Source organism: Gordonia sp. IEGM753, assembly GCF_050321825.1.
Classification (GTDB): Bacteria; Pseudomonadota; Gammaproteobacteria; order Pseudomonadales; family Pseudomonadaceae; genus Aquipseudomonas.
In genome coordinates, this window is the sequence record NZ_JBNQGB010000007.1 from 1 (window position 1) to 54,188 (window position 54,188).

Consider the following 54,188-nt stretch of genomic DNA (forward strand, 5'->3'; position numbering starts at 1 on the left):
AGTGTGGGGTTTCCCCATGTGAGAGTAGGTCATCGTCAAGATTAAATTCCGAAACCCCAATTGCGAAAGCAGTTGGGGTTTTGTTTTGCCCGCAGGAAATCTACTGTTGCGGTTTCTATGCAACAGCCCGAGGCATGGCTATCATGCGGGCCTCATTGTGAGGCGAGACTTGCATGCTGACGTTGTTAAAGCTTCTTAAGGATGGTCGATTCCATTCGGGCCAAGCCCTGGGCGTCGCGTTGGGCGTGAGCCGTAGTGCTGTGTGGAAACAGCTTCAGCACTTGGAGGCTGAACTTGGTTTGTCGATTCACAAAGTTCGCGGGCGCGGCTACCAGCTTTCGGCGCCGCTAACGCTCATCGATCCGGTGTTGATAGCTGATCGGACATCCTCATGTCATTCCTCCATTCGTGTTTTCGATTCAATTGATTCAACAAACGCCGAAGCGTTGCGTGCTATAGAGCAGGGGCGTTCAGCACCCTTTTTAGTGCTCGCTGAGCGGCAGACAGCGGGGCGCGGCCGTAGGGGGCGCAAATGGATCAGTCCTTTCGCAGAGAACATCTATTTCAGTCTGGTATTGCGCATCGAGGGCGGTATGCGGCAGCTCGAGGGCATGAGCCTCGTCGTCGGCTTGGCTGTGATGCAGACTTTAAAAGAGCAGGGTGTCTTGGGGGCTGGATTGAAATGGCCGAACGACGTGTTGGTTGGGCAAAAAAAGGTAGCAGGAATACTTCTTGAGCTAGTCGGTGATCCTGCCGATGTCTGTCACGTTGTTCTGGGTGTTGGAATAAACGTGAACATGCAGGCGACGGACGAGGTTGACCAGCAGTGGACATCTATGCGGCTTGAGGTTGGCAAGGATTTCGATCGCAATGAGCTGATCGTAGAATTAAGTTTGAAGCTCCGGGCGTATTTAGGTCGACACCAGATTGGAGGGTTTTCGGCTATTCGGACAGAGTGGGAGCAAAATCATCTGTGGCAAGGGCGCGCAGTTTCATTGATTGCAGGTGCTAATCAAATAGATGGCGAGGTCCTGGGTATTGACAGTCAAGGCGCCTTGCGTTTGGAGGTGGGTGGTGTGGAAAAAATATTCAGCGGTGGTGAGCTCAGCCTGAGGTTGCGTGATGATTCTTGAGCTCGACTGCGGTAACAGTTTCATCAAATGGCGGGTGCTCGCTGCGGATGTCAAGCGTGTAGTGGCAGAAGGGGTGGTTGACTCCGATCTTGCATTGCTGGAGAGCTTAAGGGCGCTTAGCGCGACGACCCTTACATTTTGCCGTTTGGTTAGCGTTCGAACAGTGGAAGAAACCGCTACCTTGATTGCTTTGCTTACAGCAGAGTTCGCTGTTGCTGTGGTGTGCGCCGAGCCGGCTCGTGAAATGTCAGGAGTTCGCAACGGCTATACGGATTTCGCGCGTCTGGGGCTTGATCGCTGGCTAGCGATGCTCGGCGGATTTCACTTGTCATCCGGGCCGTGCCTGGTTCTTGATTTTGGTACTGCTGTTACCGCGGACTTCGTCGCTGCGGACGGTGAGCACTTAGGGGGGTTCATATGTCCAGGAATCCCTCTAATGCGTAATCAACTGCGCACCCATACTCGTCGCATTCGATATGGGGATCTGGCTGCTGAGCAGGCGCTCGGCAGCCTTTCTCCGGGGCGCACAACCGTTGAGGCGGTCGAGCGTGGTTGCTCGCTCATGCTTCGAGGTTTTGTACTGACCCAGCTTGAGTTGGCTCGCAGCTATTGGGGGGAGGATTTCGCAGTATTTCTTACCGGTGGAGATGCGTATTTGGTTGCTGAGGTTGTGCCTGGAGCACAATTAGTACCGGACCTGGTGTTTGTAGGGTTGGCAATGGCATGCCCCTTGTCGTGAGGTATTTATGCGTTGGTTGTTTTTGCTGCTGCTTGTTCTGAATGGTTTTTATTACATCTGGCATCAACAAGAGGCGCCACTTCGCGCGAAAGATGTAACGCCTCTGAGTTTGTATAGGGGTTCGCAACAGGATATTCGCTTATTGAGCGAGGCTGTCGATCCTTCAAGCGATAAAGCGAGGCCGCTCACAGTGGACAATAACTGTCTCTATTTAGGTGGCTTTATGCGTCAGGACAGTTTCCAAGCGGCCCAGCGTCGTTTGACGGGTATGGATATAAAATTTCAGTCTTTGCCCACTGGCAATTGGGTGCGCATCGCCCCAGAAAGCCGTCGCTGGCTAGACGATGTGCAGCTGCAAAACCTTTCGAGAGAATTCAATGAGTTAAAACATAAAATAATGCCGTGCGAAGGGGTTGCGCCGGCAGATTAGTTTGAATAGAATGGCGCCCGCTTCGCAGTGAAGCCTTTCAAAAGGCTGCAGTGTGAAGCGTAGTCAACGCAGCTAACCTCAGGTTTTTAATGAGAAAATGCTTGACAGAAGGCTGGCATGATATAGAATGCCGGCTCGCTTAGGAGGGGTTCCCGAGCGGCCAAAGGGATCAGACTGTAAATCTGACGTCTACGACTTCGAAGGTTCGAATCCTTCCCCCTCCACCATTTTTAGCGAGAGCTGCAAGCTCCGCGGGTATAGTTTAGTGGTAGAACCTCAGCCTTCCAAGCTGATGATGCGGGTTCGATTCCCGCTACCCGCTCCAAGTTTGCAGATCCTGCAAAGTGTTTCGCTCTTGTAGCTCAGTTGGTAGAGCACACCCTTGGTAAGGGTGAGGTCAGCGGTTCAAATCCGCTCAAGAGCTCCATATAACAAGGCAGATATGAAAATATCTGCCTTTGTTTTAATGGCTAGTGTTACTTGTTCAATTCTTCTGTTGGGGGTTGTCTCGATGGCTAAGGAAAAGTTCGAACGTAATAAGCCGCACGTCAACGTTGGTACCATTGGTCATGTTGATCATGGGAAAACTACATTGACCGCTGCTCTTACCCGTGTCTGTTCCGAGGTTTTTGGTTCGGCAAAGGTTGACTTCGACAAAATCGATAGCGCCCCAGAAGAAAAAGCTCGTGGTATCACAATCAATACCGCTCATGTTGAATACGACTCTGCAGTGCGTCATTACGCGCACGTTGACTGTCCTGGTCACGCTGATTACGTAAAAAACATGATCACCGGCGCTGCGCAAATGGATGGTGCGATTCTGGTTTGCTCGGCCGCTGATGGTCCGATGCCGCAAACCCGTGAGCATATCCTGCTGTCTCGCCAGGTTGGCGTTCCATACATTGTGGTCTTCCTGAACAAGGCTGACCTGGTAGATGATGCGGAGCTGCTGGAATTGGTCGAGATGGAAGTGCGCGATCTGCTGAGCACTTACGACTTCCCGGGCGACGACACTCCGATCATTATCGGGTCTGCTCGTATGGCTTTGGATGGTCTTGATGACAACGAGATGGGCACCACTGCCGTCAAGAAGTTGGTTGAGACTCTGGATAGTTATATTCCGCAGCCTGAGCGCGCTATTGATAAGCCGTTCCTGATGCCGATCGAAGATGTGTTCTCGATCTCTGGTCGGGGTACTGTTGTAACTGGTCGTGTTGAGCGTGGCATCGTCCGCATTCAGGAAGAAGTTGAGATTGTTGGTCTTCGTGACACTGTCAAAACTACTTGCACTGGTGTCGAGATGTTCCGCAAGCTGCTTGATGAAGGTCGAGCTGGTGAGAACTGCGGTGTTTTGCTTCGTGGTACAAAGCGTGATGATGTTGAGCGAGGCCAGGTTTTGGTTAAGCCGGGCACTGTCAAGCCGCACACGAAGTTTACCGCTGAGGTTTACGTTCTGAGCAAGGAAGAGGGTGGTCGTCATACGCCATTCTTCAAGGGTTACCGTCCGCAGTTCTACTTCCGTACGACTGACGTTACGGGTAACTGCGAGCTGCCGGAAGGTGTTGAAATGGTGATGCCAGGTGACAACGTCCAGATGACCGTCACTCTGATCAAAACCATCGCGATGGAAGATGGGCTTCGTTTTGCTATCCGTGAAGGCGGTCGTACCGTCGGTGCTGGTGTTGTAGCGAAGGTTATCGAGTAAATTGTTGTAATGTCTTTTTCGGGCCGGCATAATGGTCGGCCTGATTTTGTTTTAGGTCAGTAGCTCAATTGGCAGAGCGACGGTCTCCAAAACCGTAGGTTGGGGGTTCGATTCCCTCCTGACCTGCCAGATTCACTTGGTGTGTCTGGCTTTCTTTTCACAGGATCTTCATAGATGACTCCTAAAGCTGAAGCTCAAGGCTCTCGCTTCGATCTACTCAAGTGGCTGGTTGTAGTCGCTTTGGTGGTTGTTGGCGTTGTTGGCAATCAGTATTACTCTGCTTCGCCGATCCTGTACCGTGTACTTGCTTTGCTTGCCATTGCTGCTGTAGCTGCCTTTGTAGGCCTGCAGACAGTCAAGGGCAAGTCTTTCTTTGTACTGGTTAAGGAAGCTCGCACCGAGATTCGTAAAGTCGTATGGCCAACTCGCCAAGAAACCACGCAGACCACTTTGATTGTTGTGGCTGTTGTTTTGGTTATGGCGTTGCTGTTGTGGGGGCTTGATTCCCTGCTCGGTTGGCTTGTTTCCTTGATTGTCGGCTAAGGGTGTCCCGTGGCTAAGCGTTGGTACGTTGTGCATGCTTACTCCGGTTACGAGAAGCATGTGATGCGCTCGCTGTTAGAGCGTGTAAAGCTGGCTGGCATGGAAGATGGCTTTGGCGAAATTCTGGTTCCCACTGAAGAAGTGGTTGAAATGCGTAATGGCCAGAAACGCAAAAGCGAGCGCAAATTCTTCCCAGGTTATGTGCTGGTCCAGATGGACATGAATGAGGGTACTTGGCACTTGGTCAAGGATACTCCTCGGGTGATGGGCTTTATCGGCGGTACCGCTGACAAGCCTGCGCCAATCACAGATAAAGAGGCAGAAGCGATTCTGCGTCGTGTTGCTGATGGCAGCGACAAGCCTAAGCCGAAGACTCTTTTCGAGCCGGGTGAGTCGGTGCGAGTCAATGACGGGCCGTTTGCTGATTTTACTGGCACGGTTGAAGAAGTTAACTACGAAAAGAGCCGCATCCAGGTGGCAGTGCTCATTTTCGGTCGCTCTACTCCGGTAGAGCTCGAGTTTAGCCAGGTCGAAAAGGTCTAGCCGAACAAGCATCCCAACCCCGCAGCCTAGGCTGTGGGGTTTTGTCGTCACTGGGATAAACGCGCAAGTAACCGGGGAGCCTTTCGAGGCGTTCGAACCCGTAATTGGAGTGCCTCATGGCCAAGAAGATTACCGCTTACATCAAGCTGCAAGTGAAGGCCGCTCAGGCTAACCCAAGCCCACCTGTTGGTCCTGCTCTGGGTCAGCACGGCGTGAACATCATGGAATTCTGCAAGGCTTTCAACGCCCGTACTCAGGGTCTTGAAGCAGGTCTGCCGACTCCAGTGATCATCACTGTCTATAGCGACCGTAGCTTCACTTTCGAAACCAAGTCCACGCCTGCTTCGGTTCTGCTGAAGAAAGCGGCTGGTCTGGCTAGCGGTTCCGCTCGTCCGAACACCGTTAAGGTTGGCACCGTTACCCGTGCTCAGCTGGAAGAAATCGCGAAAACCAAAAACGCGGATCTGACTGCAGCTGATATGGAAGCAGCCGTGCGTACTATCGCCGGTTCTGCTCGTAGCATGGGCCTTAACGTGGAGGGTGTGTAATGGCTAAGTTGACCAAGCGTCAAAAGGCTATCGCCGGCAAAATCGAAGCAGGCAAGTCCTACAACTTTGTAGACGCTGCTGCTCTGCTGGCCGAGCTGTCGACTGTCAAGTTCAGCGAGTCGTTTGACGTTGCTGTAAACCTGGGTGTTGACCCGCGTAAATCTGACCAGGTTGTTCGTAGCGCTACTGTGCTGCCACACGGCACTGGCAAAACCGTTCGCGTAGCTGTGTTCACCCAAGGTCCTGCTGCTGAGGCTGCTTTGGCTGCCGGCGCTGACCGTGTAGGTATGGACGATCTGGCTGCCGAAATGAAAGGCGGCGACCTGAACTATGACGTAGTTATCGCATCCCCGGATGCAATGCGCGTTGTGGGTCAGCTGGGTCAGATCCTTGGTCCACGTGGTCTGATGCCTAACCCTAAAGTCGGCACCGTAACCCCAGACGTAGCTACCGCGGTTAAGAACGCCAAGGCTGGTCAGGTTCGTTATCGCACCGACAAAAACGGCATTATCCACACTTCCGTTGGCAAAGTCGGTTTCGACGCTGTCAAGCTGAAGGAAAACGTTGAAGCCCTGATCGCTGATTTGAAGCGTATCAAGCCAGCTTCTTCGAAAGGTATTTACGTCAAGCGCGTTACCCTGAGCACTACTATGGGCCCAGGTCTGGTCATCGACCAAGGCTCGCTCGACGCGTAAGACACAGGTTGGCGCAATTCGTTGCGTCGATTGAAAGATTGGGGTCCCTGCCTGGCGGGGGCTATCCAAGACCGTAGGCGACGTAAGTCTTAAACCTCAAGCCTACGCAGATGGTGCTCCCGGTTCCTTACCGAATCAGACACCAAAACGACATCCGGCCTCGGTTGGATGAAACGGTAACAAGCAGGAGTTAAACCCGTGGCAATTAATCTCGAAGACAAGAAGGCCATCGTCGCTGAAGTCAACGAGGCTGCCAAAGCTGCTCTGTCCGCTGTCGTGGCTGATGCCCGTGGTGTGACAGTAGGCGCTATGACCGGACTCCGTAAAGAGGCTCGTGAAGCTGGCGTATACGTACGTGTAGTACGTAATACCTTGCTCAAGCGCGCTGTTGCTGACACTGAATACAGTGTTCTCAACGACGTGTTCACCGGCCCGACCCTGATTGCGTTCTCCACTGATCATCCAGGCGCTGCTGCCCGTTTGTTCAAGGAATTCGCAAAGGGTCAGGACAAGTTCGAGATCAAGGCAGCTGCGTTCGAGGGCAAGTTCCTCGCAGCTAACCAAATCGACGTACTGGCAACACTGCCGACCCGTAACGAAGCTATTTCTCAGCTGATGAGCGTGATTCAAGGCGCTACCAGCAAGTTGGCTCGTACTCTGGCCGCAGTTCGCGAGCAAAAAGAAGCTGCCGCAGCCTAAGGCTGAGCATTTTCTCTCGCGTATTTTTGTTTATTTAGATGGCCGCGTAGGCCGTCCCCCAATTCAGGAATTACAGCAATGTCTATCTCCCAAGACGATATCCTCAACGCCGTAGCTGAAATGTCGGTTCTGCAGGTTGTTGAGCTGATCAAAGCTTTCGAAGAAAAATTCGGTGTTTCCGCTGCTGCTGCTTCTGCCGGCCCAGCCGCTGTTGCTGCTGTTGCTGAAGAGCAAACCGAATTCAACGTCATGCTGCTGGAAGCTGGCGAGAAGAAAGTAAACGTGATTAAAGCAGTACGTGAACTGACCGGTCTGGGCTTGAAAGAAGCCAAGGCAGTAGTTGACGGCGCTCCTGCCCAGGTTCTGGAAGCAGTGTCGAAAGACGCAGCTGACAAAGCTAAAGCAGTATTGGAAGAAGCAGGCGCTAAAGTCGAGCTGAAGTAAGCATCGACTTTGCACCTCCAGCCCAAGCGTTAAGCGAAGGCTGATGGCTGGTGGCTCTTGCCACCGGCCTTTTTCCGTTATTGGCAGCCGACTGGGTCGGTGCTGATGACGAGCTGTAACCACCCGATGCGGTGGCGCAAACCATGGGGTTTGCACGATTTTCTGGCTGCTCCCGTCGGGAGGGGCCAAACAAGCAGGTGACCAAGCTGGGGAACGCTGATGGCTTACTCATATACTGAGAAAAAACGTATCCGCAAGGACTTTAGCAAGTTGCCGGACGTCATGGATGTGCCGTACCTCCTGGCCATCCAGCTGGATTCGTATCGTGAATTCTTGCAAGCGGGAGCGACTAAAGATCAGTTCCGCGACGTGGGCCTGCATGCGGCCTTCAAATCCGTTTTCCCGATCATCAGCTACTCCGGCAATGCTGCGCTGGAGTACGTCGGTTATCGCTTGGGCGAGCCGGCATTTGATGTCAAAGAATGCGTATTGCGCGGTGTAACTTACGCCGTACCTTTGCGGGTAAAAGTGCGCCTGATCATTTTCGACAAAGAATCGTCGAACAAAGCGATCAAGGACATCAAAGAGCAAGAAGTCTACATGGGTGAAATCCCCCTGATGACTGAGAACGGTACCTTCGTAATCAACGGTACCGAGCGTGTAATCGTTTCCCAGCTGCACCGTTCCCCGGGCGTGTTCTTCGACCACGACCGTGGCAAGACGCACAGCTCCGGTAAACTGCTGTATTCCGCGCGCATCATCCCTTACCGCGGTTCGTGGTTGGACTTCGAGTTCGACCCGAAAGATTGCGTGTTTGTGCGTATCGACCGTCGTCGCAAGCTGCCTGCATCGGTATTGCTGCGCGCGCTCGGCTATACCACTGAAGAAGTGTTGGACGCGTTCTACACCACCAACGTCTTTCACCTGAGCGGCGAAACCCTCAGTCTGGAACTGATTGCTTCGCGTCTGCGTGGTGAAATCGCTGTTCTTGACATTCAAGACGAGAAGGGCAAGGTCATCGTTGAGGCTGGTCGCCGTATTACTGCGCGCCACATCAACCAGATCGAAAAAGCAGGTCTCAAGACTCTGGAAGTGCCTCTGGACTACGTCTTGGGTCGCACTACCGCCAAGGCCATCGTGCATCCGGCAACCGGCGAGATCCTGGCAGAGTGCAACACCGAGCTGAACACCGAGATCTTGGCGAAAATCGCTAAGGCCCAGGTTGTTCGCATCGAAACTCTGTACACCAACGATATCGACTGCGGTCCGTTCGTCTCCGACACTTTGAAGATCGACTCCACCAGCAACCAATTGGAAGCGCTGGTCGAGATCTATCGCATGATGCGTCCAGGCGAGCCGCCAACCAAGGATGCTGCCGAGACCCTGTTCAACAACCTGTTCTTCAGCCCTGAGCGCTATGACCTGTCTGCGGTCGGCCGGATGAAGTTCAACCGTCGGATCGGTCGTACCGAGATCGAAGGTTCGGGCGTGTTGTGCAAAGAAGACATCGTTGCGGTTCTGAAGACCCTGGTCGACATCCGTAACGGTAAGGGCATCGTCGATGACATCGACCACCTGGGTAACCGTCGTGTTCGCTGCGTAGGCGAAATGGCCGAGAACCAGTTCCGCGTTGGCCTGGTACGTGTTGAGCGTGCGGTCAAAGAGCGTCTGTCGATGGCTGAAAGCGAAGGCCTGATGCCGCAAGACCTGATCAACGCCAAGCCAGTGGCTGCGGCGGTGAAAGAGTTCTTCGGTTCCAGCCAGCTTTCCCAGTTCATGGACCAGAACAACCCGCTGTCCGAGATCACCCACAAGCGTCGTGTTTCCGCACTCGGCCCTGGCGGTTTGACTCGTGAGCGTGCTGGCTTTGAAGTGCGTGACGTACACCCGACTCACTACGGTCGTGTATGCCCGATTGAAACGCCGGAAGGTCCGAACATCGGTCTGATCAACTCCTTGGCGGCCTATGCGCGCACCAACCAGTACGGCTTCCTTGAGAGCCCGTACCGTGTGGTGAAAGACGCTCTGGTCACCGACGAAATCGTTTTCCTGTCCGCCATCGAAGAAGCTGATCACGTGATCGCTCAGGCTTCGGCCACGATGAACGACAAGAAAATGCTGATCGACGAGCTGGTGGCTGTTCGTCACTTGAACGAGTTCACTGTCAAGGCGCCGGAAGACGTCACCCTGATGGACGTATCGCCGAAGCAGGTAGTGTCGGTTGCAGCGTCGCTGATCCCGTTCCTCGAGCACGATGACGCCAACCGTGCTTTGATGGGTTCGAACATGCAGCGTCAAGCTGTACCAACCCTGCGCGCTGACAAGCCGCTGGTGGGTACCGGCATGGAGCGTAACGTAGCTCGTGACTCCGGCGTTTGCGTCGTGGCTCGTCGTGGCGGCGTGATCGATTCCGTTGATGCCAGTCGTATTGTGGTGCGTGTTGCTGATGACGAAGTTGAAACCGGTGAAGCTGGTGTCGACATCTACAACCTGACCAAATACACCCGCTCCAACCAGAACACCTGCATCAACCAGCGTCCGCTGGTTCGTAAAGGTGATCGGGTTCAGCGCAGCGACATCATGGCTGACGGTCCGTCCACCGATATGGGTGAGCTGGCACTGGGTCAGAACATGCGCATCGCGTTCATGGCCTGGAACGGTTACAACTTCGAAGACTCCATCTGCCTGTCGGAACGAGTTGTTCAAGAAGATCGCTTCACCACGATCCACATTCAGGAACTGACCTGTGTGGCGCGTGACACCAAGCTTGGGCCAGAGGAAATCACTGCGGACATCCCGAACGTGGGTGAAGCTGCGCTGAACAAGCTGGACGAAGCCGGTATCGTTTACGTAGGTGCTGAAGTTGGCGCAGGCGACATTCTGGTAGGTAAGGTCACTCCGAAAGGCGAGACCCAGCTGACGCCGGAAGAGAAGCTTCTGCGTGCCATCTTCGGTGAAAAAGCCAGCGACGTTAAAGACACTTCCTTGCGTGTACCTACCGGTACCAAGGGCACTGTCATCGACGTACAGGTCTTCACCCGTGACGGCGTTGAGCGTGATGCTCGTGCACTGTCTATCGAGAAGACTCAGCTCGACGAGATCCGCAAGGATCTGAACGAAGAGTTCCGTATCGTTGAAGGTGCAACTTTCGAACGTCTGCGCTCCGCTTTGGTCGGCCATAAAGCCGAAGGCGGTGCTGGTCTGAAGAAAGGTCAGGACATCACCGACGAAGTTCTCGACACACTTGAGCATGGCCAGTGGTTCAAGCTACGCATGGCTGAAGATGCTCTGAACGAGCAGCTCGAGAAGGCGCAAGCCTACATCGTTGATCGTCGCCGTCTGCTGGACGACAAGTTCGAAGACAAGAAGCGCAAACTGCAGCAGGGCGATGACCTGGCTCCAGGCGTGCTGAAAATCGTCAAGGTTTACCTGGCAATCCGTCGCCGCATCCAGCCGGGCGACAAGATGGCCGGTCGTCACGGTAACAAAGGTGTGGTCTCCGTGATCATGCCGGTTGAAGACATGCCGCACGATGCCAATGGCACCCCGGTCGACGTCGTTCTCAACCCGTTGGGCGTACCATCGCGTATGAACGTTGGTCAGATCCTTGAAACCCACCTCGGCCTCGCGGCCAAAGGTCTGGGCGAGAAGATCAACCGGATGATCGAAGAACAGCGCAAAGTAGCTGAACTTCGTAAATTCCTCGACGAGATCTACAACCAGATCGGCGGTCGTAACGAAGACCTGGATAGCTTCTCCGACCAGGAAATCCTGGATCTGGCGAAGAACCTGCGTGGCGGCGTTCCAATGGCCACTCCAGTGTTCGATGGCGCGAAGGAAAGCGAAATCAAGGCCATGCTAAAACTGGCAGACTTGCCAGAAAGCGGCCAGATGCAGCTGACTGACGGCCGTACCGGCAATAAGTTCGAGCGCCCGGTTACTGTTGGCTACATGTACATGCTGAAGCTGAACCACTTGGTAGACGACAAGATGCACGCTCGTTCTACCGGTTCGTACAGCCTGGTTACCCAGCAGCCGCTGGGTGGTAAGGCACAGTTCGGTGGTCAGCGTTTCGGGGAGATGGAGGTCTGGGCACTGGAAGCATACGGTGCTGCTTACACTCTGCAAGAAATGCTCACAGTGAAGTCGGACGATGTGAACGGCCGTACCAAGATGTACAAGAACATCGTGGATGGCGATCACCGTATGGAGCCGGGCATGCCCGAGTCTTTCAACGTGTTGATCAAGGAAATTCGTTCCCTCGGCATCGATATCGATCTGGAAACCGAATAACACGTGACGCGAATCGAGAGCGGGGCTGTTTAGCCCGCTCTCTGCTCCGCCAGGAGGAAAGGCCTTGAAAGACCTACTGAATTTGCTGAAAAACCAGGGTCAAGTCGAAGAGTTCGACGCCATCCGTATTGGATTGGCATCGCCTGAGATGATCCGTTCGTGGTCGTTCGGTGAAGTTAAAAAGCCGGAAACCATCAACTACCGTACGTTCAAACCTGAGCGTGACGGCCTGTTCTGCGCCAAGATCTTTGGCCCGGTAAAGGATTACGAGTGCCTGTGCGGTAAGTACAAGCGCTTGAAACACCGTGGTGTGATTTGCGAGAAGTGCGGCGTTGAAGTCGCGCTGGCAAAAGTCCGTCGTGAGCGCATGGCGCACATCGAACTGGCTTCGCCGGTTGCCCACATCTGGTTCCTGAAATCGCTGCCGTCGCGTATCGGTTTGCTGATGGACATGACCCTGCGTGATATCGAACGCGTTCTCTACTTCGAGAGCTATGTCGTTATCGATCCAGGCATGACCACCCTTGAAAAAGGTCAACTGCTGAACGACGAGCAGTACTTCGAAGCGCTGGAAGAGTTCGGCGACGATTTCGATGCCCGCATGGGTGCCGAAGCTGTCCGTGAACTGCTGCACGCTATCGACCTGGAACACGAGATTGGTCGTCTGCGTGAAGAGATTCCGCAAACCAACTCCGAAACCAAAATCAAGAAGCTGTCCAAGCGTCTGAAGTTGATGGAAGCCTTCCAGGGTTCCGGCAACCTTCCGGAGTGGATGGTTCTGACCGTTCTGCCGGTTCTGCCGCCAGATCTGCGTCCATTGGTCCCGCTGGATGGCGGTCGCTTCGCGACTTCCGACCTCAACGATCTGTATCGTCGAGTGATCAACCGTAACAACCGCTTGAAGCGCCTGCTCGATCTGTCCGCTCCGGACATTATCGTGCGCAATGAAAAGCGTATGTTGCAGGAAGCCGTCGATGCTCTGCTCGACAACGGTCGTCGTGGTCGCGCAATCACCGGCTCCAACAAGCGTCCTCTGAAATCCTTGGCTGACATGATCAAGGGTAAGCAAGGTCGTTTCCGTCAGAACTTGCTTGGTAAGCGTGTTGACTACTCGGGTCGTTCGGTAATTACCGTAGGCCCGACCTTGCGTCTGCACCAGTGCGGTCTGCCGAAGAAAATGGCTCTCGAGCTGTTCAAGCCGTTCATTTTCGGCAAGCTGGAAATGCGTGGTCTCGCTACCACCATTAAAGCTGCCAAGAAAATGGTCGAGCGCGAACTGCCAGAGGTTTGGGACGTTCTCGCTGAAGTGATCCGTGAACACCCGGTTCTCCTCAACCGTGCACCGACCCTTCACCGTCTGGGTATCCAGGCGTTTGAACCGGTACTGATTGAAGGTAAGGCTATTCAGCTGCACCCTCTGGTCTGTGCTGCGTACAACGCCGACTTCGACGGCGACCAAATGGCCGTGCACGTACCGCTGACACTGGAAGCCCAGTTGGAAGCGCGTGCGTTGATGATGTCGACCAACAACATTCTGTCGCCAGCCAACGGTGAGCCAATCATCGTTCCGTCGCAGGACGTTGTATTGGGTCTTTACTACATGACGCGTGAAGCGATCAACGCCAAAGGCGAAGGTCGCGTGTTCGCGGATCTGCAGGAAGTTGACCGTGTGTTCCGTGCCGGCGAAGCCGCACTGCACGCTAAAGTCAAAGTTCGGATCCACGAAACCGTCAACGATCGTGATGGTGGCAGCGTCAAGAACACCCGTATTGTCGACACCACTGTCGGCCGTGCGCTGTTGTTCCAGGTTGTTCCACCTGGTCTGTCGTACGACGTCGTCAACCAGCCGATGAAGAAAAAAGCGATCTCCAAGCTGATCAACCAGTGCTACCGCGTGGTTGGTTTGAAAGAGACCGTGATCTTCGCTGACCAGTTGATGTACACCGGTTTTGCCTATTCGACCATTTCCGGCGTTTCCATCGGCGTTAACGACTTCGTTATCCCGGATGAAAAAGCCCGCATCATCAGTGCTGCCACTGATGAAGTGAAAGAGATCGAAAGTCAGTACGCCTCCGGCCTGGTAACTCAGGGCGAGAAGTACAACAAAGTAATCGACCTTTGGTCCAAGGCGAACGACGAAGTTTCCAAGGCGATGATGGCCAACCTCTCGAAAGAGAAAGTCATCGACCGCCATGGCGTCGAAGTCGACCAAGAGTCGTTCAACTCGATGTATATGATGGCTGACTCGGGCGCACGGGGTTCTGCTGCGCAGATCCGTCAGCTCGCCGGTATGCGCGGCCTGATGGCCAAGCCGGACGGTTCCATCATCGAAACGCCGATTACTGCGAACTTCCGTGAAGGTTTGAGCGTACTTCAGTACTTCATCTCGACTCACGGTGCTCGTAAAGGCTTGGCGGATACCGCGTTGAAAACTGCGAACTCCGGTTACCTGACTCGTCGTCTGGTAGACGTGGCACAGGATCTGGTTGTGACCGAGATCGATTGCGGCACCGAGCACGGCCTGGTAATGACTCCGCACATTGAAGGCGGTGACGTTGTTGAGCCGTTGGGTGAGCGCGTATTGGGTCGAGTTATCGCCCGTGACGTGTTCAAGCCAGGTACCGAAGAAATCATCGTTCCTGCCGGCACACTGGTAGACGAGAAGTGGGTCGAGTTCATCGAGCTGAACAGCATCGACGAAGTGATCGTGCGTTCGCCGATCAGCTGCGAAACCCGCTACGGCATTTGCGCCAAGTGCTATGGCCGTGACTTGGCTCGTGGTCACCAGGTGAACATCGGTGAAGCGGTCGGCGTTATCGCTGCCCAGTCCATCGGTGAGCCGGGTACCCAGCTGACCATGCGTACATTCCACATCGGTGGTGCGGCAAGCCGGACCTCCGCAGCTGACAGCGTTCAGGTGAAGAATGGCGGTACTGTCCGTCTGCATAACCTGAAGCACGTTGAGCGAGTGGATGGCTGCCTGGTTGCGGTGTCCCGTTCCGGTGAGTTGGCAATCGCTGATGACTTCGGTCGTGAGCGCGAGCGTTACAAGCTGCCGTACGGTGCTGTAATTTCGGTTAAAGAAGGTGACAAGGTCGACGCTGGCGCAATCGTGGCCAAGTGGGATCCGCACACTCACCCAATCGTTACCGAAATGAAAGGTACCGTGACCTACGTGGGCATGGAAGAAGGCATCACGATCAAGCGTCAGACTGACGAATTGACCGGTATGACCAACATTGAAGTACTCGACGCCAAAGACCGTCCAGCTGCCGGTAAAGATATCCGTCCTGCTGTGAAGATGGTTGATGACAACGGCAAGGATCTGTTGCTGCCAGGCACTGACGTTATCGCTCAGTACTTCCTGCCAGCCAACGCCCTCGTCGGTGTTGCGGATGGTGCGAAGATCGCGATCGGTGATGTTATCGCTCGTATCCCGCAAGAGACTTCGAAGACCCGTGACATCACTGGTGGTCTGCCGCGCGTTGCCGACTTGTTCGAAGCGCGTCGTCCGAAAGAAGCCTCGATTCTGGCTGAAGTCAGCGGCACCATCGCGTTCGGTAAAGAGACCAAAGGCAAGCGCCGTCTGGTTATCACCCCGAACGACGGTACCGATCCGTACGAAGAGCTGATTCCGAAGTGGCGTCACCTGAACGTCTTCGAAGGCGAACAGGTAAACCGCGGTGAAGTTATCTCCGACGGTCCGAGCGATCCACACGACATCCTGCGTCTGCTGGGTGTGAGTGCGCTGGCCAAGTACATCGTGAACGAGATCCAAGACGTTTATCGTCTGCAAGGCGTGAAGATCAACGATAAGCACATCGAGACCATCCTGCGTCAGATGCTGCGTAAAGTTGAAATCGCTGAGTCCGGCGACTCGACGTTCATCAAGGGCGACCAGATGGAGTTGACTCACGTTCTGGTAGAGAACGAGCGTTTGGCTGGCGACGAGAAATTCGTTTCCAAGTTCACTCGCGTGCTGCTGGGTATCACCAAGGCGTCGTTGTCCACCGAATCGTTTATCTCGGCGGCTTCCTTCCAGGAAACCACGCGAGTACTGACCGAGGCGGCGGTAACCGGCAAGCGCGATTACCTGCGCGGCCTGAAAGAAAACGTAGTCGTGGGTCGTTTGATCCCGGCGGGTACCGGTCTGGCTTATCACAGCGAGCGTAAGCGTCGCCGTGAAGCTGATAAACCGTTGCGCGTAAGCGCCAGTGAAGTGGAAGCTGCACTGACCGAAGCGTTGAACTCAAGCGGTAACTGAGTTCTTCAGTAAAAAAGAGTGAGGCCCCGGCTGCTCCGCTCATCGAATCGAGACAATTTGTCGAGGTTGGATGGAGGGAGAGGTCGGGGCCTTGCCTTGACTGGGGGCAAGATCCTCTTTAGACTCTTGTACCCCTAAATTTGGCGGGAATTCGTTCCTGCCATTTTGCTTTTCTTGCAAGACAATAGCGTCGCAAGACAACAGTGGAGCTAGTAGATGGCAACTATCAACCAGCTGGTACGTCAGCCGCGTAAGCGTATCGTCGAGAAATCCGACGTGCCTGCGCTGCAGAACTGCCCGCAACGTCGTGGCGTATGCACTCGTGTGTATACCACCACGCCGAAAAAACCTAACTCGGCACTGCGTAAAGTATGCCGTGTGCGTCTGACCAACGGTTTCGAGGTTTCCTCGTACATCGGCGGTGAAGGCCACAACCTGCAAGAGCACAGCGTGGTATTGATCCGTGGCGGTCGTGTAAAAGACTTGCCAGGTGTTCGTTACCACACCGTTCGCGGCTCTTTGGATACTTCCGGTGTTAAAGGTCGTAACCAAGGTCGTTCGAAGTACGGTACCAAGAAGCCTAAGTAGTAGTGGCTTTTTGTAAAAACTGATTTTCTATTTTCCTGAGTCGATAAGAGTAAGGTCGGAGGCGTCCCGCAAGGGCACTGATTCCGAGCGAACCTGAAGACCGTTTGAGGGCTTATCCATGCCAAGAAGACGCGTAGCAGCCAAGCGCGAAGTGCTTGACGATCCAAAATACGGAAGCCAAATTCTGGCCAAGTTCATGAACCACGTTATGGAAAGCGGCAAAAAAGCCGTTGCCGAACGTATCGTTTATGGCGCGCTGGAAAAGGTTAAAGAGCGCAAGAACAGCGATCCCCTGGAAATCTTCGAGAAAGCTCTCGACGCCATCGCTCCGCTGGTCGAAGTGAAGTCGCGCCGTGTAGGCGGTGCTACTTACCAGGTTCCGGTCGAAGTTCGCCCGTCCCGTCGTAACGCCCTGGCAATGCGCTGGTTGGTAGACTTCGCCCGCAAGCGCGGCGAGAAGTCTATGGCTCTGCGTTTGGCTGGCGAACTGTTGGACGCTGCTGAAGGTAAAGGTGCTGCAGTTAAGAAGCGTGAAGACGTGCACCGTATGGCTGAAGCCAACAAGGCTTTCTCGCACTACCGCTTCTAATTTTAGCGTCACTAATTTTGCGAGGGCTTTATGGCTCGTACAACACCGATTAATCGCTACCGTAACATTGGTATCGTTGCTCACGTGGATGCTGGTAAAACCACCACCACCGAGCGCGTCCTTTTTTACACTGGCAAAAGTCACAAAATGGGCGAGGTGCATGACGGCGCCGCGACCACTGACTGGATGGTTCAGGAGCAGGAGCGTGGTATTACCATTACTTCTGCTGCCATTACCGCCTTCTGGCAGGGTTCCGAGAAGCAGCACAAGGATCAGTACCGTTTCAACGTCATCGACACCCCGGGCCACGTTGACTTCACTATTGAAGTTGAGCGTTCCCTTCGTGTTCTCGACGGCGCGGTCGTTGTGTTCTGCGGTACCTCGGGTGTTGAGCCTCAGTCGGAAACCGTATGGCGTCAAGCCAACAAATACGGCGTTCCACGTCTTGTTTACGTAAACAAGATGGACCGTGCTGGTGCTAACTTCCTGCGTGTTATCGGTCAGATCAAGCAGCGTCTGGGGCACACTCCGGTGCCAATCCAGTTGGCTATCGGTTCCGAAGACAACTTCGAGGGCCAGATCGATCTGATGGCTATGGAAGCTGTTTACTGGAATGACGCTGACAAAGGCATGGTTCCAGTTCGTAAGCCTATCCCTGCTGAACTGCAGGAGCTGGCTGACGAATGGCGCGGCAACATGATTGAAGCTGCGGCAGAAGCCAGCGAAGAGCTGATGAACAAGTACCTCGAAGGTGAAGAACTCACCAACGCGGAAATCAAGGCGGCTCTGCGTCAGCGTACTATCGCTGGTGAGATCGTTCTGGCTGTTTGCGGTTCTTCCTTCAAGAACAAGGGTGTTCCCCTGGTTCTCGACGCCGTTATCGACTACCTGCCTGCTCCTTCCGAGATTCCTGCCATCAAGGGTACTGACCCGGATGACGAGACTATCGAGCTGGAGCGTCATGCAGACGACAACGAGCCGTTCTCGGCTCTGGCGTTCAAGATCGCTACCGACCCATTCGTGGGTACCTTGACCTTTGTTCGAGTTTACTCGGGCGTGTTGGCCTCCGGCGACGGCGTGATCAACTCGGTTAAAGGCAAGAAAGAGCGCGTGGGTCGTATGGTGCAAATGCACGCAAACGCCCGTGAAGAAATCAAGGAAGTGCGCGCTGGCGACATCGCGGCCTTGATCGGCATGAAGGACGTCACCACTGGTGAGACTTTGTGCAACGCTGACAAGCCAATCATCCTGGTTCGCATGGACTTCCCGGAGCCGGTTATTTCGGTTGCCGTAGAGCCTAAGACCAAGGATGACCAGGAAAAAATGGGTATCGCTCTGGGTAAGCTTGCTCAGGAAGATCCATCTTTCCGCGTCAAGACTGATGAAGAGACTGGTCAAACGATCATCTCCGGCATGGGCGAGTTGCACCTGGACATCCTGGTTGACCGGATGCGTCGTGAGTTCAACGTCGAAGCCAACATTGGTAAGCCTCAGGTTTCCTATCGTGAGCGCATCACGAAGAACTGTGAAATCGAAGGTAAGTTCGTTCGTCAATCCGGCGGTCGTGGTCAGTTCGGCCATTGCTGGATTCGTTTTGCTCCTGCTGACGAAGGTCAGGAAGGTCTGCAATTCGTGAACGAAGTAGTAGGTGGTGTGGTTCCTAAGGAATACATCCCGGCTATCCAGAAAGGTATCGAAGAGCAGATGAAGAACGGCGTAGTCGCCGGCTATCCGCTGATCGGCCTGAAGGCAACCGTGTTTGATGGTTCTTACCACGACGTCGACTCTAACGAGATGGCGTTTAAGGTGGCTGCATCCATGGCGACCAAGCAGCTGGCCCAGAAGGGCGGTGGTGAGTTGCTTGAGCCGATCATGGCGGTAGAGGTCGTAACACCTGAAGACTATATGGGTGATGTGATGGGCGACCTTAACCGTCGTCGTGGCATGATCCTGGGTATGGAAGACACGGTCTCCGGCAAAGTAATTCGCGCCGAGGTCCCGTTGGGTGAAATGTTCGGTTACGCAACTGACGTTCGTTCCATGTCCCAAGGTCGCGCAAGCTACTCTATGGAATTCAAAAAATATAATACGGCTCCAGCGCATATCGCTGAAACCGTATCCAAAAAACAAGGCTGATTCAGTCCTTTAGGCAAGGAGTTAATTGTCGTGGCTAAAGAAAAATTTGATCGTTCCCTACCGCACGTCAACGTTGGCACCATCGGTCACGTTGACCATGGTAAAACCACTCTGACTGCTGCTCTGACTCGCGTTTGCTCCGAAGTTTTCGGTTCTGCCCGTGTTGACTTCGACAAGATCGACAGCGCGCCAGAAGAAAAAGCTCGTGGTATTACCATCAACACTGCGCACGTTGAATACAACTCGCTGATCCGTCACTACGCTCACGTTGACTGCCCAGGTCACGCTGACTATGTGAAGAACATGATCACTGGTGCTGCTCAGATGGATGGCGCGATCCTGGTTTGCTCGGCCGCTGATGGTCCGATGCCGCAAACTCGTGAGCACATCCTGCTGTCCCGTCAGGTAGGCGTTCCGTACATCGTGGTTTTCCTGAACAAGGCTGACCTGGTAGACGACGCAGAGCTGCTGGAACTGGTTGAGATGGAAGTGCGCGATCTGCTGAGCACTTACGATTTCCCGGGCGACGACACTCCGATCATCATCGGTTCTGCTCGTATGGCTCTGGACGGTCTTGATGACAACGAAATGGGCACCACTGCCGTTCGTAAACTGGTAGAGACTCTGGACAGCTACATTCCAGATCCGGTCCGTGTTATCGACAAGCCGTTCCTGATGCCAATCGAAGACGTATTCTCGATCTCCGGTCGCGGTACTGTTGTAACCGGTCGTATCGAGCGCGGTATCGTCAAGGTTCAAGACCCACTGGAAATCGTTGGTCTGCGTGACACTACCGTCACCACCTGCACCGGTGTTGAAATGTTCCGTAAGCTGCTCGACGAAGGTCGTGCTGGCGAGAACTGCGGTGTGCTGCTGCGCGGCACCAAGCGTGACGACGTTGAGCGTGGCCAGGTTCTGGTCAAGCCAGGTTCGGTTAAGCCACACACTACCTTCGAAGCCGAAGTGTACGTGCTGAGCAAAGAAGAAGGCGGTCGCCACACTCCTTTCTTCAAAGGCTACCGTCCACAGTTCTACTTCCGGACCACTGACGTGACCGGTAACTGCGAACTGCCGGAAGGCGTTGAAATGGTAATGCCGGGCGACAACATCAAAATGGTTGTCACCCTGATCAAAACCATCGCAATGGAAGATGGTCTGCGTTTCGCTATTCGTGAAGGCGGTCGTACCGTCGGCGCTGGCGTCGTAGCCAAAATCATCGCTTAAGCGTTGATTGAATGAAAAAGCCCCCGCTTGCGGGGGCTTTTTTATTGGGTTGACACTCAGTTAGCCCGTCTATAGAATTGCGCCTCCTTTTAACGGGCGTATTGCGCTCGGTGGGAATAGCAGCCGGAGTCTGAAATCCAATGCAAAATCAGCAAATCCGTATCAGGTTGAAGGCTTTTGACCATCGCCTGATCGACCAATCCACCCAGGAAATCGTGGAAACCGCGAAACGTACTGGTGCTCAAGTGCGTGGTCCAATTCCACTGCCTACCCGTAAAGAGCGGTTCACCGTTCTGGTTTCACCGCACGTCAACAAAGACGCGCGTGACCAGTACGAGATCCGCACTCATAAGCGCGTTCTGGACATCGTCCAGCCAACGGATAAAACCGTTGATGCTCTTATGAAGCTTGATCTTGCGGCCGGTGTGGAAGTGCAGATCAGCCTCGGCTAAGACTCGGTCTTAGTCGTGTAACGCTCTGAAATGGGCGGCCATAGCGGGTGAAAGCCCCGTACACTCATGAGGTTTACAACATGACTATTGGTGTAGTCGGTCGTAAATGCGGTATGACCCGTATTTTCACCGAAGAAGGTGTCTCCATTCCGGTCACGGTCATTGAGATCGAGCCGAATCGCGTCACCCAGTTCAAAACTGAAGAGACCGATGGCTATCGTGCAGTGCAAGTCACTGTAGGCGAGCGTCGTGCTTCGCGTGTTACAGCTGCTCAGGCTGGCCACTTCGCTAAAGCGAACGTTGCCGCTGGTCGTACCGTAATGGAATTCCGTCTTGAAGAAGGCGAGTACCAGGCCGGCGATCTGATCAATGCTGAAATCTTCGCTGCTGGTCAACTGGTTGATGTAACCGGTCAGTCCAAAGGTAAAGGCTTCCAGGGTACGATCAAGCGTTGGAACTTCCGCGGGCAAGATAATACCCACGGTAACTCCGTGTCCCACCGCGTTCCAGGCTCTATCGGCCAGTGCCAGACTCCTGGTCGTGTATTCAAGGGCAAAAAAATGTCCGGTCATATGGGCGCTGAGCGCGTGACCGTGCAGTCCCTCGAAGTAGTGCGCGTGGACGCTGAACGCAATCTGTTGTTGGTCAAGGGCGCTGTTCCTGGCGCTACTGGCGGCAACTTGGTTGTACGTCCAGCAGCCAAGGCTCGCGGTTAAGGGGAAGCTGACATGCAATTAAATGTAAATGACGCTCAAGCGATCGAAGTTTCCGAACTGACATTTGGCGGCGAATTCAACGAGACGCTGGTTCACCAAGCAGTCGTGGCCTACATGGCCGGCGGCCGTCAAGGTAGCAAGCAGCAAAAGACCCGTTCCGACGTTCGTGGTGGCGGTAAGCGCCCTTGGCGTCAGAAAGGTACTGGCCGTGCTCGTGCCGGTACTATCCGTAGCCCTATTTGGCGCGGCGGCGGTACCACTTTCGCAGCTCGTCCTCAGGATCACACCCAGAAGCTGAACAAGAAGATGTATCGCGCAGCAATGCGTTCCATCCTTGCTGAGCTGGTGCGTACTGATCGACTGGTAGTGGTTCAGGACTTCGCTGTTGATGCACCGAAGACCAAAGATCTGCTGAACAAACTGACTGGCATGGGCCTGACTGACGTCTTGATCGTGTCTGAAGTAGTTGATCAGAACCTGTACCTGGCTGCTCGCAACCTGCCACACGTTGATGTACGTGACGTGCAAGGTTCCGATCCAGTTAGTCTGATCGCATACGACAAGGTGTTGATCACCGTGTCGGCCGTGAAGAAATTCGAGGAGCTGCTGGGATGAACCAGGAACGCGTATTTAAAGTTCTGCTTGGCCCGCACGTTTCCGAGAAGGCTACGGTTCTGGCTGACAAGAAAGGCCAGTTCGTTTTCAAGGTTGCAACTGACGCAACCAAGCTGGAAATCAAGAAGGCCGTCGAAAGCCTGTTCAGCGTGAAAGTAGAGCGTGTTACTACCCTGAATGTTCTGGGTAAGAGCAAGCGCACTGCTCGCGGTCTGGGCAAGCGTAATGACTGGAAGAAGGCAGTTATCTCCCTTCAGCCAGGCCAAGATCTCGATTTCAGCAGCAGTGCTGAGTAAGGAAGGGGTGCATCATGGCAATCGTTAAATGCAAACCGACTTCCCCTGGCCGCCGTTTTGTGGTCAAGGTGGTCAACCAGGAGCTGCATAAAGGCGCTCCTCACGCACCGCTGCTCGAGAAAAAATCGAAGACTGGTGGTCGTAACAACAATGGTCGTATTACCACTCGTCACATCGGTGGTGGCCATAAGCAGCATTATCGTCTGGTCGATTTCCGTCGCAACGACAAAGATGGCATCGCTGCCACTGTCGAGCGTATTGAATACGATCCAAACCGTACTGCTCACATCGCTCTGCTGCTGTACGCAGATGGCGAGCGTCGCTACATCATCGCCCCTAAAGGCGTGAGTGCTGGTGACCAGCTGATCGCAGGTGCCTTGGCGCCGATCAAGCCGGGCAACGCTCTGCAACTGCGTAACATTCCAGTTGGTAGCACCGTACACGGCATCGAATTGAAGCCAGGTAAAGGCGCGCAAATCGCTCGTTCCGCTGGTGCTTCGGCTCAGTTGATCGCTCGTGAAGGTGTCTACGTGACCCTGCGTCTGCGTTCTGGTGAGATGCGTAAAGTACTGGCTGAATGCCGTGCGACCTTGGGTGAAGTCTCGAACTCCGAGCACAGCCTTCGTTCGCTGGGTAAGGCTGGTGCCAAGCGCTGGCGTGGCGTTCGCCCAACCGTTCGTGGTGTTGCCATGAACCCGGTTGACCACCCACATGGTGGTGGTGAAGGTCGTACCTCTGGTGGTCGTCATCCGGTATCGCCATGGGGCTTCCCGACTAAGGGCGCGAAGACTCGTGGTAATAAGCGTACCGACAAAATGATCGTCCGTCGTCGCAAGTAAATAGAGGGATACGACAGTGCCACGTTCTCTGAAAAAAGGTCCTTTTATTGATCTTCACCTACTGAAGAAGATCGAAGTGGCGGCGGAAAAGAACGATCGCAAACCAGTGAAAACCTGGTCGCGTCGCTCGATGATCCTGCCACAAATGGTCGGTTTGACCATTGCAGTGCATAACGGTCGTCAACATGTTCCAGTTCTCGTGAACGAAGACATGGTCGGCCACAAACTGGGCGAGTTTGCCGGTACCCGCACATATCGTGGGCACGTGGCAGACAAGAAAGCCAAGCGTTAAGGGGTAAGGAACGATGGAAGTAGCCGCTAAGTTGTCGGGCGCTCGAATCTCCGCCCAGAAAGCCCGCTTGGTCGCCGACCAGATCCGCGGGAAGAAGGTGGGCGAAGCGCTCAACCTGTTGGCTTTCAGCAGTAAGAAAGCCGCCGAGATCATGAAGAAAGTGCTGGAGTCGGCCGTAGCCAACGCCGAGCATAACGAAGGCGCAGACGTTGATGACCTTAAAGTCAGCACCGTTTTCGTCAACGAAGGGCGTTCGCTGAAGCGAATCATGCCACGTGCCAAAGGCCGTGCTGATCGCATCGTCAAGCGGTCTTGCCATATCACTGTCAAGGTTGCTGACAAGTAACGGAGTCGAAGAGATGGGTCAGAAAGTACATCCCATTGGCATTCGCCTGGGAATCGTCAAGGAGCACACCTCCGTCTGGTACGCAGACGGTCGGACTTATGCGGACTATTTGTTCGCTGATCTGAAGGTGCGTGAGTATCTCCAAGACAAATTAAAAAGCGCGTCCGTAAGCCGTATCGATATCCATCGTCCGGCCCAAACTGCACGTATCACCATCCACACTGCTCGTCCAGGTATCGTTATCGGGAAGAAAGGTGAAGATGTTGAGAAACTGCGTCAGGACCTGACCAAACAAATGGGTGTGCCTGTGCACATCAATATCGAAGAAATCCGCAAGCCGGAGCTCGACGGTATGTTGGTTGCGCAGAGCGTAGCTCAGCAGCTGGAACGTCGCGTAATGTTCCGTCGCGCTATGAAGCGCGCAGTACAGAACGCCATGCGTATTGGTGCCAAAGGCATCAAAATCCAAGTGAGCGGTCGTCTCGGCGGTGCTGAAATCGCACGTACTGAATGGTATCGCGAAGGTCGTGTGCCACTGCACACCCTGCGTGCCGACATCGACTATGCCAACTACGAAGCTCACACCACTTACGGTGTGATCGGTGTAAAGGTTTGGATCTTCAAAGGCGAAGTAATTGGTGGTCGCCAAGAAGAACTGAAACCACAAGCACCAGCGCCTCGTAAAAAAGCTGCTAAGTAAGGGGTACGCCAAATGTTGCAACCAAAGCGTACGAAGTTCCGCAAGCAGATGACAGGCCACAACCGTGGTCTGGCTCAGCGCGGTAGCAAAGTCAGCTTCGGCGAGTTCGCGCTGAAGTCTGTAGCTCGTGGTCGTCTCACCGCTCGTCAGATCGAGTCAGCGCGTCGTGCACTGACCCGCCACGTTAAACGTGGTGGCAAGATCTGGATCCGTGTATTCCCGGACAAGCCTATTTCCAAAAAGCCCCTCGAAGTTCGGATGGGTAAAGGTAAGGGTAGTGTGGAGTACTGGGTTGCCCAGATTCAGCCAGGCAAAGTCCTGTATGAAATCGAGGGCGTTTCTGAAGAGCTGGCGCGTGAGGCTTTTGCCCTGGCTGCTGCAAAGCTGCCGCTCGCCACCGCTTTTGTTAAACGGACGGTGATGTGATGAAAGCGAATGAACTTCGTGAAAAAGACGCGCCGCAGCTTAACGAGCAACTGCTCGGCCTGCTGCGCGACCAGTTCAATCTGCGCATGCAGAAAGCAACTGGCCAGTTGGGGCAGTCTCACCTGCTCCGGCAAGTTAAGCGTGACATCGCTCGCGTGAAGACTGTGCTCAAACAGCAGGCAGGTAAGTAATCATGGCTGAAGCCGAAAAAACCGTCCGTACGCTGACTGGCCGTGTTGTCAGCGACAAAATGGACAAGACCATCACCGTTCTGATCGAGCGTCGCGTAAAGCACCCGATCTACGGTAAATACGTTAAGCGTTCGACTAAGCTGCACGCGCACGACGAAACCAATCAGTGCCACATCGGCGACAAAGTCACTATTCGTGAAACTCGTCCGCTGGCCAAGACCAAGTCTTGGGCGCTGGTTGATATTCTCGAACGCGCTGTGGAAGTCTAAGGACTAGGGGTCGGAGAAATTATATGATTCAGACTCAATCCATGCTCGATGTGGCCGATAACAGCGGCGCTCGCCGCGTTATGTGCATCAAGGTGCTGGGTGGCTCCCATCGTCGTTACGCTGGTATCGGTGACATCATCAAAGTTACCGTCAAGGAAGCAATTCCGCGCGGTAAAGTGAAAAAAGGCCAAGTGATGACTGCTGTTGTAGTCCGCACTCGTCACGGCGTACGCCGTGCTGATGGCTCCATTATCCGCTTTGATGGCAACGCTGCTGTTCTTCTGAACAACAAGCAAGAGCCGATCGGCACCCGTATCTTTGGGCCAGTGACCCGTGAACTTCGTACTGAGAAGTTCATGAAGATCGTCTCGCTCGCCCCAGAAGTGCTGTAAGGAGATCCGACATGCAAAAGATTCGTCGTGACGACGAGATCATCGTGATCGCCGGCAAAGACAAAGGTAAGCGCGGTAAGGTGCTTAAGGTTCTCGCTAATAACCGTCTGGTTATTGGTGGTCTGAACCTGGTTAAGCGTCATACCAAGCCTAACCCGATGTCGGGCGTACAAGGCGGTATCGTCGAAAAAGAAGCTCCACTGGACGCTTCTAACGTCGCCATTTTCAACGGCGAAACCAACAAGGCTGACCGCGTTGGTTTCAAAGTAGAAGACGGCAAGAAAATTCGTGTCTTCAAGTCGACCCAAAAAGCGGTTGATGCTTGAACACTGCTAGGTAGAAGACCATGGCACGACTAAAAGAGATTTACTGGAAGGAAATCGCACCGAAGCTTAAGGAAGAACTTAAGCTTTCGAACGTGATGGAAGTTCCACGCGTTACAAAGATCACCCTGAACATGGGTCTGGGCGAAGCTGTTGGTGACAAAAAAGTCATTGAGCACGCTGTTGCTGACCTCGAAAAGATCACCGGTCAGAAAGTTGTTGTGACTTATGCTCGGAAATCCATCGCTGGCTTTAAAGTCCGTGAAGGTTGGCCGATCGGCGTCAAAGTGACTCTGCGCCGTGAGCGTATGTATGAATTCCTGGATCGTCTGCTGTCGATCTCCCTGCCTCGGGTTCGCGACTTCCGCGGCCTGAATGCCAAGTCCTTTGATGGTCGTGGTAACTACAGCATGGGCGTTAAAGAGCAGATCATCTTCCCGGAAATCGACTACGACAAGATCGATGCTCTCCGCGGTCTGGACATTACCCTGACCACCACTGCCAAGAACGATGATGAAGGTCGCGCCCTGTTGCGTGCTTTCAAATTCCCGTTCCGCAACTGATTGGAGTAGGAAAATGGCCAAGATGAGCATGAAAAACCGCGAGCTGAAGCGTCAGCTCACGGTTGCCAAGTACGCCAAAAAGCGTGCAGCACTGAAAGCTATCATCGTTGATCTGAACGCAAGTCCAGAAGCACGTTGGGAAGCAACAGTCGCTCTGCAGAAGCAGCCACGTGACGCAAGCGCCTCGCGCATGCGTAACCGCTGCCGCCTGACCGGTCGTCCGCACGGCGTTTACCGCAAGTTCGGCCTTGGCCGTAACAAATTGCGCGAAGCGGCAATGCGTGGTGACGTGCCTGGTCTGGTTAAAGCCAGCTGGTAAGCACTGTCAAAGTCTCGGTGCTCGGGATCGCAAGATCCTGACCGCTGGTGACATTGAACTTGAATCAAGCCCCTATTGGGGCTTGATTCATTTGTGGGGTGTGTCTAGAATACCCGGCTCGCCTGAGCCCGTACTTTTTTCGTACGGATGTTCTCGGCGACAAGTAGTAGCCGCAAGGCTAATTTTTTTGTATTAGGAGCGTCTAGCCCATGAGTATGCAGGACCCGTTAGCGGACATGCTAACTCGAATCCGTAATGCCCAGATGGCTGAAAAGTCCGTCGTAAGCATGCCATCTTCTACTTTGAAGGTAGCTGTTGCCAAAGTCCTGAAGGACGAAGGTTACATTGCGGGTTATCAGATCAGCAGCGAAATCAAACCACTGCTGTCCATCGAGCTGAAGTACTTCGAAGGCCGTCCGGTCATCGAGGAAGTGAAGCGCGTTAGCCGTCCAGGCCTGCGTCAGTACAAGTCCGTCGATGATCTGCCAAAAGTTCGTGGCGGTCTCGGTGTGTCTATCGTCTCCACCAACAAAGGTGTGATGACGGATCGTGCTGCGCGCGCTGCCGGTGTCGGCGGCGAAGTTCTTTGCACTGTGTTCTAAGGGGGGATAAGCATGTCACGCGTCGCTAAGAACCCCGTTAAGCTGCCAGCCGGTGTCGAAGTAAAATTCGCAGGCCAACAGCTTTCGGTGAAGGGTGCCAAGGGCACTCTCGAACTGAACATCCATTCGTCCGTTGAGATTGTTGAAGAAGCTGGTGAGCTGCGTTTCGCTGCTCGCAATGGCGATCAACAAACTCGCGCAATGGCTGGTACCACTCGTGCGTTGGTAAACAACATGGTCCAAGGCGTAAGCCAAGGCTTCGAGCGTAAGCTCCAGCTGGTCGGTGTTGGTTACAAAGCGCAAGCAAAAGGCACAGTGCTGAACCTGGCTCTTGGCTTCTCGCACCCAGTGGATTATGAACTGCCGGAAGGCATCACCGCTGAGACTCCTAGCCAGACCGATATCCTGATCAAGGGCATCGATAAGCAGCTGGTAGGTCAAGTGGCCGCCGAGATCCGCGACTTCCGTCCACCAGAGCCGTACAAAGGCAAAGGTGTGCGCTACGCGGACGAAGTCGTCCGTCGTAAAGAAGCCAAGAAGAAGTAGGGCATAGCAAATGACCGACAAAAAAGTTACTCGACTGCGTCGCGCTCGCAAAGCACGCCTGAAAATGCACGAACTAGAAGTCGTGCGTCTCTGCGTGTTCCGCTCGTCGCAGCACATCTACGCCCAGGTCATTTCGGCCGACGGCAACAAAGTCCTGGCATCCGCCTCGACTTTGGATAAAGAACTGCGTGATGGCGCCACTGGCAACATCGACGCGGCCACTAAGGTTGGCCAGCTGGTCGCTACGCGTGCAAAAGCCGCTGGCGTCTCGCAGGTGGCTTTCGACCGCTCTGGCTTCAAGTACCACGGCCGCGTCAAGGCGCTGGCTGATGCTGCTCGTGAAGCTGGGCTGGAGTTCTAAGTTATGTCAAATAACGACCAAAAGCGCGACGAAGGCTACATTGAGAAGCTGGTTCAAGTTAACCGCGTAGCCAAAACCGTTAAAGGCGGCCGTATCTTCACTTTCACCGCGTTGACCGTGGTAGGTGATGGTAAAGGGCGTGTTGGCTTCGGCCGTGGCAAGTCACGTGAAGTGCCTGCTGCGATCCAGAAGGCAATGGAAGCTGCTCGTCGCAACATGATCCAAGTTGATCTGAACGGCACCACTCTGCAGTACGCAATGAAGTCCGGTCACGGCGCTTCGAAGGTGTACATGCAGCCTGCTTCTGAAGGTACCGGTATCATCGCTGGCGGCGCTATGCGTGCTGTCCTCGAAGTTGCTGGCGTTCAGAACGTTCTGGCCAAGTGCTACGGCTCGACTAACCCGGTAAACGTGGTTCACGCCACTTTTAAAGGTTTGAAGGCTATGCAGTCTCCTGAATCCATTGCCGCCAAGCGTGGCAAAAGCGTCAAGGAGATCTTCTGATCATGGCTACCGTTAAAGTTACGCTGATCAAAAGCATGACCGGCCGCATCCCTAACCACAAATTGTGCGTTAAGGGTCTGGGTCTGCGTCGCATCGGTCACACTGTAGAAGTACTTGATACTCCCGAGAATCGCGGGATGATCAACAAGGCTTACTACATGCTGCGTGTCGAGGGTTAATCGATGAAACTCAATGATCTGAGTCCAGCGCCGGGTTCCCGTCGCGAAAAGCATCGTCCGGGCCGTGGTATCGGTAGTGGTTTGGGCAAGACCGGTGGCCGTGGCCACAAAGGTCAGTCCTCCCGCTCTGGTGGCACTATTGCTCCAGGCTTTGAAGGCGGTCAACAGCCGCTGCATCGTCGCCTGCCAAAATTCGGTTTCGTTTCCCTGAAGGCTATGGATCGCGCAGAAGTGCGTTTGTCCGAGTTGGCTAAAGTGGAAGGCGACATCGTAACTGTGCAGTCTCTGAAAGATGCCAACGTGATCAACGTCAACGTACAGCGTGTGAAAATCATGCTGTCCGGCGAAGTTACTCGCGCTGTTACCATCGGAAAGGGAATCGGCGCCACCAAAGGTGCGCGTGCGGCTATCGAAGCAGCTGGCGGCAAGTTCGAGGAATAAATGGCTAAGCAAGGTGCTCTCTCTGCGCTCGGCAAAGGCGGTATGTCTGAACTCTGGGCTCGTCTGCGTTTTCTGTTCCTGGCGATTATCGTCTACCGAATAGGCGCACACATCCCGGTTCCAGGTATTAACCCGGACCGACTCGCGGACCTGTTTCGACAGAATGAGGGGACCATTCTTAGCTTGTTCAACATGTTTTCCGGCGGCGCGCTGGAACGGATGAGTATCTTTGCTCTGGGGATCATGCCGTACATTTCGGCATCGATCATCATGCAGTTGATGACCGCCGTCAGCCCGCAGCTGGAACAGTTGAAGAAGGAAGGTGAAGCTGGTCGTCGCAAGATTAGCCAGTACACCCGCTACGGCACTGTCGTCCTCGCTCTGGTTCAGGCTATTGGCATGTCCATAGGTCTGGCGGGGCAGGGCGTTGCGTTCACTGGTGACTTTGGCTTCCATTTCGTCGCGGTATCCACTTTTGTGGCTGGTGCGATGTTCATGATGTGGCTGGGTGAGCAGATTACTGAGCGTGGTGTTGGCAACGGTATCTCGATGTTGATTTTTTCGGGTATCGTCGCCGGTCTTCCGAGAGCAATCGGGCAGTCTTTCGAGTCTGCGCGTCAGGGCGATATCAACATCTTCGCTTTGGTTGCCATCGGTTTGCTGGCAGTAGCGATTATCGGTTTCGTGGTGTTCATTGAGCGTGGTCAGCGTCGTATTGCTGTTCACTACGCCAAGCGCCAGCAGGGCCGCAAGGTCTTTGCTGCGCAGACCAGCCACTTGCCGCTGAAGGTGAACATGGCCGGTGTTATTCCGGCTATTTTCGCGAGCAGCATTTTGCTGTTCCCGGCTTCGTTGGGTGCCTGGTTCGGTCAGTCTGAAGGTATGGGCTGGTTGCAGGACATCTCGCAGTCGATCGCTCCTGGTCAGCCGTTGAATATTCTGCTGTTTAGTGCAGGGATTATTTTCTTCTGCTTCTTCTATACGGCGTTGATGTTCAATCCGAAAGACGTAGCGGAAAACCTGAAGAAGTCCGGTGCCTTTATTCCGGGTATCCGTCCAGGAGAGCAGTCTGCACGCTATATTGATGGCGTTTTGACTCGCTTGACCATGTTCGGTGCTCTTTACATGACGGCCGTGTGCTTGCTGCCCCAGTTTCTGGTGGTTGCGGCAAACGTACCGTTCTACCTTGGCGGGACCTCGTTGCTGATCGTGGTCGTGGTTGTGATGGACTTCATGTCCCAAGTACAATCGCACCTCGTTTCGCACCAGTACGAATCCCTGATGAAGAAAGCCAACCTGAAGGGTTACGGCAGCGGCATGTTGCGCTGAGTAGTACCCATAAGGTTCGAGGAGTTGGTGATGAAAGTTCGTGCATCGGTGAAAAAGCTGTGCCGTAACTGCAAGATTATTCGCCGCGAAGGTGTTGTTCGAGTAATTTGCAGCGCGGAACCGCGTCACAAACAGCGCCAAGGCTGAGTGTGATCCGCTTGAAGCCCGGCAGCTAGTGCGCTGCCGGGTTGATTATTTGTTATTACAGCGATATTATCTCGCGCCCTATTTCTTGGCTTCCGGGGCGTAGGTAGCTGTCAATTGGAGTCCCACTGAATGGCCCGTATTGCAGGCGTTAACATTCCAGATAACAAGCACACTGTTATCTCGCTGACCTACATCTATGGTGTTGGTCGCACTACTGCACAGAAAATTTGTGCAGTGACTGGGGTAAACCCAGCCGCAAAGATCAAGGATCTGAGCGACGAGCAGATTGAACAGCTGCGTGGCGAAGTGGCGAAGTTCACCACTGAAGGTGACCTGCGTCGCGAAATCAACATGAAAATCAAGCGTTTGATGGACCTCGGTTGCTATCGCGGTCTGCGTCATCGTCGTGGTCTTCCAGTACGCGGTCAGCGTACCAAGACTAACGCGCGTACCCGTAAAGGTCCGCGTAAGCCGATCCGCAAGTAATCGCCCCAGCGAATCGACAGGAAATTAATCATGGCAAAACCTGCTGCTCGTCCTCGTAAAAAAGTTAAAAAGACAGTGGTTGATGGCATCGCCCACATCCATGCATCTTTTAACAACACAATCGTGACCATCACCGACCGTCAAGGTAACGCGCTTTCTTGGGCTACCTCCGGTGGTTCGGGTTTCCGCGGTTCCCGCAAGTCCACCCCGTTTGCTGCTCAAGTAGCTGCTGAACGTGCTGGTCAAGCTGCGCTGGAATACGGCCTGAAAAACCTCGACGTTAACGTCAAGGGTCCAGGTCCAGGTCGTGAGTCTGCTGTCCGTGCTTTGAACGGCTGTGGCTATAAGATCGCCAGCATCACCGACGTGACGCCAATCCCGCACAACGGGTGCCGTCCGCCGAAGAAGCGCCGCGTGTAATCCAGGAGATTGTAAAGAATGGCTCGTTACATTGGTCCAAAATGCAAACTCGCTCGTCGCGAAGGCACCGATCTCTTCCTGAAGAGCGGCGTGCGCGCGATCGAATCGAAGTGCAACATTGAAGCAGCACCTGGTATCCACGGCCAACGCCGCGGTCGCCAGTCCGACTACGGCACCCAACTGCGTGAAAAGCAGAAAGTGCGTCGTATCTACGGCGTTCTCGAGCGTCAATTCAGCGGCTACTATAAAGAAGCTGCTGGCAAGAAAGGTGCAACTGGCGAAAACCTGTTGCAACTGCTCGAATGCCGTCTGGACAACGTTGTATACCGTATGGGTTTTGGCTCTACTCGTGCCGAATCCCGTCAGCTGGTATCGCACAAATCCGTCAGCGTTAACGGTCAGACCGTAAACGTACCGTCGTACCAGGTTCGTGCTGGTGACGTGGTCGCGATTCGCGAGAAAGCAAAGAACCAACTTCGCATTGTCCAAGCTCTCGATCTGTGTGCCCAACGTGGCCGCGTAGAATGGGTAGAAGTAGACACTGAGAAGAAGTCGGGCGTTTTCAAGAACGTTCCAGCTCGCAGTGATCTGTCCGCCGACATCAACGAAAGCCTGATTGTCGAGCTCTACTCCAAGTAAGGGCTAGAAAATAGGTGCATCCATGCAGATTTCGGTAAATGAGTTCCTGACACCCCGCCATATTGATGTGCAGGTTGTCAGTCCAACCCGCGCCAAGATCACTCTCGAGCCTCTCGAGCGTGGTTTTGGCCACACCCTGGGCAACGCGCTGCGACGCATCTTGTTGTCCTCAATGCCCGGCTGTGCAGTAGTCGAGGCCGAGATTGACGGTGTGCTCCACGAGTACAGCGCCATCGAAGGTGTACAGGAAGACGTAATTGAAATCCTGTTGAACCTTAAAGGTCTGGCTATCAAGCTGCACGGTCGTGACGAAGTTACGCTGACCTTGTCGAAGAAGGGTTCGGGGGTGGTTACCGCTGCCGATATTCAGCTGGATCATGATGTCGAGATCGTTAACCCCGATCACGTAATCGCTAACCTGGCGTCTAACGGCGCCCTGAACATGAAGCTCACTGTAGCTCGTGGTCGTGGTTATGAACCGGCCGACTCGCGTCAGAGCGATGAAGACGAAAGCCGCAGCATTGGTCGCTTGCAGCTTGACTCTTCGTTCAGCCCGGTTCGCCGTATCGCATACGTGGTGGAAAACGCCCGTGTCGAACAGCGTACTAACCTGGACAAGCTGGTTATTGATCTGGAAACCAACGGTACTCTGGATCCTGAAGAGGCTATCCGCCGCGCTGCAACCATTCTGCAACAGCAGTTGGCTGCGTTCGTCGACCTCAAGGGTGACAGTGAGCCAGTGGTTGTTGAGCAGGAAGACGAGATCGATCCGATCCTGCTTCGCCCGGTTGACGATCTGGAACTGACTGTACGTTCGGCTAACTGCCTTAAGGCGGAAAACATCTACTACATCGGCGACCTGATTCAGCGTACCGAAGTAGAGCTGTTGAAGACTCCGAACCTTGGCAAGAAATCCTTGACTGAAATCAAGGACGTTCTGGCCTCCCGCGGTCTGTCCCTCGGCATGCGCCTCGACAACTGGCCGCCTGCAAGTCTTAAGAAGGACGACAAGGCGACTGCCTGATCGTCGTAATCACCGAACGTTGTGTTTGGTAAGGAATGAACCATGCGTCATCGTAAAAGTGGTCGTCACCTGAGCCGCACTAGCTCGCACCGCAAGGCCATGTTTCAAAACATGGCAGTGTCGCTGTTCGAGCACGAGCTGATCAAAACTACACTGCCGAAAGCTAAAGAACTGCGTCGCGTTGCTGAGCCGCTGATCACTTTGGCCAAGACAGACAGCCTGGCTAACCGCCGTTTGGCTTTCGACCGTACTCGTTCGAAAGCTATCGTTGGTAAGCTCTTCAACGACCTGGGCAAGCGTTACGCTACCCGTGAGGGTGGCTACCTGCGCATCCTCAAGTGCGGCTTCCGCACTGGCGACAACGCGCCTATGGCGTACGTCGAGTTGGTTGATCGTCCAGTTGGCGGTGAAGCTGTATCCGCTGAGTAAGACGTCAGTCTGAAACGAAAAACCGGGCCTTGAGCCCGGTTTTTTGTGTGCGCTCGAAAAGTTTTCTTTAGCGAACAACATTCTCTTTATTAGTTATTTTCTATCGACACTTACAAGTTAATGAATTTGAAGGTGTAACGTTTCTGATCAATACTCCTTTTCAGCCGATTAGCCGGCAGTTGAAGACTGACAAAGGATAGATCGCATGAGCCAATACAAGACGCTTACCACCGCTAGCGGCGCTCCAGTCGCCGATAACCAGAATTCTCGCTCTGCTGGCCCTCGGGGCCCACTGCTTCTTGACGACTTCCACCTGATCGAGAAGCTTGCACACTTCAATCGTGAAAACATCCCAGAGCGTCGCGTTCACGCTAAAGGCTCGGGCGCTTACGGTAAGTTCACTGTCACTCGTGATATCCGCGAGTACACCAGTGCAAAGCTTTTTGAGTCCGTCGGTAAGCAAACGCCAACTTTCTTGCGCTTTTCCACCGTGGGTGGCGAGCGCGGCTCTGCTGATACCGAACGGGATCCGCGCGGCTTTGCTCTTAAGTTTTACACCGAGGAAGGTAACTGGGACATCGTCGGTAACAACACACCGGTGTTCTTCATCCGTGACCCCCTGAAGTTTCCGGATTTTATCCACACCCAAAAACGCTTGCCGCAAAGCAATCTCAAAAGCGCGCAGATGATGTGGGATTTTTGGTCACACTCACCGGAGGCGCTGCACCAGGTCACCATACTGTTTTCGGACCGCGGGATCCCGGATGGGTACCGTCACATGCACGGGTTTGGTAGTCATACCTACAGCCTGATCAACGCTTCGGATGAGCGTCACTGGGTCAAATGGCACTACAAGACCCAGCAAGGGATCAAGAACCTCGCGCCCGCAGAGGCTGCTCGTCTCGCAGGCACCGATCCTGATTACGCTCAGCGTGATTTGTTCGGTGCGATTGAGCGCGGTGACTTCCCTAAATGGCGTGTGTGTATTCAGATCATGACCGAGGCGCAAGCCGCGGCGCACTACGAGAATCCGTTCGATGTGACCAAGACGTGGTCGCAGAAAGAGTTTCCGCTGATTGAAGTGGGTGAGCTGGAACTCAATCGCAACCCGCAGAACTACTTTGCCGAGGTTGAGCAAGCGGCGTTTGGTCCAAGCAACATGGTCCCCGGAGTTGGTTTGTCCCCGGACCGTATGCTGCAAGGTCGTGTGTTTGCTTACGCTGATGCTCATCGCTACCGTGTTGGCACCAACCATCAGCAATTGCCGGTGAACGCACCGCGCAACGTCGTAAACAGTTACCAGCGCGATGGTTCCATGGCGTTCGGCAGCAATGGCGGTGCAGCGCCTAATTACGAGCCAAACAGCTACGTAGAGTCGCCAAAGCAAGCGCCTCGCTATGCAGAACCTGCTTTAGCACTCAGTGGCGCAGCTGATCGCTACGATCATCGCGAAGACACCGACTACTACAGTCACGCCGGCGCGTTGTACCGTTTGATGAGTGCTGAGCAGAAATCCCTGCTGGTCAGCAATATCGCCGGCGCCATGGCCGGGGTTTCCAGTGACGTCGTTGATCGTCAATTGCAGCATTTTTTCAAAGCCGATCCGGCGTATGGAGAAGCAATCGCAAAGGCACTCAACGTACAGATTAACGAAGTCTAAACGAGAAGCAGAACCGCCCTCATTTGGGCGGTTTTTGCGCTATTTAAACTACTTTTCTCAGAATATCTTCGCTTTTATCGCGTAAACGGAGTGACCGGACAGTCCGGTTGGTTCAAACTACAGACTTTGAAGTAGGGAGATGTAGGGCGATGCAAGGCCACCCAGACGTAATCGATTACCTCAACACGTTGCTGACCGGCGAACTGGCTGCGCGTGATCAATATTTCGTTCATTCGCGGATGTATGAGGACTGGGGTTTCACCGAGCTCTACGAACGTATCAATCACGAGATGGAAGAAGAAGCGCAGCACGCGGACGCTCTTATGCGTCGGATCCTGATGCTTGAAGGCACGCCTCGCATGCGTCCTGATGACCTGGATGTTGGCACCACCGTGCCGGACATGCTGGCTGCCGATCTGCGCCTCGAATACAAAGTTCGCGCTGCACTCTGCAAAGGCATTGAGCTCTGCGAGCAGCACAAGGATTACGTCAGTCGCGAGATCTTGCGTATTCAGCTTAATGACACCGAAGAAGATCACACCTATTGGCTCGAGAAGCAGTTAGGTCTGATCAAACTTGTCGGTTTGGAAAATTACCTGCAGTCGCAGTTTTAATTTTTCCAAAGGCTATAAAAAAAGCCCCTGTCACTGTGTACGTGACAGGGGCTTTTTCGTGGCCTTGAATCAGGCTTTGTCGCGAGCCAGCAGCGGCTTGAGATAGAAGCCTGTGTGCGATTGCTTCATCTCGGCCACGTCCTCAGGAGTGCCGACGGCAATGATCTGTCCGCCTTTGGAGCCGCCTTCAGGTCCAAGGTCTACCAGCCAGTCCGCTGTTTTGATGACGTCGAGGTTATGCTCGATAACTACGACAGTATTGCCGTGGTCGCGCAGGCGATGCAGAACATCGAGCAATTGCTGAATATCAGCGAAGTGCAAACCGGTGGTCGGCTCATCGAGGATATACAGCGTCTTGCCGGTATCGCGTTTGGACAGCTCGCGGGAAAGTTTGACTCGCTGCGCTTCACCGCCGGACAGCGTGGTAGCTGACTGCCCAAGCTTGATGTAGGACAAGCCAACGTCCATCAGCGTCTGCAGTTTGCGCGCCAAAGCCGGAACTGCATCGAAGAACACCCGAGCTTCCTCGATAGTCATTTCGAGGGTCTCGTGGATGCTCTTGCCCTTGTACTTGATCTCCAGAGTTTCGCGGTTGTAGCGCTTGCTCTTGCAGACGTCGCACGGAACGTAGATGTCCGGCAGGAAGTGCATTTCTACTTTGATCAAGCCGTCGCCTTGGCACGCTTCGCAACGTCCACCCTTCACGTTGAAGGAGAAGCGCCCGGGTCCATAACCACGGGACCGAGACTCGGGTACGCCGGCGAATAGCTCGCGAATCGGCGTGAACAGTCCGGTATAAGTTGCCGGGTTCGAGCGCGGTGTACGACCGATCGGGCTTTGGTCGATATCAACCACTTTATCCAGGTGTTCAAGGCCCTTGATGCTGTCGTGAGCGGCAGCCTCCAGAGTTGTTGCGCCGTTGAGTGCGGTAGCGCTTAACGGGAACAGTGTGTTGTTGATCAGGGTCGATTTGCCGGAGCCTGAAACACCGGTCACGCAAGTCAACAGGCCGATAGGAATGTCCAGGTCGACATTGCGCAAGTTGTTGCCGCGAGCGCCCTTGAGCGACAACGACAACTTCTTGTTACGAGGGGTGCGCTTGGCCGGAACCGCGATTTTTACGCGGCCCGACAAGTATTTACCTGTCAGGGAGTCAGGGTGAGCCATCACTTCCGCTGGTGTACCTTCGGCGACAATATGGCCGCCGTGAACGCCAGCGCCAGGGCCAATATCGACCACGTAATCTGCGAGTCGAATGGCATCTTCGTCGTGCTCGACCACGATGACCGTGTTACCGATATCGCGCAGATGCTTGAGGGTGCCAAGCAGTCGGTCGTTATCACGCTGGTGCAGACCAATCGACGGTTCGTCGAGGATGTAAAGAACGCCCACCAGACCGGCGCCGATCTGGCTGGCCAGGCGAATACGCTGGGCCTCACCGCCGGATAAGGTGTCGGCACTGCGGTCCAGCGACAGATAATCCAGGCCTACGTTGACCAGGAACTGCAGTCGCTCGCGGATTTCCTTGAGAATCTTGTCGGCAATTTCACCGCGACGTCCCGTCAGCTTCAGGCCGCCGAAATATTCACAGGCATCGCCGATCGGCAGATTGGTGACGGCCGGTAGGGTCTTCTCGCCAACCCAAACGTGCCGCGCTTCACGACGCAGGCGCGTGCCGCGGCAGTCCGGGCAAGGCTGAGTGCTAAGGAACTTGGCCAGTTCTTCACGTACAGAGGCCGACTCGGTCTCGCGATAGCGACGCTCCAGGTTCGGTACGATGCCTTCGAATGGGTGCGAGCGTTTGACGATATCGCCACGATCATTCAGGTATTTGAAGTCGACGTTCTGCGAGCCGCTGCCGTGCAGGATTTGCTTCTGCTGATCGGCGGGCAGGTCATTAAATGGCACTTCAAGGCTGAATTTGTAGTGCGAAGCCAGCGACCCGAGCATCTGGAAGTAATAAACATTGCGCCGGTCCCAGCCACGAATCGCGCCTTCGGCCAATGTCAGTTCGCCGTTGACCAGTCGCTTGATGTCGAAGAATTGCTTTACGCCAAGCCCGTCGCACGTTGGGCACGCGCCAGCGGGGTTGTTGAAGGAAAACAATTTGGGTTCCAGTTCACTGATCGCATGACCGCAAATCGGGCAAGCGAAGCGCGCGGAGAAGATCATCTCTTCGCCCGGTTCGTCATCCATCGGTGCAACGAGGGCGATGCCGTCTGCCAGTTTCAGCGCGGTTTCGAAGGATTCAGCCAGACGCTGTTGCAGATCGGCGCGAACCTTGAAGCGGTCGACCACCACATCAATCGAATGCTTCTTCTGCTTGTCGAGCTTCGGCAGTTCGTCCAGCTCACATAACCTGCCGTTGACGCGAGCACGCACAAAGCCTTGCGCACGCAGCTCTTCGAAAACCGAGAGATGCTCACCCTTGCGTTCACGGATCACCGGGGCCAGCAGCATAAGTTTGCTGCCTTCGGGCTGTGCCAGAACAAGGTCAACCATCTGGCTGACGGTTTGCGCTTCCAGCGGAATGTCGTGATCGGGGCAACGTGGAATACCCACGCGAGCGTAAAGCAGGCGCAGGTAATCGTAGATTTCAGTGATGGTGCCGACCGTTGAGCGCGGGTTGTGCGAGGTCGACTTTTGCTCGATGGAAATGGCTGGCGACAAACCTTCGATGGTGTCGACGTCAGGTTTTTCCATCATCGACAGGAACTGCCGGGCGTATGCGGACAGCGATTCTACATAGCGGCGCTGACCTTCGGCGTATAGCGTGTCGAAGGCCAGGGACGATTTGCCGGATCCGGACAGGCCGGTGATGACGATCAGTTTGTCCCGTGGCAGGGTCAGGTCGATGTTCTTCAGGTTGTGGGTTCGGGCCCCACGAATCAGGATCTTGTCCAAAGTGGCCTCGCTTGGCGGGCGTCGAAAACGTAGGAGTATACGGCCAAATACTGGATGGATGCACACTATCAAATGACGGCGACGTAGCCTTACATGAAGACTGCGTCATCTATGCGCGGCAAAGCGTCGCGATATACCCCGTCAATCGATGGGACTGGTAGAATCGCCGCCGGTTCACATGAGGTTTTTCCATGCACGATCCCCACAGCGAACGCATGAGTGGCAGTGAGACCCGCGCAGCAAGCGGTCTGGCTCTGGTGTTCGCATTCCGTATGCTAGGCATGTTCATGGTGTTGCCGGTATTGGCGACCTATGGGATGGATCTGGCAGGCGCGACCCCGGCCCTGATCGGGCTGGCGATTGGCGCTTATGGCCTGACCCAGGCGATCTTCCAGATTCCATTTGGCTTTGTTTCCGACCGCATCGGCCGCCGTCCGGTCATTTACCTGGGCTTGATCGTTTTTGCGCTCGGCAGTGTGCTGGCGGCTAATGCCGATTCGATCTGGGGCGTGATTGCCGGACGAGTCCTGCAAGGTGCCGGCGCAATTTCCGCTGCCGTGATGGCGTTGCTCTCAGACCTGACTCGTGAGCAGCATCGCACGAAAGCCATGGCCATGATCGGCATGACGATAGGCCTGTCGTTCGCCGTTGCAATGGTCGTTGGCCCGCTGCTGACACGGGCTTTCGGATTGTCCGGTTTGTTCCTCGCCACGGGTGGCATGGCGCTGTTGGGCATTGTTATCGTGATGTTCATGGTGCCGCGCTCCACGGGGCCGTTGCAGCATCGCGAATCCGGCGTGGCACGTCAGGCGCTGATACCTACCCTGAAACACCCGGATCTGTTGCGTCTGGACCTGGGCATTTTTGTGTTGCACGCGATGTTGATGTCGAGCTTCGTTGCGTTGCCGTTGGCGCTGGTCGAAAAAGCCGGCCTGCCCAAGGAGCAGCATTGGTGGGTGTACCTGACCGCGCTGCTGATTTCTTTCTTCGCCATGATCCCGTTCATCATTTACGGCGAGAAGAAACGCAAAATGAAACGAGTTTTATTGGGCGCAGTGCTGACGCTGATGCTCACTGAGCTATTCTTCTGGCAGTTCGGCGACAGCTTGCGGGCCCTGGTCATTGGTACGGTGGTGTTCTTCACTGCGTTCAATCTGCTGGAAGCGTCGCTGCCATCGCTGATCAGCAAGGTTTCACCGGCCGGCGGCAAAGGCACGGCAATGGGGGTTTATTCCACAAGCCAGTTTCTCGGTTCCGCTTTGGGCGGAATCATGGGCGGTTGGATGTACCAGCACGGCGGTTTGTCGGTTGTCTTCCTCGGATGCGCCGGGCTGGCTGCCCTCTGGTTAGCCTTTGCTGTTACCATGCGTGAACCTCCCTACGTGACGAGCTTGCGTTTGCCGTTGTCGCCCGAGGCGATCCGCGAAGCGGGTCTGGTCGAGCGCCTGAAGGCCGTCGTAGGGGTAACAGATGCAGTAGTGGTCGCTGATGAAGCGGCCATTTACATCAAATTGGACACTGAACTATTAGATCGCACCACCCTCGAGCGCCTGGTGAACAACCCGGCCCCGACAGCGTGCGAAGCCTAGGAGAACGTTATGGCCCGTGGGGTTAACAAAGTCATATTGGTCGGCACTTGCGGCCAGGATCCCGAAGTTCGCTACTTGCCTAACGGTAACGCCGTGACCAACCTGAGTCTGGCAACCAGCGAACAGTGGACTGACAAGCAAACCGGTCAGAAAGTCGAAAAGACTGAATGGCACCGTGTTTCGATGTTCGGCAAAGTTGCGGAAATCGCGGGTGAATACCTGCGTAAAGGTTCGCAGGTCTACATCGAAGGCAAACTGCAGACCCGTGAATGGGAAAAAGACGGCATCAAGCGTTACACCACTGAAATCGTGGTAGACATGCAAGGCACCATGCAACTGCTGGGTGGCCGCCCACAACAAGGTGAGCAGCAAGGCGGGGGCAATAACTACCAGCAGTCCGCTCCAGCCCCACGCCAACAAGCTCCGCGTCCGCAGCAGTCGGCTCCGCAACAATCGGCACCGCAACAGTCGCGTCCGGCACCACAGCAGGCAGCTCCTCAGCCAGCTCCGGACTTCGACAGCTTTGATGACGACATCCCGTTCTGATACTGCCTGCAGTAATCGAACGAAAAAAAGCCTCCTGCAGCGCAAGCTCAGGAGGCTTTTTCATGTGCGCCGATCAATCGTCGTTGAGCGCGCGCGGCTCGTGCATGGGGCAGCCATTGTGTTGGCCGCGAAAGCCGGCCGATAGCTCATAAGAAGGTTTGCGTACTCGCATGACGCCTCCCAGCGGTCGATGTGATGCCAAACCGTGCCACGGGCTGAATGCCATGCCGTCGTCAATTTCACTGACACGTTCGGTAGACCAGGATGATTGCGAACCTACTTCAATCCGGGCCACCGCGATGAAAGGGCTGACGTCCTCAGGCCAAACCACCGAGGCGTCTTCAATTGGCATTTTTTCAAGGTCAGTGGCCAATTGAATACGGACTTCCCACACGGCGGACTGTATCGAAAAATATGCTCCGATGGCCTCGCGCAACCCGTCCGGACGGTCGTTGAGGTCGACAGCGCTGTTGGTTAAATCCGTCAATTGGGGCGTCACCGGCACGATGCTCAGCTTGGCGTAGTAAGGGCCGTACAGGAATGGAACAACGCTGTAGTAAGTTTCGCCCAGAGGATGTGTAAGCGGGTGACCACCCAGGCTTTTCAGCGTTGCGCTGGCGCCGCCCGCGGCTTCGACAATGGTTTCCAGTCCGCGAAAAACAGCTGACATGGCCTTCTTCGTGCCGGGCATTTTGTCAGTGGTTTTGGCCAACAGCTTTAACGTTTTCAAAAAAGCCTTGGGGGCCGGCGCGGTAAACGCCTTGGCGTTTTGCAGGACGAAATCCTGGGTAATTTCGTTTTCACTGCCGGGCAATCGCTCGCCTTCAACACCAATAATCTTGATCGCCATGCCGCGGGGCGTTGAGATTTTGTCGTCCAGGATATCGCCTGGGTTGGTGGAAAAACGTATCGCTACGGGCAGGCGACCGGGTTGAGCGAAGACTCCTTGAGCCAGTTCAAGCGGCAAGCCATCGAGAACTTGAATCTCGCCATGCAACAGTCCGTGGGCCTTGGCATGCACACTGCGTACGGCGTGTCCGTAATCTTTGTAGGTTGTTTCCAGAATAGAACGCATCGCCTCCACAAGCTCCAGACTGGTTTGCCCTTCATCGGGCGGGATTACTTCAAACGAGGGCTCAAATATCAAGGGGCGGACAGTCAGGGTAGTGGTCATTTCAGCGACTCCGATCAGGTCATGAGGCTAACGAACTCTTTATGGGTGACTGGTGCGGATAGCGAGCGGTTCAAGTGCGTTGACGAGATGCCGGGTCGATACCCGACTGGAACCGTTTGTCGGCTGTTTCTGAGAGTTTTTTGAACGCTGGCACGGCGCTGTGGGACAGACCTTGAAGGGCGGCTCGTTATCCATGTCGAGCGCTCTCTACTGGATTGCCCGGAGAAATCTATGCTGACAAACTTGAAGCGCCGAAATACTCCCATGTTTGTTTTGTGTGCCTTAAGCGTTGCGTTTGCGCTAGGAGGCTGCGCGCGGGACCCGGAAAAACAATCGCTCACCGACCTTACCGTCAGCAGCGCCAAAAGCCTGGTGCGCACCGATTCGGATATGCAAACAGTGTTGAATAAATTCTCCAGCTTCGATGGCAAGGCCGTTGAGAAAATCACCCCGGTCGAGGCTCGAAAGCAGCCGACTATTGCCGATGCGGTGAAAGGTGTTTTGGCCGACAAGGGACAGGACAGCAACCCCGCAGTGCTGGTCCCGGGTGTAACCACTACAGAACGAACAGTGCCGGGGGCGGCGGGCGCCATGCCGACGACGGTATACACGCCTGACGGTCCTGGACCGTTTCCGGTGATCTTGTATTTCCACGGTGGCGGTTGGGTGTTTGCCGATCGAAAAGTCTACGACGGTGGCGCTCGTGGCATCGCAAAAGAAGCCAATGCGATTGTGGTGTCGGTTGATTATCGTCTGGCGCCGGAGAATAAATTCCCGGCGGCGCATGACGATGCGCTTGCTGCTTACCGCTGGGTTGCGGCGAATGCCAAGAGCCTCAATGGCGATCCGCAACGGTTGGCGATCGCCGGTGAAAGCGCTGGCGGCAATCTCGCTGTAGCGACTGCGATTGCGGCCAAAAAATCCGGGCTTACCCAGCCTAAACACGTGCTGGCGATTTATCCGGTGGCTCAAACCAATATGCAAACCGAGTCCTATCAGAAGTACGCCGACGCGGTGCCGCTGAACCGTCCAATGATGTTGTGGTTCATCAGCCAGGTCACCAAAAGTCCTGCTGATTTGAAAGACCCGCGCATCGATCTGGTTCACGCCAATCTGCAGGGCTTGCCGCCGGTTACCATAATCAATGCTGAAGTTGATCCACTTCGTGATGACGGCGCATTGCTGGAAACGGCATTGCGTTCGGCGGGCACGCCGGTCGAGCGCCAGGTTTACCCTAACGTCACGCACGAGTTCTTCGGTACTGCCGCGGTCGTGACCAAGGCAAAAGCGGCGCAGGCTTATGCGGGTGAACGCTTGAAAGCCGATTTGCAGTAAACATCACAGGCAAAAAACAACCCGTGCCCTGGTCGAAGCCAACTGGAGTACGGGTTTTTTGTTTTCTTTGCGATTAAAAGGTCCGTGGTGGCAGCATCGAGCCTTGGTTCAGAGCGAAAGGTCTGTCAATCGAGAATGAGGTGCGGCAGGAAACGGCTCGAATCCTTGGTGATCAGGCTGTTGTCTTCCCGCACGCCGATGCCCGCCGCCTGATCGCCGACCACCCAAGAGCCGACCAGCGTATAGCTCTCGCCAAATTTGGGCAGTGGCGCGAATTCCTGAAGGATAAACGGCGCGTCTGTGTAGGGACCATCCTCTTTAACGATCAGGCCATCTGCAGTTTGCAGTTCGATGTTGGCACCTTCGCGGGAGAAATAGGGCTTGCGCACCCAGCCCTTGGGAACGGCTTTGTCCGGTGCGGTATCCAAGTGCGCCGCGAGCAGGTTTGGGTGGCCTTTGTTGAACTCCCACAGCAGCGGCAGAATGCCCTTGTTGGAGATGACCGATTTCCAGGCCGGCTCGAAAAACTGTGTATCGCTCAGGGCAATCGCCGCGCCGAAGGGCTCGTGGAAGATGAATTCCCAGGCGTGCAGCTTGAATAGGTGAGGAATCCAGCGATCTTCGAGATCGACGAAGCGTCCATCGCTGGTAAGGCCGATGTCCTCGATGTCGATGTGCCGTGATTCGATGCCGACCTTTTCCGCGACCAGGCGCAAGTAGTCGGTGGTGCCTTTGTCCTCGACCGAGTCCTTCATCGACGCGAAATAGAAGGGCTGTTTGAGCTGCAGTTGAGCAAAGGCCTGATGCAGTTTGGTGTCGATGCTGTTGAACTGGTCGGCATGCCGGGGCAGCAATCCGCGCTCGATGCATTGCTCCAGCCAGCCCCACTGAAATGCGGCGGCCTCATACAGGCTGGTTGGCGTGTCGTAGTTAAGCTCCAGCAGTTTGGCCGGCCCGCTGCCGTTGTAGGAGAAATCCATGCGCCCATACAGATGCGGATGGCCGTCGAGCCATGAGGTCCGAATCATGTCGAAGAACGACGCGGGAATGCTCAGGCGCTCCAGCAACTCCTCGCTCTGAATCACACGGGCCACCAGGTCCATGCACATCTCATGAATCTCGGTGGTTGGGTCCTCGAGATCGTTCTCGATCTGCTTGAGCGTGAACTGGTAATACGCGCTTTCGTCCCAATAGGGCTCGTTGTCGATGGTGTGGAACAGAAATCCGAGACTGTCGGCGGTCTGTTTCCAGTCATGGCGCTCGGCGCAGAGAATTTTCTTCATGGCCCTGTTTCCTTAACTACTCGACCCGCCGCCACCCCAACCGCTGCGAGCGCTGGCCTTGCTGCCGAAGCCACCACGGGAGGTGGACGAGGCAACGGAAACAGGCTTGCTGGCGGAACGGATGGAGTCGGAGTAGTTGCTGCTGCCATATCTCGCCTGATTAGACTTGGTAAAAGTCGAACCCTTCGAAATCCGCTGGTTAAGCGTAGAGGAGGCGTAATTACCGCGATCGTCGCGATAGCGATACACCGGCTGGGAGTAATAGCTGTTGCGGTTATTGCTCAGCATATTGCCAATCAGCAGGCCGGTCAGCAGCCCGGTGCCGGAGAACCCTGAACCGCCGCTGTTCGCTTCCGAGGCTGGCAATTGAGCCTTCGCGGCGTCTACTTGAGCTTGGGTAACCTGGCCATCGGCAGTCAGTTCGAACCCCCCCAGCTTCGGGATGAATTTGCCGGCGGAGTCCTGCTGGCACCAGTCGGCGACAAAGTCGGCATCACAATCTGCCTGGTTATCGTACACCGGCGCAATGCGGCGATGCTCGGCCATGGCGGTCATATAGGCGTCAGAGCAGACGTCCACCGGTAGTTTTTCATCGGCGCACTGCTGGACGGACTGGAAGTTGTACTTCTTCTGTACCGAGTAGGTTTTTTCCGTCGGTCCGCAGCCTGATATCGCCATGGCGACCGATGCTGCCAGCGACAACTGAACGTACTTGCTTCGTTTCATCGGGAGCTCCGTGCGCCATCAGTTCTGGGAGGGAGTCATGCACGCGGCGTTCAACATGCCGACGCTGATGGCCACGGCTGCCACGTAGATGCCTGCGGCGATTTCACCTTTGCGGATGCGTTCAGAGAGGCCTTTGAGTACCAGGCTGGTGACCAGAAACGCCAGCAGTTGGACGAACGCTGCGATGACGGCCCAGACGACGAAATCGAGAATGCTGATCGAGTAAGCGATCACATTGCTGGCCGGAATGGCGAAACCGATGATGGCGCCGCCCAGCGCGATCGCCGCCGCAACGTTACCCGAACGGATCAGTTCGAACTCCTTGTGCGGAGTGATCCGGGTGTAGATGAACTGGAAGAGCGCGAACAACACGGCGGCGCCGAGGATGTACGAGACAAACCCGAGCACGGCTGCTTTGTTCAGGGAGATGGAGAGCGCTTCTAGCATGGACTGATTCCTTTTTTAGAAAATGTTCAAATCGGTGGTGTACAGCGAAACGCCCAGTGAGGTGCTCAAGCTGATGGTGCCTTCGGCGTCTTCCTCAACCGAAAACAACAGGAATTCCTGGCGATTGGTCAGGCCGGTTGCGCGCGAGTACAACATCGAACGGTGCTCGATGCTGTAGGACTCATCCGGGTTTTCCAGTTGTTCGTTCAGCACCACCAACTCTGTCTGGCCATTCTCGGTGCCCCATTCGCGCGTGTATTCGATGCCGTTGTGGGTATAGGTCGGCAGCCCGATGAGGCTTTGCGGACCTGCCAGCCGACGCAATTCCGCTTCGCTGCTGATAGTGATGTAACTGAGGTAATTGAACAGGATCACCGATTCGACCTGGCCAGCGATGTCGCCGGTGGTGTGCACTTGGAGCCAGTAATCTTCGTCGTTCATGTAATAGCGAGACAGCCAAGTCGACTGTCCGAGGTCAATGGTGCCGTTGCTCCAGATCTGCTGGGAGTCGGGAATCGTTACGCTGGTTTTTTCATCGAGCAACAATTTCAGCGAGGCGTCGAACATCACGCCCTTGCCCAAGGACAGACCCAATGGGCCGGTGGCTGACGGCCGGGTTTTGTTGGCTGTCCATTTTGATTCTGTCTTGACGCTCGGGGCCTCAAGCCCCAGCAACTCTTTAAACCATCCCATTGGCGATTTCCTTGAGGCGATTGGAGGCGATGTAGAAAAGTTCGCCGCCCTCAATGCGCGTGATGCCGGGCGGGTTGATCGAGGGATGTTGGGCGCCTTTGGCGCGATAGCCGATCAGAGTGGCGTTGTGGCGTTCTTTCATCTGTGTGTACAGATCACCAAACGTTGCCTCAAAGTCCTGCGGAAGTTTCATCAGGTATTGAGTTGCGCCCTGGCCAACGCACAGCAGTTCATTGATGACCACGGACGACCCCGGGTCTTGGGATGCACGCACCAGCATCTCGATGGCCATGCTTGAGGTGCATTCCAGGCTCGGCGCGTAGGCGCCGGCGAGCGCGGCGATTTCACTGTCATTGAAGTGCGCGACCACATGCCCGATCGGGTTCAACTGATTGACCGCCAGCACAGTGGCCAGGGTCAGGTCGTCTGAATGGGTTCGCACCAGAACGCGCTCGGCGCCCGGTACGCCAGCGCGCATCAACAACGCCGCCGAGGACAGGCTTTCGCCCTTGATAAACGTAGCCTTGCCCGGCATAGGGTTTTCTTCGAGTGTGCAATCGCAAATAACGATCAGGTTGTCGCTGGAGGTTTCGTCCTGAAGCAACAATTCAATCACCCGCTCGCTGGACGCGCCTTCCCAGCCGATAAGGACTGTATGACCGACCTTGCCAGTGAAATCACCTTTGCCTTTCATGCCTTTTCTCCAAGCGTCGATGACACTGCTGGTAGTTTTTCCTATGGCTGCCGTCAGCAGCGCAATGCCCCCGAGCATGACCCAGGTGGCCACGAAAATGCGGCCGGCAGAACTTTGTGGCGCGAGATCGCCATAGCCCACCGTGAGCGTGGTCGTGAGGTAGAAGTAGATAAACGTGGCGAGGGAGGTGAGGTGTTGTTCGCCCATCAGCACCAGGCCCAGATAGGCCGTGGCCAGGTGAGCGCCCAAGGCAATGACCAAGCCTGCCCAGCCAAACCTGTGGAAGAGGGACGAGGCATACATGCGCAGCAAAAGGAAAATCGACATTTCGTCCCTGATTGTGTGGGTACTCGTTCCCGGCGACGAAATCGCCTCGGCGTCCGAACGCTGAAGTGCGGTTAGCCGGCAGCATTAGACCTACTGCGCGACGTAGTTAAAAGTGCTTTTGCTGCGATAAACCCGGCGAAGGCACCAAAGATGTGTCCCTCGAAGGAAACTCCCTGGCGTGGCAGGAAGCCGAAGATCAGACCGCCATAGAGCAGAGCCACGACGCTGGCTGTTATCAGGTTGCCCCAGCTTCTCTGGAACCAGGCCCGGGACAGGAGGTACGCCCACAGCCCGAAAACCCAACCGCTGGCACCGATATGCGATCCGGAAAAACCGAACAGCCAGACCAGAGAACCGCCAAAAAGAATGATCATTGCGCTGACGGCCAAAAACCGGTTGAGCCCTTCGACAATAACCAAGGTACCCAGAATCAAGAAAGGGATCAGGTTGGCGCTCAGGTGCGCAAAAGAGGCATGCAGGAACGGCGAGGCAAGGATGCCGGGTAGCCCGTGAAGCGTTCTCGGGACCAGGCCGAATGCAAGCAGGCTGTAGCCGAAAACTGCGTTGAGCACTTGCAGCACAATCATGAAGATGGCCAGCCCTGCGATTATCTTGAAACCCTTCAGGGCACCCATCCTTGACCTCGACTCGACAACAAAGTGTGGCAACGAATTAACTGAAGGCGCCCCCACAATCCCTGTGGGAGCGCCAGGCAATTACTCAGCCGATTTCTTCTTCAGGCGATCGAGAATCGCGTTGGCGCTGCCTGCATCCGGAGTGATGCCGGCTTCGCGCAACTTGCGCTCCAGGTCGGTACCGGACGATGCATCGGCCAATTGGTCTTGGGCTTCCAGTTCAGCGGCACGTTGCTGCTGCTTTGCCTGCAAACGGTTCAATGTGCCGACCGCAGTTTCCAGCTTGCCGTTGGCGCCGCCACTGGCGATTGAAGCGCTGACCTGGGCTTTTTGAACGCTTTCGCGCGCCTTGGCCATGTCCACTTGCTGACGCAGGCTTTTGATGCGGTTTTCGGCTTTGACAATGTCCTTGCGCATGTTTTCCGCATAACCGCCGAATTCGGTGGCCTGTTTTTGCTCCACGTCCAGTTCGTTGGTCAGGGTCGAAATGGCCTCGGCAACTTCCAGAGCCAGGTCTTCACGGTTGGCCTGGATAGCCGCCAGCGCCTTGGATTCCAGGTCCTGGATCTTGGCGTTGTACTCACTGACGCGAACAACCGAAAGTTTGTGTTTGGCCATGATAGTGACGAGTTCACGCTTGGCGTTGGCCAGTGCGCTGTCAGCGTCGCGAATCTCTTGGTCAAGGATGCGCAGGGCTTGCTGGTCAACGATTGATTCCCCGACCTCGTTGGCACCGCCGCGCAGCGCGGTGAACAATTTGCTCCAGATGGACTGAGTCATTGGATATTCCCTATTCCTTTAATTAATTGAAAAAACTTTCGAAGGCTTCGCTGGCGCGCTGAACGTTATCGACGAGCGTTTTCACTTCAGTCATGACGTTGGTCAGGCTCGAGTCGGCGCTTAGCGCGCCGAACATGTTGTAAACCACCTGTCCGTTTGGCATGGACTCGATACCGATGGATGACAGCGGGAACATTTCCCGGCTGCGCAGCACGGCGTCATTGAAGGCCGGCACGTCCTTGATTGATTCGACGTCGACCAGAACGGTGTCAACGATGATCTGATCGCCCACCACCGCGATGTAAATCGGCAAGCCACCGAAGTCGTTCATTTCAAGCTTGATGCTGGACTCGGAGCCTTGAACCAGGGTGAGGGTAATATCGTTCGAGACCACTTCGTCCAAGGACTGAAGGGCGCTGAAGAGGCGATCGATGTTCCAGTTAGTACCTGCGCTCATGTAATTCTCCGACATGAATGAGCCAGCCAGAATCGGTTGGCGAAGCTGTTTCTCCATCTGCTTGAGCAGGCTTCGGTTTTCGGGAAGCACCCAAGCCTCGTGTTTTACATAACCGGCGGCGCCCAAGCCCGCGCGCATCTGCTTCATGTAGAAGCTCGACGGTTTTTTTGCGGAGGGTTTCGAGCGCTCTCCCGTACGGCTCGCGGAATCGGTGGCAGACCCGGAAGTCGGGGCTGGTGGAGAGCTGCTTTTCATGGGCTGGCCTCATTTGTGAAAAACTCACGCGTGAGAAACCCTACAGGCAATTTTTGCGGCTCTCAATAGCTCACGCGTGAGATTTTGTGACGGGAAATATATTTGCCAGGCACAACAAGGCCAGTCACGTAGAACGCTACTGGCCTTTTGGATTTTGTGACGTTGAACGGTGCGGTTCGACAAAAAGTCCTAGTGAGTGGCCGCCAGGAACTCGTCTGCCGACACCACACTGGCATATGCAAAACCCAGAGCCGACATGAACGCAGCGTGAGCCTGTGCTGCCGGAACAGTCACACCGTTAAACTCCAGATCTCGAGTGGCGCAAGCGTCGTGGATCACGGTGACGCTGTAGCCCATGTCTGCAGCTGCACGGGTAACGCCATCGATACACATGTGGCTCATGCTACCGACCACCACCAGTTCCTTGATGCCTTGCTCTTCGAGTATTGATTGCAGGTTCGTTTCGCGGAATGCGTTGACGAAGTGCTTCAGCACGACGGGCTCGTCAGGGCGGTTGAGTACTTTGGCATGCAGCTGTGCGCCGTCGGTGCCCGGCGCGAAGAAGGGTGCATCGTCGGAAGCGAATTCGTGGCGGATGTGCACCACTGAATCGCCCGCGTCACGAAAGGCCTTGATCAACCGTGCTGCGTTGTCGGCGGCGGCTTCGACGCCCGCCAGCGGCCATTTGCCTTGAGGAAAGTAGTCGTTCTGGATGTCTACGACGATGAGTGCTCGCTTGGCCATGAGGGTTTCCCTGTGGTGTTTGTTGGTGTGGAATAGAGTATTGGGTTTAGCGGGCAATCCGAGGATTGGCCGCACCGACAATAGAAGGGGCAAAACTGACAATGTACGCAGATAGGCCAATTGCTGAGCTGGGTGTGCTGATTTATCCCGGCGCGCAGATGGCGGCGGTTCACGGATTGACTGACTTGTTTGGCGTTGCCAACAGAATTGCCGGCGAGCATCAGGCCGAGCGATTGCCGTTGCTGCGGATCAGCCATTGGCAGGTCACCGCTGATCAGCCGCCCGTGCGGGTTTTCGACAGCCAACCTGCAGCAGATGGCGCATTGGTTGCGCTGTTGATACCGCCGTCCATCGCCGGTTTTTCCGAAGGCCTGGCGACTAAAGCGCTGGTGTCCTGGATGCGTCAGCAGCATGCGCAAGGCGCGACGTTGGGCGGTGTTTGCGTGGGCTCGATTCTGCTGGCCGAAAGCGGCTTGCTGGACGGTCGTAGTGCGACAACCCACTGGACATCGGCCAAAGCGTTTGCTGAACGCTATCCGGCGATCAAGCTTCAGGCCGACACCCCGATTGTTGACGACGGTGACCTGATTACCACTGCGGGATTAATGGCGTGGTCCGAGTTGGGATTACGACTGGTAGATCGTCTGCTCGGGCCAAGCATCGCCACCGCAACGGCACGGTTTCTAGTGGTTGAGCACAGTGACAGCGCGAGTGAATGCGGCAGTAACTTTTCACCGATCCTGGTGCATGGCGATGCCTCGATTCTCAAGGTCCAGCATTGGCTGCAACGTACTGGGGCGACGCAGGTGTCGCTGGCGGCAATGGCCCAACGAGCGGGGCTTGAAGAACGTACGTTCTTGCGCAGGTTTCGCGCTGCAACCGGCCTGAAACCTACCGAATATTGCCAACACCTTAGAGTCGGCAAGGCGCGGGAAATGCTGGAGTTCACCAACGGCACCATTGACCACATTGCCTGGACCGTTGGTTACCAAGACCCCAGCGCTTTCCGGACGACGTTCAAGAAAATAACCGGGTTGGCGCCGAGTGATTATCGCCATCGGTTTGGGCTGGGGACCAATCAGGCCTGAAGGCACTTTCGTGCAAAATGCCGGAACCGAAAGCGTCTTCGTGCAGAATAAAACAGGCGTGATGCCATCACTGGCCTTGCAAGCGACTGATTTGAAAATCGTTTTCTTCTAATAGCGATTGGCCTGAACTCTGCAGCCTGTTTTCTACATTCATGAAACGCAGATTGAGGGGGACGCATGACCCCGAAAAATCGCAAAAAAGTGCTGGTGTCGCATTCGGTACGGGCTGATGCGCCGCTGCACGAAATCGAAACCAACAGGGCGTTATCCCGCTGGCTGGCGCAGATTCTGGGCTACCGATACGGTGGCAGCTACGACGTTGAACGGCACCACGGCAAAGCGCTGTATCTGGTGCCGACGCAGACGCTGATCGGTGCTGCTGCGGCGCGTAAGCTTGGAGTAGCGGGGCCACAGGATTTGTGGGGCGGTTACGTCGATCACGACTTTATGTGCACCAAAGCCATCAGCCATGGCTTGCTCAACAAAAATGCCCACGCGCCTGAAGGGTGGTCACCGTTGTTTTCCGAGCGCGTGCGCAGCGTGGTGCTGGACGGCCTTAGCGTGTTCTCGCTGGCGGATGCGCGCCCTGCGGCAGAGCACATGCTTTACACCGGGCCTATGCGTATCAAACCGATTCATGCGTGTGCCGGGCGCGGGCAGGAAGTGATCAACAGTCTTGAGCAGTTCGATGCGTTTCTTGGCAGGCCCGAAGCAGAAACCCTGTTCAATGAAGGTGTCGTGCTGGAGCAAGACCTGGACCAAGTGATCACCCACAGCGTTGGCCAGAGTTTCATCGGCGATACCGTGCTCAGCTATTGCGGCGATCAATACTTGACCGATGATGCCCATGGCGAGCAGGTTTATGGAGGTTCCAATTTGTTGGTCGTGCAAGGCGATTACGACGACTTGCTGAAACTGGATCTTGCAGACGATGTGCGAATGGCGATCCGCCAGGCGCAGGTGTTTGACCGCGCCGCAGACGAAGCCTATCCCGGTTTCTACGCCTCACGACGCAACTATGACATCGCGCAGGGCCTGGACAGCAAGGGCCAGCAGTGCAGCGGTGTGTTGGAGCAATCGTGGCGCATGGGCGGTGCGAGCAGCGCCGAAGTGGCGGCCCTGCAAAGCTTTATCAACGATCCGGGAATGCGCGCGATTCGCGTGTCTTCCGTCGAAACCTACATCGATCAACCGCTGCCCGCGGATGCCATCGAGGTCTACCGAGGCCCGGCTCAAGACAGCGATTTTCTTCTTAAGTACGTGACGGTCAAATCTTATGACGGCTAGAAGCGAAACCATTCAGATCGACATCGACGATGAACAGATGCTTGGGACTTTTCTCAGTCCGAAATCGAAAGTTCCCGGGGTGCTTTTTGTGCACGGCTGGGGCGGTAGCCAGGAGCGTGACCTGGAACGCGCCAAAGGGATTGCCGGTTTGGGCTGCGTGTGCCTGACGTTCGATTTACGCGGCCACACCGGTGGCACCGGGATCTCGCTGTCGCGCGTTACGCGTGAAGACAACCTGCGTGACCTGTTGGCGGCGTACGACCGATTGCTCGCGCATCCTGCGCTCGATACCTCCGCGATTGCGGTGGTGGGCACCAGTTACGGTGGTTACCTGGCGTCGATTTTGACCTCGCTGCGTCCGGTACGCTGGTTAGCGCTGCGGGTGCCGGCGCTGTATCGCGATGAGCAGTGGCATACGCCCAAACGGGATCTGGACAAGGCTGATTTGCGCGATTACCGCAGCACCCTTATTCGGGCTGACAGCAATCGCGCCTTGCATGCTTGTTCGCAGTTCACCGGAGATGTATTGCT

The 54,188-nt window shown here is 55.1% G+C and carries 63 protein-coding genes and 4 tRNA genes (1 of these 67 running past the window's edge); 56 read left to right on the forward strand and 11 right to left on the reverse strand.

Going from position 1 to position 54,188, the window contains the following annotated elements; all coding sequences use genetic code 11:
• The first annotated feature begins 173 nt into the window (after nt 1–173).
• The 50 genes from birA to bfr all read left to right on the forward strand — a co-directional run bounded on the left by birA (nt 174) and on the right by bfr (nt 36,693).
• The gene (birA, locus tag ACQR3R_RS25570; RefSeq protein ID WP_428276660.1) at nt 174–1,133 is read left to right on the forward strand and encodes a bifunctional biotin--[acetyl-CoA-carboxylase] ligase/biotin operon repressor BirA; all 960 of its coding nucleotides are present in this window, start codon (nt 174–176) and stop codon (nt 1,131–1,133) included.
• On the forward strand, nt 1,123–1,872 hold the full coding sequence (locus tag ACQR3R_RS25575; protein ID WP_428276662.1) for a pantothenate kinase: 750 nt from the start codon (nt 1,123–1,125) through the stop codon (nt 1,870–1,872). The genes birA and ACQR3R_RS25575 overlap by 11 nt, the downstream gene beginning before the upstream one ends.
• Nucleotides 1,873–1,879: 7 nt before the next feature.
• Nucleotides 1,880–2,302, forward strand: a complete 423-nt coding sequence (locus ACQR3R_RS25580; protein ID WP_428276664.1) for a hypothetical protein — start codon at nt 1,880–1,882, stop codon at nt 2,300–2,302.
• A 142-nt stretch (nt 2,303–2,444) separates the two neighbouring features.
• Nucleotides 2,445–2,529, forward strand: a tRNA-Tyr gene (locus ACQR3R_RS25585).
• Nucleotides 2,530–2,553: 24 nt separating this feature from the next.
• Nucleotides 2,554–2,627, forward strand: a tRNA-Gly gene (locus ACQR3R_RS25590).
• A gap of 26 nt (nt 2,628–2,653) precedes the next feature.
• A tRNA-Thr gene (locus ACQR3R_RS25595) sits at nt 2,654–2,729 on the forward strand.
• Between the two features lie 84 nt (nt 2,730–2,813).
• Nucleotides 2,814–4,007, forward strand: coding sequence for an elongation factor Tu (gene tuf, locus ACQR3R_RS25600; RefSeq protein ID WP_428277223.1), 1,194 nt, complete (start codon nt 2,814–2,816; stop codon nt 4,005–4,007).
• 53 nt (nt 4,008–4,060) lie between these two features.
• Nucleotides 4,061–4,136 (forward strand) — tRNA-Trp (locus ACQR3R_RS25605).
• A gap of 45 nt (nt 4,137–4,181) precedes the next feature.
• The gene (gene secE / locus ACQR3R_RS25610; RefSeq protein WP_008145488.1) at nt 4,182–4,550 is read left to right on the forward strand and encodes a preprotein translocase subunit SecE; all 369 of its coding nucleotides are present in this window, start codon (nt 4,182–4,184) and stop codon (nt 4,548–4,550) included.
• 9 nt (nt 4,551–4,559) lie between these two features.
• On the forward strand, nt 4,560–5,093 hold the full coding sequence (nusG, locus tag ACQR3R_RS25615; RefSeq protein ID WP_054052239.1) for a transcription termination/antitermination protein NusG: 534 nt from the start codon (nt 4,560–4,562) through the stop codon (nt 5,091–5,093).
• 116 nt (nt 5,094–5,209) lie between these two features.
• Nucleotides 5,210–5,641 (forward strand): 50S ribosomal protein L11, encoded by a 432-nt coding sequence (gene rplK, locus ACQR3R_RS25620; protein ID WP_428276667.1) that lies wholly within the window; start codon nt 5,210–5,212, stop codon nt 5,639–5,641.
• The gene (gene rplA / locus ACQR3R_RS25625) at nt 5,641–6,336 is read left to right on the forward strand and encodes a 50S ribosomal protein L1 (RefSeq protein ID WP_007896626.1); all 696 of its coding nucleotides are present in this window, start codon (nt 5,641–5,643) and stop codon (nt 6,334–6,336) included. The genes rplK and rplA overlap by 1 nt, the downstream gene beginning before the upstream one ends.
• A 198-nt stretch (nt 6,337–6,534) precedes the next feature.
• Nucleotides 6,535–7,035 carry a 50S ribosomal protein L10 gene (rplJ, locus tag ACQR3R_RS25630; protein WP_016977599.1) on the forward strand — a complete coding sequence of 167 codons (501 nt, stop codon included), beginning with the start codon at nt 6,535–6,537 and terminating at the stop codon, nt 7,033–7,035.
• Nucleotides 7,036–7,113: 78 nt separating this feature from the next.
• Nucleotides 7,114–7,479, forward strand: coding sequence for a 50S ribosomal protein L7/L12 (gene rplL, locus ACQR3R_RS25635; RefSeq protein WP_155585072.1), 366 nt, complete (start codon nt 7,114–7,116; stop codon nt 7,477–7,479).
• A 219-nt stretch (nt 7,480–7,698) separates the two neighbouring features.
• On the forward strand, nt 7,699–11,772 hold the full coding sequence (rpoB, locus tag ACQR3R_RS25640; protein WP_428276670.1) for a DNA-directed RNA polymerase subunit beta: 4,074 nt from the start codon (nt 7,699–7,701) through the stop codon (nt 11,770–11,772).
• Nucleotides 11,773–11,920: 148 nt separating this feature from the next.
• Nucleotides 11,921–16,036: a DNA-directed RNA polymerase subunit beta' gene (gene rpoC, locus ACQR3R_RS25645; RefSeq protein ID WP_428277225.1), complete on the forward strand. Its 4,116-nt coding sequence runs from the start codon at nt 11,921–11,923 to the stop codon at nt 16,034–16,036.
• 216 nt (nt 16,037–16,252) lie between these two features.
• Entirely contained in the window at nt 16,253–16,624 is a 372-nt protein-coding gene (gene rpsL, locus ACQR3R_RS25650) for a 30S ribosomal protein S12 (protein WP_002555494.1), read from the forward strand.
• Nucleotides 16,625–16,742: 118 nt separating this feature from the next.
• Complete coding sequence (gene rpsG / locus ACQR3R_RS25655) at nt 16,743–17,213, forward strand: 30S ribosomal protein S7 (RefSeq protein WP_002555493.1); 471 nt, start codon at nt 16,743–16,745, stop codon at nt 17,211–17,213.
• Between the two features lie 30 nt (nt 17,214–17,243).
• Nucleotides 17,244–19,349 carry an elongation factor G gene (gene fusA, locus ACQR3R_RS25660; protein ID WP_428276673.1) on the forward strand — a complete coding sequence of 702 codons (2,106 nt, stop codon included), beginning with the start codon at nt 17,244–17,246 and terminating at the stop codon, nt 19,347–19,349.
• A gap of 30 nt (nt 19,350–19,379) precedes the next feature.
• On the forward strand, nt 19,380–20,573 hold the full coding sequence (gene tuf, locus ACQR3R_RS25665) for an elongation factor Tu (RefSeq protein WP_003210085.1): 1,194 nt from the start codon (nt 19,380–19,382) through the stop codon (nt 20,571–20,573).
• A gap of 140 nt (nt 20,574–20,713) precedes the next feature.
• Nucleotides 20,714–21,025 (forward strand): 30S ribosomal protein S10, encoded by a 312-nt coding sequence (gene rpsJ / locus ACQR3R_RS25670; RefSeq protein WP_003186070.1) that lies wholly within the window; start codon nt 20,714–20,716, stop codon nt 21,023–21,025.
• A gap of 80 nt (nt 21,026–21,105) precedes the next feature.
• Nucleotides 21,106–21,741, forward strand: a complete 636-nt coding sequence (rplC, locus tag ACQR3R_RS25675; RefSeq protein ID WP_003186059.1) for a 50S ribosomal protein L3 — start codon at nt 21,106–21,108, stop codon at nt 21,739–21,741.
• A 12-nt stretch (nt 21,742–21,753) separates the two neighbouring features.
• Nucleotides 21,754–22,356 (forward strand): 50S ribosomal protein L4, encoded by a 603-nt coding sequence (rplD, locus tag ACQR3R_RS25680; RefSeq protein WP_007896707.1) that lies wholly within the window; start codon nt 21,754–21,756, stop codon nt 22,354–22,356.
• A complete protein-coding gene (rplW, locus tag ACQR3R_RS25685; protein ID WP_002555488.1) occupies nt 22,353–22,652 on the forward strand; it encodes a 50S ribosomal protein L23 in 300 nt (99 codons plus the stop codon). The genes rplD and rplW overlap by 4 nt, the downstream gene beginning before the upstream one ends.
• 14 nt (nt 22,653–22,666) lie before the next feature.
• Nucleotides 22,667–23,491, forward strand: coding sequence for a 50S ribosomal protein L2 (gene rplB, locus ACQR3R_RS25690; RefSeq protein ID WP_003210080.1), 825 nt, complete (start codon nt 22,667–22,669; stop codon nt 23,489–23,491).
• Between the two features lie 16 nt (nt 23,492–23,507).
• Complete coding sequence (gene rpsS, locus ACQR3R_RS25695) at nt 23,508–23,783, forward strand: 30S ribosomal protein S19 (protein WP_002555486.1); 276 nt, start codon at nt 23,508–23,510, stop codon at nt 23,781–23,783.
• Nucleotides 23,784–23,796: 13 nt separating this feature from the next.
• Nucleotides 23,797–24,129 (forward strand): 50S ribosomal protein L22, encoded by a 333-nt coding sequence (rplV, locus tag ACQR3R_RS25700; protein WP_003103908.1) that lies wholly within the window; start codon nt 23,797–23,799, stop codon nt 24,127–24,129.
• A gap of 13 nt (nt 24,130–24,142) precedes the next feature.
• Nucleotides 24,143–24,829: a 30S ribosomal protein S3 gene (gene rpsC, locus ACQR3R_RS25705; RefSeq protein ID WP_003176422.1), complete on the forward strand. Its 687-nt coding sequence runs from the start codon at nt 24,143–24,145 to the stop codon at nt 24,827–24,829.
• A 12-nt stretch (nt 24,830–24,841) separates the two neighbouring features.
• Nucleotides 24,842–25,255 carry a 50S ribosomal protein L16 gene (rplP, locus tag ACQR3R_RS25710; RefSeq protein ID WP_007896757.1) on the forward strand — a complete coding sequence of 138 codons (414 nt, stop codon included), beginning with the start codon at nt 24,842–24,844 and terminating at the stop codon, nt 25,253–25,255.
• On the forward strand, nt 25,255–25,446 hold the full coding sequence (gene rpmC / locus ACQR3R_RS25715; RefSeq protein ID WP_008030901.1) for a 50S ribosomal protein L29: 192 nt from the start codon (nt 25,255–25,257) through the stop codon (nt 25,444–25,446). Before rplP ends, rpmC begins: the two co-directional genes overlap by 1 nt.
• Nucleotides 25,447–25,448: 2 nt before the next feature.
• The gene (gene rpsQ / locus ACQR3R_RS25720; protein ID WP_003444370.1) at nt 25,449–25,715 is read left to right on the forward strand and encodes a 30S ribosomal protein S17; all 267 of its coding nucleotides are present in this window, start codon (nt 25,449–25,451) and stop codon (nt 25,713–25,715) included.
• 23 nt (nt 25,716–25,738) lie between these two features.
• A complete protein-coding gene (gene rplN, locus ACQR3R_RS25725; RefSeq protein ID WP_002555479.1) occupies nt 25,739–26,107 on the forward strand; it encodes a 50S ribosomal protein L14 in 369 nt (122 codons plus the stop codon).
• Between the two features lie 11 nt (nt 26,108–26,118).
• Nucleotides 26,119–26,433: a 50S ribosomal protein L24 gene (gene rplX, locus ACQR3R_RS25730; RefSeq protein WP_003176416.1), complete on the forward strand. Its 315-nt coding sequence runs from the start codon at nt 26,119–26,121 to the stop codon at nt 26,431–26,433.
• A 20-nt stretch (nt 26,434–26,453) separates the two neighbouring features.
• Nucleotides 26,454–26,993 (forward strand): 50S ribosomal protein L5, encoded by a 540-nt coding sequence (gene rplE, locus ACQR3R_RS25735; RefSeq protein WP_003176415.1) that lies wholly within the window; start codon nt 26,454–26,456, stop codon nt 26,991–26,993.
• 13 nt (nt 26,994–27,006) lie between these two features.
• Nucleotides 27,007–27,312: a 30S ribosomal protein S14 gene (rpsN, locus tag ACQR3R_RS25740; RefSeq protein WP_003176414.1), complete on the forward strand. Its 306-nt coding sequence runs from the start codon at nt 27,007–27,009 to the stop codon at nt 27,310–27,312.
• A 209-nt stretch (nt 27,313–27,521) separates the two neighbouring features.
• Nucleotides 27,522–27,914 carry a 30S ribosomal protein S8 gene (gene rpsH / locus ACQR3R_RS25745; RefSeq protein ID WP_003186040.1) on the forward strand — a complete coding sequence of 131 codons (393 nt, stop codon included), beginning with the start codon at nt 27,522–27,524 and terminating at the stop codon, nt 27,912–27,914.
• A 12-nt stretch (nt 27,915–27,926) separates the two neighbouring features.
• Entirely contained in the window at nt 27,927–28,460 is a 534-nt protein-coding gene (rplF, locus tag ACQR3R_RS25750; RefSeq protein WP_003176412.1) for a 50S ribosomal protein L6, read from the forward strand.
• A gap of 10 nt (nt 28,461–28,470) precedes the next feature.
• Nucleotides 28,471–28,821 (forward strand): 50S ribosomal protein L18, encoded by a 351-nt coding sequence (rplR, locus tag ACQR3R_RS25755; RefSeq protein WP_003186037.1) that lies wholly within the window; start codon nt 28,471–28,473, stop codon nt 28,819–28,821.
• Between the two features lie 3 nt (nt 28,822–28,824).
• On the forward strand, nt 28,825–29,325 hold the full coding sequence (gene rpsE, locus ACQR3R_RS25760; protein ID WP_007943782.1) for a 30S ribosomal protein S5: 501 nt from the start codon (nt 28,825–28,827) through the stop codon (nt 29,323–29,325).
• 2 nt (nt 29,326–29,327) lie between these two features.
• Entirely contained in the window at nt 29,328–29,504 is a 177-nt protein-coding gene (gene rpmD, locus ACQR3R_RS25765; RefSeq protein ID WP_003186033.1) for a 50S ribosomal protein L30, read from the forward strand.
• Nucleotides 29,505–29,507: 3 nt separating this feature from the next.
• Nucleotides 29,508–29,945: a 50S ribosomal protein L15 gene (gene rplO, locus ACQR3R_RS25770; protein WP_007896782.1), complete on the forward strand. Its 438-nt coding sequence runs from the start codon at nt 29,508–29,510 to the stop codon at nt 29,943–29,945.
• Nucleotides 29,946–31,274 (forward strand): preprotein translocase subunit SecY, encoded by a 1,329-nt coding sequence (gene secY / locus ACQR3R_RS25775; protein WP_003228718.1) that lies wholly within the window; start codon nt 29,946–29,948, stop codon nt 31,272–31,274.
• A gap of 30 nt (nt 31,275–31,304) precedes the next feature.
• Nucleotides 31,305–31,421 (forward strand): 50S ribosomal protein L36, encoded by a 117-nt coding sequence (gene rpmJ / locus ACQR3R_RS25780; protein WP_002555468.1) that lies wholly within the window; start codon nt 31,305–31,307, stop codon nt 31,419–31,421.
• Between the two features lie 129 nt (nt 31,422–31,550).
• On the forward strand, nt 31,551–31,907 hold the full coding sequence (rpsM, locus tag ACQR3R_RS25785; RefSeq protein ID WP_003186020.1) for a 30S ribosomal protein S13: 357 nt from the start codon (nt 31,551–31,553) through the stop codon (nt 31,905–31,907).
• 30 nt (nt 31,908–31,937) lie between these two features.
• Nucleotides 31,938–32,327 (forward strand): 30S ribosomal protein S11, encoded by a 390-nt coding sequence (gene rpsK, locus ACQR3R_RS25790; RefSeq protein ID WP_002555466.1) that lies wholly within the window; start codon nt 31,938–31,940, stop codon nt 32,325–32,327.
• 18 nt (nt 32,328–32,345) lie between these two features.
• On the forward strand, nt 32,346–32,966 hold the full coding sequence (gene rpsD, locus ACQR3R_RS25795; protein ID WP_003210056.1) for a 30S ribosomal protein S4: 621 nt from the start codon (nt 32,346–32,348) through the stop codon (nt 32,964–32,966).
• A 22-nt stretch (nt 32,967–32,988) separates the two neighbouring features.
• On the forward strand, nt 32,989–33,990 hold the full coding sequence (locus ACQR3R_RS25800; RefSeq protein WP_003186012.1) for a DNA-directed RNA polymerase subunit alpha: 1,002 nt from the start codon (nt 32,989–32,991) through the stop codon (nt 33,988–33,990).
• A gap of 42 nt (nt 33,991–34,032) precedes the next feature.
• Nucleotides 34,033–34,419, forward strand: a complete 387-nt coding sequence (gene rplQ, locus ACQR3R_RS25805) for a 50S ribosomal protein L17 (RefSeq protein ID WP_007896790.1) — start codon at nt 34,033–34,035, stop codon at nt 34,417–34,419.
• A gap of 205 nt (nt 34,420–34,624) precedes the next feature.
• Nucleotides 34,625–36,079 carry a catalase gene (locus ACQR3R_RS25810; RefSeq protein WP_428276695.1) on the forward strand — a complete coding sequence of 485 codons (1,455 nt, stop codon included), beginning with the start codon at nt 34,625–34,627 and terminating at the stop codon, nt 36,077–36,079.
• Between the two features lie 149 nt (nt 36,080–36,228).
• A complete protein-coding gene (gene bfr / locus ACQR3R_RS25815; protein ID WP_428276697.1) occupies nt 36,229–36,693 on the forward strand; it encodes a bacterioferritin in 465 nt (154 codons plus the stop codon).
• 69 nt (nt 36,694–36,762) lie between these two features.
• Here bfr and uvrA read toward each other — a convergent pair whose 3' ends face one another.
• Nucleotides 36,763–39,597: an excinuclease ABC subunit UvrA gene (gene uvrA / locus ACQR3R_RS25820; RefSeq protein WP_428276699.1), complete on the reverse strand. Its 2,835-nt coding sequence runs from the start codon at nt 39,595–39,597 to the stop codon at nt 36,763–36,765.
• A 191-nt stretch (nt 39,598–39,788) separates the two neighbouring features.
• Here uvrA and ACQR3R_RS25825 point away from each other — a divergent pair, with 191 nt between their 5' ends.
• Together ACQR3R_RS25825 and ACQR3R_RS25830 are read left to right on the forward strand one after the other, a co-directional pair.
• Nucleotides 39,789–41,186, forward strand: coding sequence for an MFS transporter (locus ACQR3R_RS25825; RefSeq protein ID WP_428276701.1), 1,398 nt, complete (start codon nt 39,789–39,791; stop codon nt 41,184–41,186).
• 9 nt (nt 41,187–41,195) lie between these two features.
• Entirely contained in the window at nt 41,196–41,732 is a 537-nt protein-coding gene (locus ACQR3R_RS25830) for a single-stranded DNA-binding protein (protein ID WP_428276703.1), read from the forward strand.
• Nucleotides 41,733–41,805: 73 nt separating this feature from the next.
• Here ACQR3R_RS25830 and ACQR3R_RS25835 read toward each other — a convergent pair whose 3' ends face one another.
• Nucleotides 41,806–42,906: a catalase family protein gene (locus tag ACQR3R_RS25835; protein WP_428276705.1), complete on the reverse strand. Its 1,101-nt coding sequence runs from the start codon at nt 42,904–42,906 to the stop codon at nt 41,806–41,808.
• 264 nt (nt 42,907–43,170) lie between these two features.
• Between ACQR3R_RS25835 and ACQR3R_RS25840 the strand changes: the two genes are divergently transcribed.
• Entirely contained in the window at nt 43,171–44,241 is a 1,071-nt protein-coding gene (locus ACQR3R_RS25840; protein WP_428276707.1) for an alpha/beta hydrolase fold domain-containing protein, read from the forward strand.
• Nucleotides 44,242–44,366: 125 nt separating this feature from the next.
• Here the strand turns inward: ACQR3R_RS25840 and ACQR3R_RS25845 are convergent, their stop codons facing one another.
• The 9 genes from ACQR3R_RS25845 to ACQR3R_RS25885 form a co-directional block, all read right to left on the reverse strand.
• Nucleotides 44,367–45,524, reverse strand: a complete 1,158-nt coding sequence (locus tag ACQR3R_RS25845; RefSeq protein ID WP_428276709.1) for a glutathionylspermidine synthase family protein — start codon at nt 45,522–45,524, stop codon at nt 44,367–44,369.
• A gap of 12 nt (nt 45,525–45,536) precedes the next feature.
• Entirely contained in the window at nt 45,537–46,250 is a 714-nt protein-coding gene (locus tag ACQR3R_RS25850; RefSeq protein ID WP_428276711.1) for a DUF1190 domain-containing protein, read from the reverse strand.
• Nucleotides 46,251–46,268: 18 nt separating this feature from the next.
• A complete protein-coding gene (locus tag ACQR3R_RS25855) occupies nt 46,269–46,697 on the reverse strand; it encodes a DUF350 domain-containing protein (RefSeq protein WP_428276713.1) in 429 nt (142 codons plus the stop codon).
• Between the two features lie 15 nt (nt 46,698–46,712).
• On the reverse strand, nt 46,713–47,390 hold the full coding sequence (locus ACQR3R_RS25860) for a DUF2491 family protein (RefSeq protein WP_428276715.1): 678 nt from the start codon (nt 47,388–47,390) through the stop codon (nt 46,713–46,715).
• Nucleotides 47,377–48,411 (reverse strand): ion channel, encoded by a 1,035-nt coding sequence (locus ACQR3R_RS25865; protein WP_428276717.1) that lies wholly within the window; start codon nt 48,409–48,411, stop codon nt 47,377–47,379. Before ACQR3R_RS25865 ends, ACQR3R_RS25860 begins: the two co-directional genes overlap by 14 nt.
• Nucleotides 48,412–48,482: 71 nt before the next feature.
• Entirely contained in the window at nt 48,483–49,046 is a 564-nt protein-coding gene (locus tag ACQR3R_RS25870) for a rhomboid family intramembrane serine protease (protein WP_428276719.1), read from the reverse strand.
• A gap of 81 nt (nt 49,047–49,127) precedes the next feature.
• Nucleotides 49,128–49,826, reverse strand: coding sequence for a PspA/IM30 family protein (locus tag ACQR3R_RS25875; RefSeq protein ID WP_428276721.1), 699 nt, complete (start codon nt 49,824–49,826; stop codon nt 49,128–49,130).
• Nucleotides 49,827–49,848: 22 nt separating this feature from the next.
• Nucleotides 49,849–50,430, reverse strand: a complete 582-nt coding sequence (locus ACQR3R_RS25880; RefSeq protein WP_428276723.1) for a DUF2170 family protein — start codon at nt 50,428–50,430, stop codon at nt 49,849–49,851.
• A gap of 297 nt (nt 50,431–50,727) precedes the next feature.
• A complete protein-coding gene (locus tag ACQR3R_RS25885; RefSeq protein WP_428276725.1) occupies nt 50,728–51,282 on the reverse strand; it encodes an isochorismatase family protein in 555 nt (184 codons plus the stop codon).
• Between the two features lie 101 nt (nt 51,283–51,383).
• On the opposite strand from ACQR3R_RS25885, the gene ACQR3R_RS25890 reads away from it, so the two are divergent.
• The 3 genes from ACQR3R_RS25890 to ACQR3R_RS25900 all read left to right on the forward strand — a co-directional run.
• Complete coding sequence (locus tag ACQR3R_RS25890; RefSeq protein ID WP_428276727.1) at nt 51,384–52,370, forward strand: helix-turn-helix domain-containing protein; 987 nt, start codon at nt 51,384–51,386, stop codon at nt 52,368–52,370.
• 177 nt (nt 52,371–52,547) lie between these two features.
• The gene (locus tag ACQR3R_RS25895; protein WP_428276729.1) at nt 52,548–53,657 is read left to right on the forward strand and encodes a DUF3182 family protein; all 1,110 of its coding nucleotides are present in this window, start codon (nt 52,548–52,550) and stop codon (nt 53,655–53,657) included.
• Nucleotides 53,647–54,188 carry the 5' portion of an alpha/beta fold hydrolase gene (locus tag ACQR3R_RS25900; RefSeq protein WP_428276731.1) on the forward strand. 217 nt of this gene lie beyond the right edge of the window, so 542 of the gene's 759 nt are visible here — the first part of the coding sequence; the start codon lies at nt 53,647–53,649; its stop codon lies beyond the right edge, outside the window. Before ACQR3R_RS25895 ends, ACQR3R_RS25900 begins: the two co-directional genes overlap by 11 nt.

What these genes read in the sequence shown, in the direction of transcription:
- birA (WP_428276660.1), top strand. Translation starts at nt 174, where the DNA reads ATGCTGACGTTGTTAAAGCTTCTTAAGGATGGTCGATTCCATTCGGGC.
- ACQR3R_RS25575 (WP_428276662.1), top strand. Translation starts at nt 1,123, where the DNA reads ATGATTCTTGAGCTCGACTGCGGTAACAGTTTCATCAAATGGCGGGTG.
- ACQR3R_RS25580 (WP_428276664.1), top strand. Translation starts at nt 1,880, where the DNA reads ATGCGTTGGTTGTTTTTGCTGCTGCTTGTTCTGAATGGTTTTTATTAC.
- tuf (WP_428277223.1), top strand. Translation starts at nt 2,814, where the DNA reads ATGGCTAAGGAAAAGTTCGAACGTAATAAGCCGCACGTCAACGTTGGT.
- secE (WP_008145488.1), top strand. Translation starts at nt 4,182, where the DNA reads ATGACTCCTAAAGCTGAAGCTCAAGGCTCTCGCTTCGATCTACTCAAG.
- rplK (WP_428276667.1), top strand. Translation starts at nt 5,210, where the DNA reads ATGGCCAAGAAGATTACCGCTTACATCAAGCTGCAAGTGAAGGCCGCT.
- rplA (WP_007896626.1), top strand. Translation starts at nt 5,641, where the DNA reads ATGGCTAAGTTGACCAAGCGTCAAAAGGCTATCGCCGGCAAAATCGAA.
- rplL (WP_155585072.1), top strand. Translation starts at nt 7,114, where the DNA reads ATGTCTATCTCCCAAGACGATATCCTCAACGCCGTAGCTGAAATGTCG.
- rpoB (WP_428276670.1), top strand. Translation starts at nt 7,699, where the DNA reads ATGGCTTACTCATATACTGAGAAAAAACGTATCCGCAAGGACTTTAGC.
- rpoC (WP_428277225.1), top strand. Translation starts at nt 11,921, where the DNA reads ATGATCCGTTCGTGGTCGTTCGGTGAAGTTAAAAAGCCGGAAACCATC.
- rpsL (WP_002555494.1), top strand. Translation starts at nt 16,253, where the DNA reads ATGGCAACTATCAACCAGCTGGTACGTCAGCCGCGTAAGCGTATCGTC.
- rpsG (WP_002555493.1), top strand. Translation starts at nt 16,743, where the DNA reads ATGCCAAGAAGACGCGTAGCAGCCAAGCGCGAAGTGCTTGACGATCCA.
- fusA (WP_428276673.1), top strand. Translation starts at nt 17,244, where the DNA reads ATGGCTCGTACAACACCGATTAATCGCTACCGTAACATTGGTATCGTT.
- rpsJ (WP_003186070.1), top strand. Translation starts at nt 20,714, where the DNA reads ATGCAAAATCAGCAAATCCGTATCAGGTTGAAGGCTTTTGACCATCGC.
- rplC (WP_003186059.1), top strand. Translation starts at nt 21,106, where the DNA reads ATGACTATTGGTGTAGTCGGTCGTAAATGCGGTATGACCCGTATTTTC.
- rplD (WP_007896707.1), top strand. Translation starts at nt 21,754, where the DNA reads ATGCAATTAAATGTAAATGACGCTCAAGCGATCGAAGTTTCCGAACTG.
- rplW (WP_002555488.1), top strand. Translation starts at nt 22,353, where the DNA reads ATGAACCAGGAACGCGTATTTAAAGTTCTGCTTGGCCCGCACGTTTCC.
- rplB (WP_003210080.1), top strand. Translation starts at nt 22,667, where the DNA reads ATGGCAATCGTTAAATGCAAACCGACTTCCCCTGGCCGCCGTTTTGTG.
- rplV (WP_003103908.1), top strand. Translation starts at nt 23,797, where the DNA reads ATGGAAGTAGCCGCTAAGTTGTCGGGCGCTCGAATCTCCGCCCAGAAA.
- rpsC (WP_003176422.1), top strand. Translation starts at nt 24,143, where the DNA reads ATGGGTCAGAAAGTACATCCCATTGGCATTCGCCTGGGAATCGTCAAG.
- rplP (WP_007896757.1), top strand. Translation starts at nt 24,842, where the DNA reads ATGTTGCAACCAAAGCGTACGAAGTTCCGCAAGCAGATGACAGGCCAC.
- rpmC (WP_008030901.1), top strand. Translation starts at nt 25,255, where the DNA reads ATGAAAGCGAATGAACTTCGTGAAAAAGACGCGCCGCAGCTTAACGAG.
- rpsQ (WP_003444370.1), top strand. Translation starts at nt 25,449, where the DNA reads ATGGCTGAAGCCGAAAAAACCGTCCGTACGCTGACTGGCCGTGTTGTC.
- rplN (WP_002555479.1), top strand. Translation starts at nt 25,739, where the DNA reads ATGATTCAGACTCAATCCATGCTCGATGTGGCCGATAACAGCGGCGCT.
- rplX (WP_003176416.1), top strand. Translation starts at nt 26,119, where the DNA reads ATGCAAAAGATTCGTCGTGACGACGAGATCATCGTGATCGCCGGCAAA.
- rplE (WP_003176415.1), top strand. Translation starts at nt 26,454, where the DNA reads ATGGCACGACTAAAAGAGATTTACTGGAAGGAAATCGCACCGAAGCTT.
- rpsN (WP_003176414.1), top strand. Translation starts at nt 27,007, where the DNA reads ATGGCCAAGATGAGCATGAAAAACCGCGAGCTGAAGCGTCAGCTCACG.
- rpsH (WP_003186040.1), top strand. Translation starts at nt 27,522, where the DNA reads ATGAGTATGCAGGACCCGTTAGCGGACATGCTAACTCGAATCCGTAAT.
- rplF (WP_003176412.1), top strand. Translation starts at nt 27,927, where the DNA reads ATGTCACGCGTCGCTAAGAACCCCGTTAAGCTGCCAGCCGGTGTCGAA.
- rplR (WP_003186037.1), top strand. Translation starts at nt 28,471, where the DNA reads ATGACCGACAAAAAAGTTACTCGACTGCGTCGCGCTCGCAAAGCACGC.
- rpsE (WP_007943782.1), top strand. Translation starts at nt 28,825, where the DNA reads ATGTCAAATAACGACCAAAAGCGCGACGAAGGCTACATTGAGAAGCTG.
- rpmD (WP_003186033.1), top strand. Translation starts at nt 29,328, where the DNA reads ATGGCTACCGTTAAAGTTACGCTGATCAAAAGCATGACCGGCCGCATC.
- rplO (WP_007896782.1), top strand. Translation starts at nt 29,508, where the DNA reads ATGAAACTCAATGATCTGAGTCCAGCGCCGGGTTCCCGTCGCGAAAAG.
- secY (WP_003228718.1), top strand. Translation starts at nt 29,946, where the DNA reads ATGGCTAAGCAAGGTGCTCTCTCTGCGCTCGGCAAAGGCGGTATGTCT.
- rpmJ (WP_002555468.1), top strand. Translation starts at nt 31,305, where the DNA reads ATGAAAGTTCGTGCATCGGTGAAAAAGCTGTGCCGTAACTGCAAGATT.
- rpsM (WP_003186020.1), top strand. Translation starts at nt 31,551, where the DNA reads ATGGCCCGTATTGCAGGCGTTAACATTCCAGATAACAAGCACACTGTT.
- rpsK (WP_002555466.1), top strand. Translation starts at nt 31,938, where the DNA reads ATGGCAAAACCTGCTGCTCGTCCTCGTAAAAAAGTTAAAAAGACAGTG.
- rpsD (WP_003210056.1), top strand. Translation starts at nt 32,346, where the DNA reads ATGGCTCGTTACATTGGTCCAAAATGCAAACTCGCTCGTCGCGAAGGC.
- ACQR3R_RS25800 (WP_003186012.1), top strand. Translation starts at nt 32,989, where the DNA reads ATGCAGATTTCGGTAAATGAGTTCCTGACACCCCGCCATATTGATGTG.
- rplQ (WP_007896790.1), top strand. Translation starts at nt 34,033, where the DNA reads ATGCGTCATCGTAAAAGTGGTCGTCACCTGAGCCGCACTAGCTCGCAC.
- ACQR3R_RS25810 (WP_428276695.1), top strand. Translation starts at nt 34,625, where the DNA reads ATGAGCCAATACAAGACGCTTACCACCGCTAGCGGCGCTCCAGTCGCC.
- bfr (WP_428276697.1), top strand. Translation starts at nt 36,229, where the DNA reads ATGCAAGGCCACCCAGACGTAATCGATTACCTCAACACGTTGCTGACC.
- ACQR3R_RS25825 (WP_428276701.1), top strand. Translation starts at nt 39,789, where the DNA reads ATGCACGATCCCCACAGCGAACGCATGAGTGGCAGTGAGACCCGCGCA.
- ACQR3R_RS25830 (WP_428276703.1), top strand. Translation starts at nt 41,196, where the DNA reads ATGGCCCGTGGGGTTAACAAAGTCATATTGGTCGGCACTTGCGGCCAG.
- ACQR3R_RS25835 (WP_428276705.1), bottom strand. Translation starts at nt 42,906, where the DNA reads ATGACCACTACCCTGACTGTCCGCCCCTTGATATTTGAGCCCTCGTTT.
- ACQR3R_RS25840 (WP_428276707.1), top strand. Translation starts at nt 43,171, where the DNA reads ATGTTTGTTTTGTGTGCCTTAAGCGTTGCGTTTGCGCTAGGAGGCTGC.
- ACQR3R_RS25845 (WP_428276709.1), bottom strand. Translation starts at nt 45,524, where the DNA reads ATGAAGAAAATTCTCTGCGCCGAGCGCCATGACTGGAAACAGACCGCC.
- ACQR3R_RS25850 (WP_428276711.1), bottom strand. Translation starts at nt 46,250, where the DNA reads ATGAAACGAAGCAAGTACGTTCAGTTGTCGCTGGCAGCATCGGTCGCC.
- ACQR3R_RS25855 (WP_428276713.1), bottom strand. Translation starts at nt 46,697, where the DNA reads ATGCTAGAAGCGCTCTCCATCTCCCTGAACAAAGCAGCCGTGCTCGGG.
- ACQR3R_RS25860 (WP_428276715.1), bottom strand. Translation starts at nt 47,390, where the DNA reads ATGGGATGGTTTAAAGAGTTGCTGGGGCTTGAGGCCCCGAGCGTCAAG.
- ACQR3R_RS25865 (WP_428276717.1), bottom strand. Translation starts at nt 48,411, where the DNA reads ATGTCGATTTTCCTTTTGCTGCGCATGTATGCCTCGTCCCTCTTCCAC.
- ACQR3R_RS25870 (WP_428276719.1), bottom strand. Translation starts at nt 49,046, where the DNA reads ATGGGTGCCCTGAAGGGTTTCAAGATAATCGCAGGGCTGGCCATCTTC.
- ACQR3R_RS25875 (WP_428276721.1), bottom strand. Translation starts at nt 49,826, where the DNA reads ATGACTCAGTCCATCTGGAGCAAATTGTTCACCGCGCTGCGCGGCGGT.
- ACQR3R_RS25880 (WP_428276723.1), bottom strand. Translation starts at nt 50,430, where the DNA reads ATGAAGCAGATGCGCGCGGGCTTGGGCGCCGCCGGTTATGTAAAACAC.
- ACQR3R_RS25885 (WP_428276725.1), bottom strand. Translation starts at nt 51,282, where the DNA reads ATGGCCAAGCGAGCACTCATCGTCGTAGACATCCAGAACGACTACTTT.
- ACQR3R_RS25890 (WP_428276727.1), top strand. Translation starts at nt 51,384, where the DNA reads ATGTACGCAGATAGGCCAATTGCTGAGCTGGGTGTGCTGATTTATCCC.
- ACQR3R_RS25895 (WP_428276729.1), top strand. Translation starts at nt 52,548, where the DNA reads ATGACCCCGAAAAATCGCAAAAAAGTGCTGGTGTCGCATTCGGTACGG.